Origin of the sequence: Pyxidicoccus sp. MSG2 (genome assembly GCF_026626705.1) — a bacterium.
Lineage (GTDB): Bacteria > Myxococcota > Myxococcia > Myxococcales > Myxococcaceae > Myxococcus.
Window position 1 is genome coordinate 10130001 of the sequence record NZ_JAPNKC010000001.1, and the last position, 56310, is coordinate 10186310.

Consider the following 56310-nt stretch of genomic DNA (forward strand, 5'->3'; position numbering starts at 1 on the left):
GGAGGTAGAGCACTGGAACGGCTAGGGGTCTCACCAGATTACCAAACCGTACCAAACTCCGAATGCCGGCAATTGTTATCCCGGGACGCAGTCAGTGGGTGATAACGTCCATTGGCAAGAGGGGAATAACCCAGACCGACAGCTAAGGCCCCCAAATCTAGTCTAAGTGAACACTAGAAAGGATGTGGCAGGTCATTGACAACCAGGAGGTTGGCTTAGAAGCAGCCATCCTTTAAAGAAAGCGTAATAGCTCACTGGTCAAGACAGGCCGCGCCGAAAATGTAACGGGGCTCAAGACTAGTGCCGAAGCTTCGGGTCATGCGTAAAGCGCATGGCGGTAGGGGAGCGTCCCAGTTGCAGCGAAGGTCGACTGTAAAGGCGGCTGGAGCGACTGGGAGTGCTGATGCCGAAATGAGTAGCGATAAAGGGGGTGAGAAACCCCCTCGCCGTAAACCCAAGGTTTCCTGGGTCAAGTTAATCTTCCCAGGGTTAGCCGGAACCTAAGCCGAGGCCGAAAGGCGTAGGTGATGGAAAGCAGGTTAATATTCCTGCGCCATCTTGTGAGCGTTGAACTAAGGGAGGACGGAGAAAGCTAGGCGAGCTGACCGGTGGTTGTGTCAGTCTAAAGGCGTAGGGGTGTCGCGTACGATTAAAGGCGCGGCAGCTATCCCCGAGACCCCATGGCGCCCCGTAAGGGGTAAGTCGCTGATGCTCTGCTTCCAAGAAAAGTCCCGTAGGGAGCTCATAGGGTGTCCGTACCGCAAACCGACACAGGTGGGTGAGGAGAAAATCCTAAGGCGCTTGAGAGAACTCTCCTCCAAGGAACTAGGCAAATTTCCACCGTAACTTCGGAAGAAGGTGGGCCTCTGGTAGGTGTAGGCGTACAGCCGAAGCCGAGAGAGGTTGCAGAGAAATGGCGGTAGCGACTGTTTACCAAAAACACAGGACTCTGCGAAGGCGACAAGCCGACGTATAGGGTCTGACTCCTGCCCGGTGCTGGAAGGTTAAGGGGATTCGTCAGCCGCAAGGCGAAGCGATGATCCGAAGCCCCAGTAAACGGCGGCCGTAACTATAACGGTCCTAAGGTAGCGAAATTCCTTGTCGGGTAAGTTCCGACCTGCACGAATGGAGTAACGACTTCCGCGCTGTCTCGGAGAGGGACTCAGCGAAATTGAAATAGCTGTGCCGATGCAGTTTACCCGCAGCAAGACGGAAAGACCCCGTGAACCTTTACTATAACTTGACAGTGACACTAGGGATTGACTGTGTAGGATAGGTGGGAGCCTTTGAAGCCGGGCCGCTAGGTTCGGTGGAGGCAACGGTGAAATACCACCCTGTTGATTTCTGGTGTCTAACCATGTCCCGTCATCCGGGATTGGGACACTGTCTGGTGGGTAGTTTGACTGGGGCGGTCGCCTCCCAAAAAGTAACGGAGGCGCGCGATGGTTCCCTCAGCCCGATTGGAAACCGGGCGGCGAGTGCAATGGCATAAGGGAGCTTGACTGCGAGAGAGACATCTCGAGCAGGTGCGAAAGCAGGTCATAGTGATCCGGTGGTCCTGAATGGAAGGGCCATCGCTCAACGGATAAAAGGTACTCCGGGGATAACAGGCTTATCTCCCCCAAGAGTTCACATCGACGGGGAGGTTTGGCACCTCGATGTCGGCTCATCGCATCCTGGGGCTGGAGCAGGTCCCAAGGGTTTGGCTGTTCGCCAATTAAAGCGGTACGCGAGCTGGGTTCAAAACGTCGTGAGACAGTTTGGTCCCTATCTGCTGTGGGCGTAGGATACTTGAGAGGCTCTGACCTTAGTACGAGAGGACCGGGTTGGAGGCACCGCTGGTGTACCAGTTATCTCGCCAGAGGTATCGCTGGGTAGCCATGTGCCGATTGGATAACCGCTGAAAGCATCTAAGCGGGAAACCGACCTCAAGACCAGGTATCCCGGGCGCAAGCCCCTGAAGACCCGTCGAAGACTACGACGTTGATAGGCCGGGTGTGTAAGCGTGGTAACACGTTGAGCTAACCGGTACTAATGGGTCGAGCGGCTTACTTTCCCCGTTCTCTTCCATGCCTCCTTTTGGGGCGTAAGGGACTCGGGGCCAAGGCCGAGGCTCGAGTGCGAAAGCACTCGCCCGGAAGACGCTTCTAAACAGGCACGGCGAGACTTTCTTCTCGCAGAGAATTGAAACTTACCCTTTGTATGCACTGTCGCTTGTTTTCCGGTGGCTATGTCGGAGGGGTCCCACCCGTTCCCATCCCGAACACGGAAGTTAAGCCCTCCAGAGCCGATGGTACTTCGCGGGAAACCGCGCGGGAGAGTAGGTCGCTGCCGGATTCTTTTTGAGAACCCCCGTTGCCCTCGTGGCAACGGGGGTTTTCTTTTTTGGCGCGTCCGCCTTCCGGCTCTCCGCGCCGGCCGGGGCCCGCAGACCTGCCGCGAGCCCCTGGGCCCCACCGGGCCTGCGGCACGCGGACCACCACCTTGCCCACCGTGCTCCGGCCTTCCAACTGGCGGTGGGCCTCGGCGGCCTCGGCCAGGTCCAGCACCAGGCCCGCGCGCACCCGCGGCCGGCCTTCCCTCAGCTGCCTCCCACGGGGGCGCCGCGCCTGCCCGGAAAACGTGCTGCTCCGCGTCGCGACCGCGTCACCGTCCCGTCGGTTTCCAGCAGGCTCCAGAGGGGGTCAACCTCGCGGATTCCTTGGGCTTTCAGAGGTGGGTGCGAGTTTGACTCGCCGTCGGGGCTGGGACTAGAGTCCAGTCTTCCGCCCGGTCTGCGCACCGCCTGCCGCGGTGCACACCCCCCGGCGCCGGGCAGCTCCACGAGATGAAGAAGCCGACCATTTTTGGGAAGTACCTGCTCCTTGAGCGCGTCAACGTCGGCGGCATGGCGGAGGTGTTCATCGCGAAGGCCTTCGGGGTCGAGGGCTTCGAGCGCATCCTGGCCATCAAGAAGATCCTCCCCACGATGGCCGAGGACGAAGAGTTCATCACGATGTTCATCGACGAGGCGCGGATCAGCGTTCAGCTGAACCACGCCAACGTCGTGCACATCCACGAACTCGGGAAGCACGACGACACCTACTTCATCGCCATGGAGTACGTCGCCGGGCGCGACGTGCGGACCATCCTGGAGCGCTATCGGCGGCGCAAGGAGATCATGCCCACCGCGCAGGCGGTGTTCATCACCTCCAAGCTCTGTGACGGCCTGGATTACGCCCACCGGAAGAAGGACGCACGCGGGCAGGACCTGCACATCATCCACCGCGACGTGTCGCCGCAGAACGTCCTCATCTCCTACGAGGGCGAGGTCAAGGTCATCGACTTCGGTATCGCCAAGGCGGCGAACCGTTCGCAGAAGACGCAGGCCGGCATCCTCAAGGGCAAGTTCGGGTACATGAGCCCGGAGCAGGTCCGGGGCATGCCCATCGACCGGCGCAGCGACATCTTCGCCGTGGGCGTGTTGCTCTACGAGATGCTCACCGGCGAGAAGCTCTTCGTCGGCGAGTCCGACTTCTCCACGCTGGAGAAGGTGCGCAACGCCGACGTCCCGCTGCCCCGCGAGTTCAATCCGAACATCCCCCCGGGGCTGGAGAAGGTCGTCCTCAAGGCGCTCACGCGCGAGCCGGAGGAGCGCTACCAGTGGGCGTCCGACCTGGCCGAGGACCTGATGCGGTTCCTCCTGGCCGGCGACGCCATCTACTCGTCGAAGCATCTGTCCTCCTACATGAAGGAGGCCTTCGCCGAGGACATGCTCCGTGAGTCGGAGAAGATGGAGCGCTACGCCGGCATCGAGCGCCCGGACCAGATCGAGCATTCCGGCGTCACCGTCAATCCGCCCCCGGCCGCCCCGCGCGCGGCCCCCCAGGCCTCGAAGCGGGCGCCTCCACCGGCCGCCGTCACGTCCAGCCCGCCCGCCGGGCGCGCGCCCGCCCAGCCCGCGCCGGGCTACATCCCGCCCCCCTCCGCCGAGGAGCTCGCGGAGATGGACGGAGGCGGGGCCGACAAGACGCAGATTGTCGACTCGACGCAGACCTTCCGTGCTCCGGAGACCCGCATCGCCGACAGCAGCGTGGTGGTGGACGACAGCATCACCGGCCGCTCGGAGAACCCCATCCAGAAGGGCAGTGGCACCGCCGCCGCGTACAACTACGACCGTGAGCCCGAGCCCGCGCCTCGCAAGGGCAAGAGCGGCCCCAAGGCCCAGGTCGTCATCAGCAACGAGGAGGGCGAGGCCTACGCGGGCGCCACCATGATCGGCCCCGCGCCGACCGCGCCAGCGTCGCGCTCGCGTCCCGCACAGGTCCAGGAGGAGGAGCGCACCGGTGACATCCCCGTCCCGGCGGTGAAGGGCCGGAATGGCCGCGCCCAGCCGCGCGCGCCCGAGCCCCAACCCCTGGAGGAGCCGGCGGGCTACGACGACGGCCAGGATTACAACGGCGCCGGGCAGGACGACTACGGCGACGAAGGCCCCCCGACGTACGACGAGTCGCAGGAGGCGCCGCCGGAAGAGGAAGTCACCGGCTCGCTGCCGGTGGCACCCGTGGCACAGAAGGGCGCGAAGGCCGCGCCGCCCGCGAAGGTCAAGCCCAAGACTCCCGCCAAGAGCAAGGGCAAGGCCGTGGCGGGGAAGCAGCTGCCCAAGCCGGTCCTCTTCGCCGCGGCGGCGGGCATCGTGCTCGTGCTGGTCGTCATCGCCGCGGTGGCGCTGCGTCCGCCCGCGGCGGGCGAGGTCACCTTCATGGTGTCGCCGTCCGCCGGTGCGCACATCGAGGTGAATGACCAGGAGGTCCAGCTCAATACCCTGCTGTCACTGCCTCCCGGCCAGTATCGCGTGGTCGCCACCGCTCCCGGTCATCAGCGCCAGGAGAAGATGGTGAACGTCGTCGCAGGCAAGCAGACGGGGGTATCGCTCGCGCTCGTGCCTGAAGAGGAGACGCCCCCCGCCGCCACTCCGCCGCCCAAGCCCCCCTCCAACCCCGATGCGGTCGTGGCCGCCAACCCCGACAAGCCGACGACGGCGCCAACGCCGGAGAACACTCCGCCCGCCGGGACGGAGCCGCCCGCCACGCCGAACGCCGGCACGGACGAGCCGGTGGTCAAGAAGCCCGACGTCGAAGCCCCTCCCGCGCCCCGGAAGGTCGCCGCCATCTTCGAGGGCCTGGAAGGCGCGGAGATCGCCATGGAGGGCAAGCGCCTGGGGAAGACGCCGCAGGTCCGGGCGGCGGACCTCGAGGTCGGGAAGACGTACCGCTTCACCGCGAAGCGCGCGGGCTACGAGCCGTTTTCGGGAGAATTCACGGCCGACGGCAGCAAGGACGAGATGCGGGTCTCCTTCGAGCTCGTCAAGGCGCCCGAGCCCGAGCCGGTGCGTGAGCCCGTCCGGGAGCCGACGCCGCGCAAGCCTCCGCCTGCTGTCGTCACCAAGCCGCCCAAGCCGCCGGCGTCGAAGGCGATGGGCAAGTTCGCGTGCAGCACCAAGCCCGCGGGCGCCGACATCCTCGTGGACGGTAAGAAGACGGGCCGCCAGACGCCCGTAACGCTCGGTGCTCCTTTGTCGCTGCCCGTCGGAAACCGGAAGGTCTCCTTCAAGCTCAACGGAAAGACGACCAAGCCCGTGGTGGTCACCATCACCGAGGACGGGGTCGCCAAGCTGGTCAACGTGCCTATCGAGTGAGGGGGCGGGCATCCGGCACCCCCTTCGATTTGTTGAATGAAGTGGGGTCCGGCGCGGTATGACGCCCCGCCCGCAACGCGGCACGCAGAGGTGATGCGCATGCAAACGACGCCTACTCGCGGCAAGCCTGAGACCGGCCCCGCCCAACAGCCCTTCACGTATCCGCTCCGCAAGGAGTTCGTCGAACCCGACTGGCGTCGCATCCCCGGGTACAAGGACGTCTCCGCGGCGGAGTGGGAGAGCGCTGTCTGGCAGCGCAAGCACACCGTCAAGAACCTCAAGGAGCTGAGGGCCACCCTCGGCGCGCTCCTGCCGGAGGACCTGGCGGCGAGCATCGAACGGGACCAGAAGGAGCGGGCGACCATGTCGCTGCTCATCCCCCCGCAGATGCTCAACACGATGAACCTGGACGACCTGTGGAGCGACCCGGTGCGGCGCTACATGCTGCCCGCGTTCGCGGACCGGCTCACGGACTGGCCCAACCACCCCAAGGCCAGCCGCGACAGCCTCCACGAGGCGGACATGTGGGTCGTGGAGGGCCTCACGCACCGCTACCCCACCAAGGTGCTGGCGGAGATGCTCCCCACCTGCCCGCAGTACTGCGGCCACTGCACCCGCATGGACCTCGTCGGCAACGACGTGCCCCAGGTGCAGAAGCACAAGTTCGGCGTCGGGCCGAAGGAGCGGTACGAGCAGATGCTCGAGTACCTGCGCCGCACGCCGACGGTGCGCGACGTGGTGGTCTCCGGCGGTGACATCGCCAACCTGCCCATCCAGCAGCTCGAGCCGTTCGTCAGCTCGCTGATGGACATCCCCAACATCCGGGACATCCGCCTGGCCAGCAAGGGGCTGATGGCCATTCCCCAGCACTTCCTCCAGGACCAGGTGCTGGCGGGGCTGGACCGGCTGGCGAAGAAGGCCGTGGAGCGCGGCGTGGACCTGGCGATGCACACGCACGTCAACAACGCGGCGCAGCTCACCCCGTTGGTGGGCAAGGCCGTGCGCAAGCTGCTCGACATGGGCTTCCGCGACGTGCGCAACCAGGGCGTGCTGCTGCGCGGGGTGAACGACAGCGCGCAGGCCCTGCTGGACCTGTGCTTCACGCTGCTCGACCACGCGAAGATCCTGCCGTACTACTTCTACATGTGCGACATGATCCCCAACAGCGAGCACTGGCGGCTGTCGGTGGACAAGGCGCAGAAGCTCCAGCACGACATCATGGGCTACATGCCGGGCTTCGCCACGCCGCGCATCGTCTGTGACGTGCCCTTCGTCGGCAAGCGGTGGGTGCACCAGATCGCGGAGTACGACCGCGAGCGCGGCATCTCCTACTGGACGAAGAACTACCGCACGGGCATCGAGGCGAACGACGCCGACGCGCTCAACCGGAAGTACGAGTACTTCGACCCCATCGACACGCTGCCGGAGGCAGGTCAGGCGTGGTGGCGGGAGCAGCAGAAGGCCGCGTGATGAACTCCTCGGCGCTTCCGGCGGCCCAGCCGTCGGAGCCTGGCACCTCGCCGCGCCCCTCGCTCAGTGCCGAGGGGCGCCAGCGCCTGTTCCCCGCTGCCACCGACGCGGAGTGGGCGGACTGGCGCTGGCACCAGCGGCACTCGGTGCGAGGCCTGGAGCAGCTCGAACGGTACGTGCCGCTGACGTCCGATGAACGCGCCGGCGTGCAGGAGACGTCCGCGCTGTTCCGCATCGGCATCAGCCCGTACTACCTGTCGCTCATCGACCCGGAGCATCCGTTCTGCCCGGTGCGCATGCAGTCCATCCCCGTGAGGGCCGAGGCGCGCATCCGTCCGGGCGAGCTGGCGGACCCGCTCGGTGAGGACAAGACGCGCCCCGAGGAGTGCATCGTCCACAAGTACCCGGACCGCGTGCTCTTCCTCGCGCTCGACACGTGCTCCGTCTACTGCCGGCACTGCACGCGGCGGCGGATTACGCAGGGCGGGGTGGCGGAGCTCTCCAAGGAGCAGTTGCGCCGGGGCATCGAGTACGTCCGGCGGCACCCGGAAGTGCGCGACGTGCTCATCTCCGGGGGAGACCCGTTCCTGCTGAGCGAGGCGCGGCTGGAGGAGTTGCTCGCGCCGCTGAGCGAGATTCCCCACGTGGAGATGATTCGCATCGGCACGCGCGTCCCCGTGGTCCTTCCCATGCGCGTCACCGACGCCCTGGCGAGCACCCTGCGGCGCTACGCGCCCGTCTTCGTCGTCACCCACTTCAACCACCCGAAGGAAGTGACGCCCGAAGCGCGCGAGGCGTGCGAGCGGCTGGTCGACCACGGCGTACCGGTGGAGAACCAGGCCGTGCTGATGCGGCGGATCAACTCCGACGCGCGCATCATCAAGGAACTCTCCCACGTGCTGCTGCGCAGCCGCGTGCGGCCCTACTACCTGCACCAGATGGACGTGGCCGAGGGCTGCGAGCACCTGCGCACGCCCATCGCGAAGGGGCTGGAAATCCTGCAGCAGCTTCGCGGGCATACCACCGGCCTCGCCGTGCCCCACCTCGCGGTGGACCTGCCCGGCGGCGGCGGCAAGGTGACGCTCCAGCCGGACTACGTCGTGGAGCGCGGCGAGCACGAGACGGTGTTCCGCAACTACAAGGGCGAGCGCTACGCCTATCCGGAGCCGGAAGAGACCGACTGCGCCTGCCCCTACGATGACGTGTGGCAGGCCCGCTCGCGGGCGTACGGCGTTCGAAAGTAGGGGTTCGGACACGCGCGCGGCTCCGGCCGCGGCGTGCTTCAGGAATCGTCGCCGCCCGAGCTGCGCCGCCGCTTCACGGCCTTCTTCTTCACCCCGGACGAGCCGGCGCGCGCGCTGGCCCGCTTCGCGGCGGGCTTCTCCTCCTGCGCACCACCGAGCTGCGCACCTCCGAGCTCCACCGGCACGGACTCGGCTTCGGCCGCGCCCGGGATGCCGATGTCGACGACGGGCTCGGCGCCCTCGGCGGCCTCCAGCTCCACCGGGTCCTCCTCGCTGAAGCCCTGCTGCACGGGGACGTCCTCGGCCGCCTTCTCCGCCGTGGGGGGCGTCTGCTTCGCGGCCTGGGCCTGCTCCTCCAGGCGCTTCTCTTCCGCCTTGGCGCGCGCGTTGCCCTCCGGGCCCATCCGCGCCTCGTAGCGCGCGAAGTCCTTCGCCGACACGCCGTGCTTCTCCATCACCGAGGCCGAGGCGGCCTGCTGCTTGTCGATGGCCTGCGTGCGCTCCTCGTTGCTCATCTCCGAGGGCTTGCGGTTGCCGAACTCCTCGTTGACCCGGGTCTGGGCCTGCGCCTCGTCGCGGCGAATCTCCGCCACCTTCTCCGGCGTCAGCTCGGCGCCTTCCTGGGCGCTGGCGAGCCCCGGCAGCACGAGCCACGAAGCCAGAAGGAACAGGGTAGGGCGGGTGGACATGGCGGGGAGCCTTGGTCGAAACCGTGGGTACGTCCTGCATCTAAGCACGGTGGCCCCAGGGGCGCACCGGTCGTGCACGCGCGTGTCCGTCACGAACGGCCGCGGTTCATCCCCCGCAGCGTGAGCAGCCATCCTTCGCGCTGGAGCACTGCTCCCGGCCCTGGGCGCACCGCGGCGGCAGGTCATCCCGGTCCGGATGGCGGTCCACCAGCGAGCACAGCTCCTCCGCCACCCCACAGGTCCGCGTGGCCACGTCGCACGTGTCCGCGCAGGTCAGGTCATCCTGCTGCGCACGCGCGTTCAGTTCCTCCAGTCGCGCCGAGGCCGAGTCGATGGCCGCGTCGTCATCTCCGGCGACCCGGGTGTCCACATTCTTCGCGCAGCCCGTCAGTACGAGGCCGGCCAGGAGCAACAGCAGGGCAGGGGAGGAAACACGCATGCCCACCCCATACGCGCCCTGGAGTCGCTCCGTCCAGCCCGGCCCGTTGCCTCAGCGCGGAGCCGGCGCGGCCGGAATCGCAGGGCGTGGGCGGCGCGGTGGCTCGTCCGGCCGTGACAGGTACAGGTAGGCCGTCAATGCCAGCAGCGCGGCGACCGCGAGCCTCCGGAGCCACTCCTCGCGGCGCCGGTGCGGCGAGGCTGCGTCCTCCTGCGCCGCGGCCTCCATCCCCGCAGCCACCTCGGGGCCCACCCCCCGAAGCCGCCGGCAGACCTCCGCCACGGGCACCAGCGCGGCGGGGAGCCGCGCGTCCTCCCGTTCCAGGGCCTCCGTGAGCATCCTCGCCCAGGCGGTCTCCTCGTCCCCTCCGGCGGGCTCGCGCACCGACAGCCCCGCGCGCCGTGCCAGCGTTCCTCCCGCCCGCAGCAGGAGCACGGAGAAGGCCTCGGGTGAGACGCCGTAGAAGGTCGCGCATGCCTCCAGGGAGCGCCCCTCCACCAGCCGGCGCATGAGCAGGGCCGAGGGGCGGGGCTCCATCGCTCGCAGGGCCGAGATGAGGGCGGGAGGGGACAGGCGGGAGGCGTCGGGCTCGGGAGACGTCACGGGCGCGCCATCCTCCCCCATCCGCCGGGCGTTTTCTTGAGGCTCGCACCCACACCTCTACACTCCCCGTCCATGTTGCGACCTGTTGCACTCGTCCTGCTGCTGCTCGCCCCGCTGCATGCGCTCGCCGTGGAGACTCTTCGCATCGCCATCGAGGATGCGGATGGCGAGGTGCGCGTGAGTGGCCGTGGGCTCGCCTTCGGCGCCGACACCGAGGACGCCACCTTCGCCGCCATCCCCTCCGGCCAGGCCACCCTCCGCCGCCGGGGCGCGAAGCTGGAGCTCAATGGCGCGCCGGTGGTCGGCGACTCCGTGCGCTTCCGCGCCGGCTCCGGCGCCCCCGACGATGCCGGCCTCCCCGGCGACGAGCCGCTCAAGGCCGGCAGTGCCCAGGTGCGCGGCGACGTCGTCGTGCGCGCCCACCGTGATGGGCTCCAGCTCATCAACGTCATCCCCCTGGAGGACTACCTCGCCGCGGTGCTCGGCAGCGAGATGCCCGTGTCCTTTCCGCCGGAGGCCCTCAAGGCCCAGGCCGTGGCCGCGCGCACCTATGCCCTCCAGAAGAAGCTGGAGGCGTACAGCAACGCCTTCCACCTGGGCAGCAGCGTGCTCCACCAAGTGTACGGCGGCGTCAACCGCGAGGACCCGCGCACCCGTGCCGCCGTGGAGGCCACTCGCGGCCAGGTGCTCACCTACGAACTGGCCCCCATCGAGGCCTACTTCCATGCCTCCTGCGGCGGCCGCACCGAGTCCGGCCTGGATGCCCTCCAGCGGGATTTGCCCTACCTCCAGCCCGTCGAGTGCCCCTGCGGCAAGCTGCCCGCCAGCCGCTGGAAGGCCTCCATCTCCGACTCGGAGGTGAAGTCGGCGCTCCATCACCCCGCCCAGGGGCTGCGCGTGTCCGGGCGCACGCCCACCCGCCGGGTGACCAGCGTCATGCTCGGGGACGGTGCCTCGATGGGCGGGGTGGAGCTCCGCCGCCGGCTTGGCTACACGCGCCTCAAGAGTCTGGACTTCGAGGTGGAGCGCACCGACCGCGGTTATGTGTTCTCCGGACGCGGCTATGGCCACGGGGCCGGTCTCTGCCAGTGGGGCGCGAAGGCGCTCGCGGACAAGGGCCGGGGCTACCAGGAGATTCTCTCCCACTACTACCCCGGGGCCGAGCTGCAGCAGCTCTACTGAGGCCCTCGGCGACGGCGCGCTTTCCGCGGCGGCGCGGGGGCTGCTACAAGCGCCAGCCCCGTGTCGTCACGCCTCTCCGACTACGACTTCGAGCTCCCCGAATCTCAAATCGCCCAGGCCCCCCTGGCCGAGCGCGATGCCTCGCGCCTGCTGACCGTGAACCGGTCCACCGGCGCCTGGACGCACCGCCGCTTCGCCGAGTTGCCGGACCTGCTGCGCGAGGGCGACCTGCTCGTCCTCAACGACGCCCGCGTCATCCCCGCGCGCCTGCTGGGCCAGAAGGCCGGCACAGGCGGCCGCGTGGAGCTGCTCGTGGTGCGCCCGGCTGCCGCCACGCTCACCTCGGCGGCGCTCGGCGGGGCCCCCGAGTCGCTCGAGTGGATCTGCCTGGGCCAGGCCTCCAAGGGGCTCAAGCCCGCCCAGCGGCTGAGCTTCGCCGGGGGCCTCGAGGCCGAGGTACTGGGGGCGCTCGGAGGCGGGGAGTACCGCGTGCGCTTCCACGCGCCCCCGGGCGCCTCGCTGGCCTCGCTGCTGGACGCGGCCGGGCGCCTGCCGCTGCCGCCCTACATCACCCGTGAGCCCGATGCCGCGGACGCCGAGCGCTACCAGACGGTGTACGCGAAGGCCTCCGGCGCCGTGGCCGCGCCCACCGCGGGCCTGCACTTCACGCAGGCGCTCTTCGCCACGCTGGAGGCGAAGGGTGTGCGGCGCGCGCTGGTGACGCTGGACGTGGGGCCGGGCACCTTCCTGCCGGTGCGCGAGGAGGAACTCGACAGGCACCACATGCACCCGGAGCGCTTCACCGTGCCCGAGGCCACCGCGCGCGAAGTCAACGCGGCCCACGCGGAAGGCCGGCGCGTGGTGGCGGTGGGCACCACGGTGGTGCGCACGCTGGAGTCCGCCACGGACCCCGAGACGGGCCTTTTGCGCGAGGGCCCCGGCGAGACGACGCTCTTCATCCGCCCCGGCTTCCGCTTCCGCCAGGTGGACGCGCTGCTCACCAACTTCCACCTCCCACGCTCCACGCTGGTGGTGCTGGTGAGCGCCCTGCTGGGCCGCGAGCGCACGCTGGCGGCCTACGCGGAGGCGGTGCGCGAGGGCTACCGGTTCTTCAGTTACGGCGACGCCATGCTGGTGTCGGAGTGAGCACCATGGACGAGCAGCAGGCAGCACAGCGCGGCGAGAAGGGCGACACGCGGGTGGCACCGGGAATGGTGCGCTTCGAGCTGCTCCACGAGGACACCGGCACGAAGGCGCGCCGCGGCCGGCTGCACACGCCGCACGGCCCCGTGGAGACGCCCATCTTCATGCCCGTGGGCACCGTGGGCAGCGTCAAGGGCGTGGGGCCGGATGACCTGCTCACGCTCGACGCGCAGATCATCCTCGGCAACACCTACCACCTGATGCTCCGCCCCGGCGAGGCGCTGGTGGGGGAGCTGGGCGGCCTGCACCGCTTCGTGTCCTGGAACCGGCCCATGCTCACCGACAGCGGCGGCTTCCAGGTCTTCAGCCTGTCGGAGAAGCGCAAAATCACGGAGGAGGGCGCCGCCTTCCAGTCGCACCTGGACGGCGCGCGGCACTTCCTCACGCCCGAGCGCTCCATCGACATCCAGGAGACGCTGGGCGCCGACGTCATCATGGCCTTCGACGAGTGCCCGCCCTCCACCGAGGACCGCGCCTACCTGGAGAAGTCCCTGGCGCGCACCACCCGCTGGCTGCACCGGTGCGTGAAGGCGTGGAGCCGCGAGCGCTCCTCCCTCTTCGGCATCGTCCAGGGCGGGCTCCACGAGGATTTGCGCAAGCGCCACGCCGAGGAGGTGTGCGCGGTGGACCTGCCCGGCTACGCGCTGGGCGGCTACTCCGTGGGCGAGGCCCCCGAGGCCATGCACGCGGGCGTGGCGTACTCGGCGCCGCTTTTGCCCCGCGACAAGCCCCGCTACCTCATGGGCGTGGGTACCCCCGTGGACCTGGTCACCTGCGTGGAGCACGGGGTGGACATGTTCGACTGTGTGCTCCCCACCCGTTGCGCACGCAACGGCCTGCTCTTCACCTCGGAGGGCAAGCTCGTCATCCGCAATGCGTCATTCGCGAAGGACCCCAGGCCGGTGGACCCTGCGTGCGCCTGCTACACCTGCCGCAACTTCAGCAGGGCCTACCTCCGCCACCTCTTCGCCGCCGGGGAAATCCTGGCCATGCGGCTCAACACCATCCACAATCTCCACTACTTCCTGGGTTTGATGGCGGACGTCCGGCGGGCCATCGCCGAAGACAGGTTCGCCACCTTCGCCCGCGAATTCCGCGAGCGCTCCCGGGCCCAGGAAACCGAGCGGACCCGTGGCCGCTGAGCGGGCGGCGGGATTGCCGGGGTTCCCGCGTTCACTTGCTCACATGGGCCCCCCTTGCTAAGAGGGCCCCCTTTCGGATGGGTTCCTCGGGCAGTGTGGGGGGCCACCCATCCCGAGCCTTCCTCAACCTACGAGGCAGTCTGTGGCTGAGAGCTTTCTGATTCTGGCGCAGGCCGGGGCCGGCGGTAACCCGTTCGGAACCATGGCCTTCCTGGTCGCGCTGGTGGCGATCATGTACTTCATCATGATTCGCCCCCAGCAGAAGCAGCTGAAGGAGCACCGGGCGCTGCTGGGCGCGCTGAAGAAGGGGGATGAGGTCGTCACCTCGGGCGGAATGCTCGGGAAGATCCACCTCGTCGATGAGCGGACCGTGACGCTGGAAGTGGCCAGCGGTGTGCGCATCCGCGTGCTCAAGACTTCCATCAGCGCCAAGGGTGCTGTGGCGGAAGGCGCGCCGGTGGCGGCCGCCGAAGAGAAGAAGAAGGAGGAGAAGTAATGGACCGCGGCTGGTGGTGGAAGTTCGGATTCATTGTCGCGGTGACGCTGGGGACCATCTGGTTCCTCATCCCGACCTATTACTCGCTCGTGGTCCTGGACCGCGACCAGCGCAACAACCTGGCGGTGCTCGAACAGCGCCTGCCGGCGTGGGCGCCTCCCGCGCGGTACCGCCTCAACCTGGGGCTGGACCTGCAGGGTGGCATCCACATGGTGATGCGCGTGGACACCAAGACGGCGCTGCAGAAGCGCACCGAGCGCCGTGGGCAGCAGATCGCCAGCTACGTGAATGACAAGAAGCTCGGCGAGGTGACCGCGGATACGGATCCGGAGCAGCTCCAGCTCACCCTGAAGGCCAAGGACCCGGCGACGATGGACGCCATCGAGAAGGAAGTCCTGGCGACCTTCACCGACTTCAAGCGCGTCAGCCGGGACGGCGCCACGCTGGTGCTCTCGCCGGACGAGGGCCAGACGAACCGCTTCCGCGAGGAGGCCGTGGACCAGGCCATGCTCGTCATCCGCCGCCGCATCGACAAGTGGGGCGTGGCGGAAGTGGACGTGCGCAAGCTGGGCACCGACTCCATCCAGATTTCGCTGCCGGGCCGCAGCAACCCGGAGCAGGCGAAGGAGCTGGTGGGCACCACCGCGCAGCTCGAGTTCCGGATGGTGGACGACTCCAATCCCCAGTTCTTCGCGCAGATGCTCCAGCAGACCCCGCCGCCGGAAGGCAGCAACATCACCCTGACGCAGGAGGGTGGCTTCCCGCAGCTGTCCAGCCCGAGCCGCGAGGCGCTGCTGGCCTACACCAAGGACAAGACGCCGGAAGGCCGCGAGGTGCTCACCGAGTGCATCGCCAACCCGGTGAAGAAGAACGAGTGCTCCTCGTACCGCACCTTCCTGGTGGAGAAGAACGTGCCGCTGACGGGCGAGAGCCTGGCGGGCGCGGACGCGTCGCTCGGCAACCTCAACGAGCCGGAAGTCAACCTCGCCTTCGACGCGCAGGGCGCGCGCGAGTTCGAGAAGCTGACCGAGGCGGGCGTGGGCCGGCGCATGGCCATCGTCCTGGACGAGAATGTCCACACGGCGCCGAACATCAACGAGAAGATTGGCGGCGGCCGGGCCCGCATCACCATGGGCCGCATGGGCGCGCGCTCCTTCGAGGAGTGGCTGGGTGAGGCGCAGACGCTGGCGCTGGTGCTGAAGGCGGGCGCGCTGCCGGCCCCGGTGACGGTGGGCGAAATCCGTCAGGTGGGCGCGAGCCTCGGTGACGAGCTCATCAAGAAGGGCAGCCTCGCGGCGCTGGTGGGTCTGGCGCTGGTGGTGCTCTTCATGGCCGTCTACTACCGCAAGTCCGGCCTCATCGCGGACGTGGCGCTCATCCTCAACGGCCTGCTCATCCTCGCGGGGCTGGCGTTCTTCAACGCCACGCTGACCCTACCGGGCATCGCCGGCTTCGTGCTGACGCTGGGCATCGCGGTGGATGCCAACGTGCTCATCAACGAGCGCATCCGCGAGGAACTCGCCCATGGCAAGAGCGCGCGGGCGGCGGTGGACCAGGGCTATGACCGCGCCTTCTGGACCATCTTCGACGCGCACGTGACGACGCTCATCGCCGGCTTCATCCTGTTCTTCACGGGAACCGGTCCGGTGCGGGGCTTCGCCACCACGCTCATCGTCGGCCTGCTGGCCTCGCTCTTCACGTCCATCGTGGTGACGCGCGTCATCACCACCTACTTCGTCCACGGCCGCAACGCGCAGCGGGTCTCTGTCTGACCGGCTCGCCCGGAACGGAAAAAGCGCCATGCAGATTCTCAAGCACAAGACGAACTTCGACTTCATCGGCAAGCGCAAGCCGGCCATCTTCATCTCCACCGTCATCAACCTGGCCATCATCGTCGGCATCGCCGCGGCGGGGTTCAACCTCGGCGTGGACTTCGCCGGTGGCACGGTGGTGGAGCTGAAGTTCAATCACTCCGTCACGCCCACCGAGGTCCGTGAGCGCGCCCAGAAGGGCGGCCTGCACGACGTCAGCGTGCAGAACATCGGCTCCGCGGACGAGAACGCGTTCCTGCTCCGCATGGGCGGCGTCACCCAGCTCACCGAGGAGAACGCGACCAAGGCCAAGGCGGCCATCCAGGGCCTGGGGACCATCACCAACGTCTACCCGGACCTGGCCAACGGCATCATCAACTTCCGCTCCACCACGCCGCTGACCCCCAAGGCCATCAGCGAGGCGGTGGTCGCCAGTGGCACCGGCGTGCAGGAGGTCCGTGATTTGGGCGAGAGCTCGTCGGGCCACGGCTTCGACTACCAGGTCGTCGCCAGCGGCATGGCCGACAAGGTCCGCGAGGTGCTGAGCCAGGGCCTGGAGACGCCGGACTTCGAGCAGCGCCGCGTGGACTACGTGGGCCCGCAGGTGGGCAAGCAGCTGCGCAACCGCGGCATCATGGCGCTGGTGTACTCGATGCTCGCCATCCTCATCTACGTGGCGTTCCGCTTCGACTTCAAGTTCGGCCCGGGCGCGCTGCTGGCCATGATTCACGACGTCGTCATGGTGGCGGGCTACTACCTGGTGAGCCGGCGCGAGTTCAACCTCACGTCCATCGCCGCGCTGCTCACCATCGTCGGCTACTCGGTGAACGACACCATCGTCATCTACGACCGCATCCGCGAGGACATGGTGAAGTACAAGGGCAAGCCCCTGGCCGAGGTCATCAACATCGCGGTCAACGACACCCTGGGCCGCACCATCCTCACCTCGGGCGTCACGGCGCTGTCCCTCATCGGTCTGCTCATCTTCGGCGTGGGCGAAATCTTCGACTTCGCCATGGCGATGCTGGTGGGCATCATCGTGGGCACGTACTCGTCCGTGTACATCGCCAGCCCGCTGACCATCTGGCTGGACGAGCGCGCCGCGGCGAAGGCGGCCCAGCGCGGTGGCATCGACCGGCAGCAGCCGAACGCGGCCTGAGCCCGCGCTCCTGTACTCCCGCCGGCACCGGCGGGAGCGGGTGACACGACGAGGGCCCTCCTCCCGCTGTGGGAGGCAGGGCCCTCGGTGTTCCTGGCGGGCTCCGCTCGCTAGAAGCGGGCGCCCAGCGTGAAGGACGCGTCCAGCAGGCCGCCGTCGTCGTCGGCCAGGGGCTGCGCGGCGAAGTCCTCGCTCAGGAGGACGCGGTACGTGGCGCGGACGCCCGCGGTGAGGCCGCCGCTGTTGAACTCGACGCCGGCCGCCAGGGGCACCTCCTGCATCGTGTCCGACTCGTAGAGGTCCGCGCCCGTGCCCCGCACGTCCACGTAGGACATGCCGATGCCCGCGCCCACGAAGGGGCGGATGGACGTGAGGAAGGGCGGGGACACCTTGAGGAGCGCGCTGCCGCCCTGGCGCACGAGCGACGGCTCGTCCAGCAGGCGGAGGTCGCTGACGTTGTTCTGCGAGCCCTCGTAGCCCAATTCGAAGCCGAGGAAGGTGGTGGGCTGTACGTTGAGTGTCAGGCCCCACGCGGGGCCGGTGCTCGTCAATTCGCCCAGGTCACCGGTGTAGTCGCCTACGCCTCCCCGAAGGAACACGTTGACGTCTCCTCGCTTGCCTTCCTTGCGCTCCTGCGCCGCGGCCGTACCCGCGCTCGCGAGCGTCAGGGCCACCGCACCCGCGATGATGCTTCTTGGAAGCATGTTGTCCTCCTGTCAGGTGTGTGCGGTTCAAGCTGTGCACCGCTTGCCCGGTGCGAAGGGCTGGGGCAGGCGAGAGGGCAGGCGCATGCCTGAACGCTTGTGCAGGAAGGGAAAGGTCGTGCCCAAGGTTGACCTTCCCTCGTCAGACGTCTGAGGTACTGTCGGCCTGTCAAGAATTCGTCCCGGTATCCGCCCCGTTGGGGAGGTCCGAGGAGGAGTGCAACGCGTGCGGTGGTTGCTTCCAGACGTGGTCGAGGAGGAGGTGGCGTCCCTGGCGGGGGAGCTGTCGCTGCACCCGCTCGCGGCGAAGGTGCTGCTGCACCGCGGCTACCGCACCCCGGAGTCCGCCTCCGCGTTCCTGTCCGACAAGCTGGCGGACCTGCCGGACCCGTTCCGGATGAAGGGCATGCCCGCCGCGGTGGAGCGCCTCACCCGGGCCCTGCGCATGCGGGAGAAGGTGACGCTGTACGGGGACTACGACGTGGATGGGGTGTGCTCCACGTCGCTGCTCTACCTGTTCCTCAAGGAGCTGGGCGCCCCACCGGCCACGTACATTCCCCACCGTCTGGATGAGGGCTACGGCCTCAACCTGGGCGCGGTGGAGCGCATCGCCGCGGACGGCACGCGGGTGCTGGTGACGCTCGACTGCGGCATCACCTCCGTGGCGGAAATCACCCGCGCGAAGGAATTGGGCCTGGACGTGGTGGTGGTGGACCACCACACGGTGCCGCCCACGCTGCCCCCGGCGGTGGCGGTGCTCAACCCGCACCAGCCCGGCTGTGAGTACCCCACCAAGGCGCTGTGCGCCGCGGGCGTGGCCTTCAACTTCTGCATGGGCCTGCGCAAGCGGCTGCGCGACGACGGCTTCTTCGCCACCCGCAAGGAGCCCAACCTCCGTTCCATGATGGACCTGGTCGCCATGGCCACCGTGGCGGACGTGGTGCCCCTCACCGGCGCCAACCGCATCCTCGTGTCCCACGGCCTCCAGGAGCTGAGCGCCGGTCGCCGCCCGGGCGTGCGTGCCCTCAAGGAAGTGGCGGGCATGGACCCCGACGCCACCGTCACCGCCGGCCAGGTGGGCTTCCGCCTCGGGCCCCGCATCAACGCCGCGGGCCGGCTGCATGACGCGTCGCTGGGCCTGCAGCTGCTCACGTCGGAGTCGCCGGAGACGGCGCGCTCGCTGGCGGCGGTGCTGGACCGCGCCAACGCGGAGCGCCAGGGAATCGAAAGCCACATCCTCACGCAGGCACTGGCGCAGGCGGAGACGCTCAAGGACGCGCGCGGCTTCGTGCTCTACGACGAGGGCTGGCACCCGGGCGTCATCGGCATCGTCGCCTCGCGCGTGGTGGAGCGCTACTACCGGCCCACCGTCATGGTGGGCGTGAAGGACGGGGTGGGGAAGGGCTCGGCGCGCAGCATCGAGGCCTTCCACCTCTACGACGCGCTCAGTGGCTGCTCGGAGCTGATGACGCGCTTCGGCGGGCACAAGCACGCCGCCGGCCTCACCATCGACGCGGACCGGCTGCCGGCCTTCCGCGAGGCCTTCGAGAAGATTGCCTTCCAGCGCCTCACTCCGGAGGACCTCATCCCCCGGTGCAAGGTGGACGCGGTCGTCCATCCGAGCGAGCTGGACGCCCACGCGGTGGAGTCGCTCCAGCGCCTGGGGCCCTTCGGCCAGGGCAACCCGGAGCCGGTGTTGGTGCTGCGCCGGCAGGTGGCCCGCCCGCGCGTGCTGCAGCCCAAGTCGGGCATGGGCAGCGGCCACCTCAAGCTCGCCCTCGCGGACGCGCCGGAATTGGACGCCATCGGCTTCAACATGGCGGACCGCGTGACGCTGGTGGAGGGTCCGGTGGACCTGGCCTTCCAGGCCGGCTTCGACACCTTCCGCGGCCAGCGCAAGCTGTCGCTGCGCCTCAAGGACGTCCGCAGGGCTGCGTGAGTGGGACGCGTCCGAGGCTGCCCCGGGCGGCCTCGGCGGCTTAAGCCAGCCCCCAGCGCACCCGGCCCGGCGTCATCAGCGCGCCGACGCGGGCCAGTTCGTTGAGACGGAAGCGCTCCGCCTGTCGCTCGAAGGCGTGACGGCAGCGCTCCGAGCAGAAGAAGTACCGGCGCTTCTTGTACTCCGCCGTCGGACGGCCCTCCGGTGTGTCGAGCTCCTTCCCACACACCGGATCCCAGTGCTGCCCCTGCCCCTGAACGCTTTTCATCACACGCCTCCCCGCCCCAGGGAGCTCGCGCTCCCACCCGTGAGGATGGATAAGCACGACGCGTGCCGTTGCCCATCTCCTTGGGATGCCAAGCAGGCCGGGCCGGCGGCGGCCGGGAGGGTGAAGATTTTTCCGCCGCCGCTCCCGGCTTCGAAGCAGGGCGCGGCGGGCGGAGTGTTCTTCAGAAGGCGGTGCCGAGGCTGCCGCCGAGGAAGAAGTCGTTCATGTAGCCCCGGCGGAAGGCCATGGCCTCCAGGCGGAAGGCGAGGCGCAGGTTGCTGGTGGACGAAATCTTCGGGCGGCCCCGGAAGCCCACGCCGCCCTGGAGCACGGGCTTGAGGCCATTCACCTTGGTCTCCACGGCGTCCACGGTGATGGAGGTGGCCTGGTAGGCGACGCCTCCGCCGGCCTGGGCGAAGAAGCCGAAGTCCGACTTGCCCAGCTTCAGCTCGTAGGCCGGGGCGATGGTGAAGTAGTGGACGCGGGTGTCACCGGTGATGAACGACGTGCCGTCGCTGATGCTGCCGTACGTCCACCGGATGTCCGCCCAGAGGGCCTCGCGCAGCGGCTCGTTGTCGAGGATGCGGCCGTACTCCCAGGTGGCGCGCACGCCGAGCCCCAGCTTCGTCTCGGCGAACTGGCCGCGCGAGCTGTCCAGCAGCAGGGCGCCGGCGATGAGCTCCACCGCCACACCCATGTTGGGGTCGTCCAGGCCGGAGAGGGCCTTGAAGTCCCCGTCCTCACCCTCCTGCTCGGCGACGCGGCGGAAGTCGTCCGTCTCGTCCACGTTCTGCTTCTTGCGACGCTCGTAGTCGTCGTCTGCGTCGTTGGAGCGGGCGGGCTCCTCGTCGGGGTAGGCGTAGGGGTCGTCGTCGTCCTGCGCGAGCGCGGGCGTGGAAAGTGCGAGGCCACCCAGGAGGCAGCGTACGAGCCAGGTCTTCACGGAGTGGGTCCTCATCATTCGGCGGGCAGTCGAGGGCAGGTGGTGCCGGGGGCGGAGCTGGCCGGGCACAGGTTGGGATTGGACGTCCCCACGAGCAGGTCCCTGGGAATCTGGAGGTGGTCCATCAGCTCGTTGCAGACGGCCTCCTTCAGCTTCAGGTCGGTGACGTGGGTGATGATGGCGCCAGCGGCCACGGCCAGGGTGAACTTGTCCTGGTCGTTGATGTACTGCTGCGACAGCTGCAGCAGGCCGGGCGTCTTCGGGTCGGAATCGTTGTAGGCGGCGACAATCGCGCGCAGCAGCACCTCGCGCTGCCCCTGGCCCTCGCCCGCCTGGTAGAGCGCGCTCGCGAGCAGGGTGCCCACCAGGTACTCCTTGCCGCTGAACTCGTTCAGGCTCTGGTTGCGCAGCTGCGTGCGCAGCGCCTCCGTCATGCAGCGGTCAGAGCGTGACAAGTCCCTGTCCCGCGCGATCTGGTCGTACGGGGCGTCGTGGAAGGACGTGGAGAAGAACTTCGCGTCACACCCCTTGGTGGCGCGGCAGGTGGTGCCGTACGCGTGGTAGTCGGCCAGGCCCTCGTCGAAGGACTTGAGGACGTTGGCGCCCGGGCTGGACCCGGAGGCGGCCCAGAGGGACAGCGCCTCGGGGAAGGGCTGGCCGCCGTAGACCTTCAGGTTGAAGATGCGGTGCGAGTACTCGTGCGCGATGATGCCCGCGTTGATGGCGAGCGGTGCGCGCTGGAGCTGGTCGAACGGCAGCACCAGGAACGACTCCATCACCGAGAAGTAGAGCGCGTTGTCGAGCAGCGGGTCCTTGTCGACGTCGGCGAGGATGAACTCGGGGAAGTAGTAGGTGGTGACGGGCTTCTTGAAGTCCGCCGCGGGGATGTTGCCCACCGTCTGGAAGTAGTCGAAGGCGCGCTCGAGGTTGTAGTACGCCGTCACCATGTTCCAGGTGTGGAAGTCCGCCGGCCACAGGACGCCGTCCTGGTTGATGTAGCTGGCGGTGACGTCGTGGCCCTCCTCCTTGAGCAGGGCGTTGACGAACGCCTCCGGCGTGGTGGCGGTCTGGAGGTCCTGGTCCTCGGAGTCGAAGACGATTCGGGCCCCGCCGCGGAAGTCGGCGACCGTGCCGTTGAGGCTGACGATGTCGGTGACCGTCTTGAGCTCGACGTCCTGGGGGGCGTATTCGCCGTTGCTGTTGAGCACCAGGGCGCTGACCTTGACGGGTGCGCTCGTTTCGGGCGCACAGCCGACGGCCAGTCCCAGCGTGGCGGTGGCGGCAATGACTGTTCGGAGCATGACGCCGTTTTACTCCGGACCGCTCAGAACGTGTATTCCCCCCCGACAGTGAAGAGCCCGGAGCGGACCCGGGAGGCCTCCCCGCCCTCCACGGCCTCCAGGCGGTCCTGCTGCAATGCCACCGAGGCCCACACCCGCGCCATCTCTCCCAGGCGCACCGTCCAGCGGGTGGCCAGCACGTGGGACAGGCCCTCGCCGGACACGTACCGCGTGAAGGCGTAGGACAGCTGCCCCCGGACAGCCCGGCCGGGGCGCCAGGTGACGGAGGGCTTGAGGTCGAAGAGTGAGGGGGCGGTGGGGATGCCCGTGGTGGCGTTGAGGTCCGACACCCGCTGCGCCACCCCGGAGCCCAGGTCGCGGTTGATGCGCGTGCTCAGGCCCAGCAGGGCGCGGCGGGCCTCGAGGGCGTTCTCGAAGCGGCGCGTGAGCTCCACCGTCTCCGCCTCGGTGAACTGGCCGGCGGTGAGCGGATCCTCGCTGTAGAGGGTGAGGCCGGCGCGCAGGCCCACCTCCCAGTGTGTCCCCAGCATCAGCCGGCCGCCCACGGAGGGCCGGGCCACCCAGAGCAGGTCCTCCCGGGCGTAGCGCAGGGTGGTGCCGTTGCGGGTGGGGACGACGATTTCGCGGCTCAGCGGGTAGCGGGTGAGGGACAGGCCCGCGTCCAGGCCGTACTCCACGTCGGAGAAACCCGCCGAGTCGTACGCCGCGGACAGGAGCAGCGCCTGGCTGGAGTAGCCGGTGCGCGCGTCCACGGAGGGCAGGTTGAGCCTCGGCCGCTCGGGGGCCAGCGCGGTGAGCGTGCTCTTGGGCAGGCCCACGCTCGCCGTGGCGGCCACCAGCCAGTGCTCGCCCAGCACGTGGTCCACGCCGAGGGAGAGCTGGTGCGTGGCCGAGGTGCCGGACTCGGGCCGGGCGGCGGTGTAGCCCAGCGTGAGGAAGGTGGTCTCCTTGTACAGCGCCATGTCGCCCAGGAGACTCCAGGCGCGGTAGTCGCGGCCGGCGCTGACCTCGAGGGTGGCGGTGATGCGCCGGCCCGACTCCGAGCCCGTTTCCGAACCCGGCTCCGAGCCCGCTTCCGAGCCCGCTTCCGCGCCCGCGGGCCGCGCCGCCAGCACCGAGGCGAGGAGCGCGAGCACGGCGAGGCTCCGCCCGGGCCGGCGCGGCGCGTGGAGCACGGCAGTGGATTCCCCCTGCATGGGAGCAGCAACACGCGGCCGCCCCCGAAGTTGCGGGCCGGCCGGGCGGGCACTGGGAGCGTCAGGAATCGCCCCAGAATCCGACCGTTTGAGAGGAGTCAGGTGTGCGCGGATTCCTTGACGCATCGTTTCCACGATCCGTATGGTGCCGCGCTTTCCCTCACTACGAAACCAGCAGGCGGTCCTGTCCATGGCGGTCCCGTTCATCTCCGAGGTCAAGCGTACCCACAACTGCGGCCAGCTCACGGCCGCCAACGTCGGCGAGGAGGTCGTCCTCTTCGGCTGGGTGCACAACCGCCGAGACCACGGCGGCGCGGTCTTCATCGACCTGCGAGACCGGGAGGGACTCACCCAGGTGGTGTTCGAGCCTGACTCCGCCGAGGCCCACGCGCTGGCTGGCAGCCTGCGCCTGGAGTTCTGCATCGGCGTGCGCGGCAAGGTGGTGTCGCGCGGCAAGAACGTGAATCCGAAGATGAAGACGGGTGAAATCGAGGTCAAGGCGACCGACCTCACCATCTTCAACCGCTCGGAGCCGACGCCGTTCCCCATCGAGGACAACATCGACACCTCGGAGGAGAAGCGGCTGGCGCACCGCTACCTGGACCTGCGCCGCGCGCCCTTGCAGAAGTCGCTGATGACGCGCTCGAAGATGAACGCGCTGACCCGCTCGTACATGGTGGGCAACGGCTTCCTGGAGCTGGAGACGCCGTTCATGGGCAAGTACACGCCCGGCGGCGCGCGCAACTTCCTCGTGCCCAGCCGCATGAACGCGGGCAAGTTCTACGCGCTCGCGGAGAGCCCGCAGCTCTACAAGCAGCTCTTCATGGTGGCCGGCTTCGACCGGTACTTCCAGATCGTCAAGTGCTTCCGCGACGAGGACCTGCGCGTCGACCGGCAGCCGGAGTTCACGCAAATCGACGTGGAGATGAGCTTCGTCCAGCAGGACGACGTCTTCACCATCATCGAGGGGCTGCTGAAGAAGCTGTGGGGCGAGGTGCTGGGCATCGACATCCCCACGCCCTTCCTGCGCATGGACTTCTACGAGTCCATGGCGAAGTACGGCAACGACAAGCCGGACCTGCGCTTCGGGCTGGAGCACGTGGTGCTCACGGACCTGATTCGCGAGCACGGCGAGGCCGGCGGCGTGCCGATGATGTTCGAGGCGGTGCAGAACAAGGGCATCGTCAAGGCGATGGTCATCCCCGTGGCGAAGGCGATGAGCCGCGCGGAGAGCGACAAGCTGGAGGAGTTCGCGAAGCAGGCCGGCGCCAAGGGCCTGGCCCGCGCGAAGGTGGGCGAGGGCGGCGAGTGGACCCAGTCGCCGCTGTCGAAGACCATCTCCCAGGCGCTGCGGCATGCCATCAACCAGGCCGTGGGTGCGAAGACGGGCGACCTCATCCTGTTCCAGTTCGGGAAGGAGGCGCTGGTGCACACGGTGATGGCGAACCTCCGCGTGCACGTAGCGAAGAAGCTCGGGCTGATTCCGGAGTACGGCAGCGGCGGCCAGTGGAACTTCCTGTGGGTGGTGAACCCGCCGCTGTTCGAGTTCGACGAGGAGACGAACACCTGGGCGGCGGCGCACCACGCCTTCACGCGGCCGCACGACGGGGATGTGGACTACCTGCTCACGGACCCGGGCCGGGTGAAGTGCCACCGCTACGACGTGGTGCTCAACGGCTTCGAGATTGGCGGCGGCTCCATCCGCCTCCATGACCCGAAGGTGCAGGCGCAGGTGTTCAAGGCGCTGGGCATCAGCGACGAGGAGGCCCAGACGAAGTTCGGCTTCCTGCTGGACGCGCTGAAGTACGGCGCGCCCCCGCACGGTGGCATCGCCCTGGGCATGGACCGGCTCGCCTTCCTGCTGACCAACGCCGAGTCCCTGCGCGACGTGATTCCGTTCCCCAAGACGAAGACGGGCACGGACCAGATGACGGGCGCCCCCGGCGAGGTGGACGACCGGCAGCTGCGCGAGCTGCACGTGCGGCCCGTGCCTCCGCCGCAGAAGTAGCAGTCCCGTGGGAGCCGGGCGCGCGTGCGCCCGGCTTCGACGCGAGCCCGTGCCGCGCCTTCCGCTGATGGGCGTTGCACGCAGGCTGCTCGGAGCCTGCCTTCAGACGATGGATGCGAGCGGTTCCGGCCCGCCCTCCAGCGTCTCGCGCAGCCTGCGCAGGCCCTTCTCCAGCGAGGCGCGGGTGCGCGGTGCTCCCAGGCACACGCGCACCGCGGCCGGCGCGGTGGCCGGGCCCACGGTGAACACTTCCGCGGGCGTGACGGACACTCCCCGCCGCCGGGCCTGCGCGGTGAAGGACTCCGCGCGCCAGCCGGCCGGGAGCTTCAGCCAGAGGTGGTAGGTGGGTGCTCGCGGCGCTTTCGGCAGCAGGTCTCCGAGCACCTCGCGCGCCAGCTCCAGCCGCTCCTGGGCTTCTCGGCGGCGGCGCACCACCAGCTCGTCGGCGGTGCCGTCGTTCACCCAGCGGGCGGCGACCTCCGCCATCAGCGGCGGTGTCATCCTCACGGCCAGGGCTGCTTCCTCCGCGAGCCGCTCCGTGCCCGCCTCGGAAGGTGCCGCGAGGTAGCCGATGCGCAGCCCCGGCGCGAGCAGCTTGGATACGCCGCCGATGAACCAGCCGGACTCCGGCACCAGCGTGCTCAGCGGGGGAGGGCACTTGTCGAGCAGCAGCCCGTAGGCGTCGTCCTCCACCACCGTGAGCCCGTGCTTGCGCACCACCGCGGCGATGCGGCGACGGCGCTCCTCGGACATCACCGTGCCCGTGGGGTTCTGGAGGTTGGGCACGCAGAAGAGGACCTTTGCGCCGGTGCGGCACGCGGCCTCCAGGGCGTCCGGCTTGAGGCCATGCTCGTCCAGGGCCACGCCGTGCAGCCGCAGGTGCAGCCGGCTCGCGAGCACCTTCAGGCCCGGGTACGTGAGGGCCTCCGCGAGCACCGTGTCCCCCGGGCGCGTGAGGGCCGTGAGCGCCACCTCCATGGCGTGCTGTCCTCCCGAGCACACCACCACCTGCTCCGGGGACACCTCCAGGCCGAAGCGGGACAGCCACTTCGCGCCGGCCTCACGGTGCGCGAGCAGCCCCGCGTGGGGCTGGTAGTCGAGCAGCTCGGACAGGCGCGGGGAGCGCTGCAGGGCGTCCAGTGTCTTGCGCAGCGCGGTGCCCGCCGGGTCTCCCGGAGGCGTCGCCGGCCAGTTGAGGCCCAGCTCCACCAGCGCGTCGTCTCCTGTGTCCGGTGCCGGAGTGGGGAGGTGGCGGGGCGCGTCCCGGTGGCGCACGAAGGTGCCCCGGCCTACCTCGCCGCCGATGAGTCCCCGGCGCTCGGCCTCCGCGTAGGCGCGGGTCACCGTGCCCACCGTCACGCCGACCTTCTCCGCCAGCTCGCGGTGCGTGGGCAGGCGCGTACCCGGTGCGAGCCGTCCCTCGTCGATGTCCGCGGCCAGCGCATCCGCGATGACCCGGTACAGCGGGCCGTCCCGGCCCCGGAGCTGCGGCGTCCAGCTTGTCATGGTGACAATTCATACGGTTGACGGGTGGCTGCGCGCAATGCATCCATTGTGTCGATTCTGGCTGGAACATGTATCGGTACAATTCGCGCGGGGGCGGTGCTCCGTCCGCCGCGCCAGGGAGAGGTGCACGCCATGCAGGTGACCATCGTCGATGCCTTCACGAAGACGCCGGGGGAGGGCAACCGTGCCGGCGTGGTGCTGGACGCGGCCGGGCTGGACGCGGAGGCCATGCAGCGCATCGCTGCCGTGGTGGGGGCGTCCGAGACGGCCTTCCTGGTCGCGCCGCCAGCAGAGGGGGTCGTCCGCCTGCGCTACTTCGCGCCCGCGACGGAGATTCCCTTCTGCGGCCACGCCACCGTCGCCACGTTCCACCTGCTGGCCGAGCGCGGACTGCTGAAGTCTCCAGGCACGTACCGGCTGGAGTGCGCGGCGGGCCCCCTGGACGTCGAGCTGGAGTCCCTGGAGATGCGCGGGGCGCGGGCATGGATTGTCACGCCTCGCCAGCCGTGGGTGGAGAGCCCGGTGCCTCTGGAGACGGTGATGCAACTCCTGGGCGGGACGGTGGAGATGGTGGACCGCTCGTTGCCGGTGCTGCGCACCGGGTACCGGTTGGTGGTTCCGATGCGACGCCGTGAGGACGTATGGAACCTGTCGCCACAGTCCCGGGCTCTTGCGGAGGTCCTGCGACCGCAGGGCCTGAACGGTGTGTACGTGTTCACCCGCGAGACGAAGGACGCCAGCAGCGTGGCGCATTCGCGCTACTTCCCACCCGTGATTGGCGTGGCGGAGGACCCGGTGACGGGTGCCGCGGCCGGGCCGCTCGGGATGTACCTGGCGACGCAGGGGGTGCTGGCGCTGCCGGTCGAGGGCGGCACGGTGCGAGCGCGCATCGAGCAGGGGGATGCCATCGGCAAGCCGGGGCGCATCGAGGTGGAGGTCACCGGCCGGGCGGGAGCGCCCGAGCGGGCACGGATTGGCGGCGTGGCGGTGACGGTCTTCGAGGGCACGCTGCGGGCCTGATTCAGGACGTCCTGGGAATCGAGCGGCGGCCGGGCTGTTCCGGGGCGCATGAGAGCGACTCGTTGGCTCCTGGCCGCCGTGCTCCTGGGGACCGGGGCCTGCCGTACCGCGCAACCGGATGCCCCGGCCCGGGACGCGCAGGCCACCGCCGTGACGTGTGAGCTTCCCGCTTCACCTTCCGAGCTCATCCCCCTGTCGGAGGACCCGTACCCGGGCGAATTGCACGAGGTCTTCGACGTGCCGGATGTCCCGGAGTGGTGGGCTCCGGCGCCGCCCGAGGCCGAGCGTGAGCGCTACCGCACGGCCCTGGGGGCACGGCTCGGGGAGCAGGCCCTGGGGCACCGCGCCCTGCTGGAGCGCGTCCATGCCACGCATGCGGCCCTGGTGGGCACGCCGATGGGGCGCGAGTCGGAGAACACCTCGCGCGTCCTCGCGGGGACGGCGGGCCAGGTGGGGCCCGTCTCCTGCCTGGAGTGGAGCCTCTTCCAGCATCAGGCCCGGCGCTTCCCGATGATTGAGCGCCCCACCGAGTTCGGCGCCTACGTGCTGCGCGGCCACGGCCGGATTCGCGTCTACCTCTCGGGCGCGGACCGCATCGGCGGGCGGCTGTACAGCGGCGTGCGGGACAGGGTGATGGCGGATGTCGCGCGGGGCTTCGCGCCCGTGGCGCACGTGCACAACCATCCGTTCATGTTCGACCGGAAGCCCGGAGACCGCATGTGGACCACGCCCGAGACGGTGAACGACGTCGGCGGAGGCGTGGCCCCCAGCCTCACTGACGTGCAGGCGTACCGCCGCATGCGCGAGGCCTTCGGGCTCCAGGGGGCGTGGGTGACCAACGGGCTCGACACCGGCCGCTACTCCTCCGAGGACTTCGACCGGCTCTCCGCGTGGGATTGACGCGCTCCCTGGGGACCTCCGGGGATGGCCACGAGCTGCCGGTACTGGCGCGGGCTCAGGCCCGTCACCTGCTTGAACTGGCGTGACAGCGCGCTCTGGTCGCAGAACCCCACCGCCAGGGAGATGGCGGCGATGGACTGCTCCGAGCCCACCAGCCGCTCCGCCGCCGCGTCGATGCGCGTCTTCATGATGAACTGCCCGGCGGAGAGCTGGAAGATGCGCCGCATCCGTCGCTCGAACTGCGCGGCGGACATCCCAGACCTCCGCGCCAGCGCGTCGATACGCAGCCGCTCCCCGTAGTGCGCCTGGATGTGGTCGATGGTCGCCGCGAAGCGCTCATCCACGCGCCCGGCACGCCCGGGTTCGTGCACGTCCCTGGACAGGCAGGCGAGTCCCATCACCGCCCCCGCGGCGTCGAACAGCGGCACCTTGCTTGTCAGGCACCAGCCCGGCTTCCGGTTGTTGAAGAGCGTCAGGTCCAGGTTGTCCACCAGGGCGCGCCCCGTCCGGAACACCCGCTGGTCCTGCCGTACGTAGCGGTCCGCCATGTGACGGGGGAACAGGTCATGCGCCGTGCGGCCCACCGCCGCCGCCTTGCTGTCCAGGCCGCAGCGCTCCGCGCAGGCCTCGCTGATGCACACGTACCGCCCTCGGGTGTCCTTCACCGAGAAGACGATGTCCGGCACCCGGTCGAACAGCGCCTCCGCGAAGAGCGGATTCGCCACCTTCCCCATGAAGTCCGCCCGCCATTGCTCCAGGTCCGCGCGTGCCTTGGTGGTTTCCATACGCCCTCGCAAGGGAAAGACACAAGAATCACAGTTGTGCTCAAGACTACCTTGATTACCGCGTGAAACCCCACGCATCCCAGTCGAGGAGCACGAAGCCATGAGCCGTCCATTCACGGATGGGTATCGCTGTCACATCGCCCTCGCAGTCTGTCTCACCCTGTTCGGAGCCGGCGCCTCCGCCCGCCCCGGTGGCCCCGCTCCCGCCGAAGCCCTGAAGACACACGGAATCGACCATCCCCACCAGCGAATCCGAACCGACGAGCGCCCGCCGGATGTCTCGCCGGAGCGACTGCGGGAGTCCCTCGTGCCGCGCGCCCCTGCACGGGCGCAGCTCGCCGCCTGCGACACGGCGGCTTTTGCCTCCGCCAGTGGCAGTGCGCTCGTCACCCTGGTGAAGGGCTCCACGCAGGAGTGTGTCAACACGTTGTTCAGTGTCACGGGCACCCTCGCGGCCCAGGTGTTCGTCGAGAGCAAGATGGTCACCATCGCCAACGCGCTCACCACGAACGCGCAGGCCTACACGGGAAGCAACACCGGCGGGACTCTCCAGCTCATCCTCTTCCTTCGCGCCGGCTACTACGTGCAGTTCTACAGCCCGGACGTCGTGGGCAGCTACGGCACGGCGCTGAAGAACGCCATCCGCCCGGCCCTGGCCGCCTTCGTGGCCAATAGCCACTTCACCGACGTCAATGACAGTCATGGCAGCGTGCTGCGCGAGTTCGTCACCCTCATCGACAGCGCGGGTGAGAATGCCCTCCATCTGGGCACCTTCCAGGGGCTGCTCAACCGCTTCAACGACACGGCGCTGTCCTACTGGTACATGCGCAGCGCGACCAACAACGTGTTCGTTGGCCTGTTTCGCGGCCACTACAACGCGGACTTCGTGGCGGCGGTGAACAGTGACACCTCCATTGTCGACACGCTGAGCAGTTTCGTGAGCCGGAACGAGCACCTGCTGGGCACCGACAACCAATTCCTCACCGTCAACGCCGCACGCGAGCTGTCCCGCTTCCTGCAATACACCGGCGCGCTGCTGGACAAGACCCGGCCCCGGGTGAAGGCGCTCATCACCAGCCACGCCATGACGGGGCCGGGCGCGGGCGTCTGGGTGGGCGCGGCGGAGATGGCGGACTACTACGACGGCGCCAACTGCGCGTACTACGGCATCTGCGACTTCCGGCGCACGCTGGAGCAGGCCGTGCTCAAGGTGTCCTACTCCTGTGGCGCCAGCCTGCGCATGCGCGCCCAGGACATGACGGCCTCGCAGTTGAGCCAGAGCTGCGGCCAGCTCGCGACGCAGGAGACGTACTTCCACGACAAGCTGAAGACGAACCGCGTGCCCGTGGCCAGCGACGGCAATACGGCCCTGGAGATGGTCATCTTCGACAGCAGCCTGGACTACCAGACCTATGCCGGGGCGCTGTTCGGCATCGATACCAACAACGGGGGCATGTACCTGGAGGGAGACCCCGCCGCCTCGGGCAACCAGGCCCGGTTCATCGCGTACGAGGCGGAGTGGCTGCGGCCCGCCTTTGAAATCTGGAACCTGCGGCACGAGTACGTCCACTACCTGGACGGCCGCTTCGACATGAAGGGCGACTTCGGCGCCAGCACCAGCCAGCCCACCATCTGGTGGATTGAAGGCCTGGCCGAGTACGTCTCCAAGAAGAACGACAACACCCAGGCCGTGTCGCTCGGCACGAGCAAGAGCTTCCAGCTCAGCCAGGTGTTCCGCAACGACTACAACAGCGGCACGGACCGCGTGTACTCCTGGGGCTACCTGGCCGTGCGCTTCATGTTCGAGCGTCACTCGGACCAGGTGGACACCATGCTCGGCCACTTCCGCACGGGCAACTACACGGCCTACCGCCAGTACCTGGACGGGATTGCCACCACGCGCGACGGGGAGTTCCACCAGTGGATTGACTGCGTGGCCACCGCGACCGACCCGAGCACCTGTGTCAATCCCGGTCCTGGCCCTGGCACGCCGCCCTGCACGGACTCCGACGTCCGGATCCTGGGCAACGGCTGCTACCGGGACAACCTGGCCTCCACCTACGAGCTGTACTTCTACCTCTGGGTGCCCTCCGGCGCGCGCAACCTGCGCGTCCAGATGAGCGGGGGCACGGGCAACGCGGACCTGTACACCCGCGCCAACCAGTGGCCGACCCTGACGGTGTACGACGCCCGGCCCTATCTGCCCGGCAACGACGAGACGGCGGTCATCTCCAGCCCGGCGACCGGCACCTGGCACTACCTGATAGTCAAGGCCCGCGCCCCCTACGCGGGCGTGAGGCTGGAGGCCCGCTTCGACACGGGGCCCTGACCCAGGGCAGGAGCGGGGCATCCCGGGGGCCACCGCGCCACCCGGGATGCTCATGCCCGCTTCAGCACGCCATCCACCGTGCGCCAGAGGTCGAGCGGGTTGGACTCGCGCAGCTCCGCGGGAAGCAGCACCTCGGGAACGTCCTGGAAGCACACCGGCCGGACGAGGCGGCGCAACGCCCCGGTGCCCACGGCGGTGAAGCGGCCATCCGCGCTCGCGGGGTAGGGGCCGCCGTGCACCATGGAGGGACAGACCTCCACCCCCGTGGGCACGCCGTTCATCAGCACGCGGCCCACCCGGTCCGCGAGGACGGGGAGCAGCTCGGACGCCAGCGCGTGGTCTCCGGTCTCCACCATCAACGTCGCGGTGAGCTGGCCCTCCAGGTGCGAGGCCACGCGAGCAATGTCCCGGGGCTCCCGCACGCGGGCCAGCACCGCGCAGCTTCCGAACACCTCGTCCGTCAGCGTCGCGTCCTTCAGCACCGCGCCCGCATCCACTTCGAACAGCGCGGGGGCGCCCCGGGCACCGTCGCACTCGCCGCGGACCCACGTGCGGGTGTCCGCGCGCGCGGCGAGCCGGACTACGCCCTCGCGGAAGCGCTCGGCGATGGCGGGCGTCAGCATGGGGGCCGCGGAGACGGCGCCCAGCCGCTCCACGAGGCGGGCCCGGAAGGCCTCGTAGCCAGGGCCCTCGGCGGCCACGAGCAGCCCGGGTGAGGTGCAGAACTGGCCCGCACCCTGGAGGATGGATGCGGCCAGTGCGTCCGCCAGCGCCTCGGGACGCGTGGCCAGCGCCTCGGGCAGGAGGAAGACGGGGTTGATGGAGCCCATCTCCGCGAAGACGGGGATGGGGACGGGCCGCGCGGCGGCGAGGTCCATCAGCGCGCGGCCTCCTGCGCGTGAGCCGGTGAAGCCCACGGCGCGGATGGCAGGGTGTTGCACCAGGGCACGGCCCACCTGCGTGCCGGCGTCGAACAGGAGCGAGAACACTCCTTCCGGCAGGCCGCATGCGGCCACCGCGGCGCGCACCGCCTCGCCCGCGCGCTCGGACGTGGCCGGGTGCGCGGGGTGGGCCTTGACGACGACGGGACAGCCCGCCGCCAGCGCGGACGCGGTGTCGCCGCCCGCGACGGAGAAGGCGAGCGGGAAGTTGCTCGCGCCGAACACCGCCACCGGTCCCACCGCGCGCAGCATGGAGCGCAGGTCCGGCCGGGGCGCGGGGCGCCGCTCGGGCAGCGCGTGGTCGATGCGCGCGTCCACCCAGCTTCCCTCCTCGAGGAGGCGGGCGAACTGACGGAACTGTCCGGCGGCGCGGCCCAGCTCGCCCTGGATGCGCGCAGGGGGCAGGCCCGTCTCCCGGGGCGTGACGGCCAGGAAGTCGGCCTCGGCCGCCAGGAGCGACTCGGCGATGTGCTCCAGGAAGACGGCACGCTGGCGCGAGGACAGCGCCGCGAAGACGGGCGCGGCCTCCTCCGCGAGTTGGCAGGCCCGCTCCACCTCGTGCGGGTGCGCCGAGTGATAGCGGGGCTCCAGGGCCAATCCGGCCGCCGGGTCCCATCCGGTGAAGGTCGTACCGCCGGGCTCACCGCGCCCGGCGCCAATCCAAGACAATCCCATCCATTCCATGCCGCAAGTCCTCGCTTACAGGGTCGGCCGGTTCGCCAGCGCTTCTCGCAGCACGCGCAGGCACTCCTCGCGCTCGGCGCCGACAAGCTCCAGCCGGGGGCCGCGGACGCGCTCGTGGCCCCAGCCCACTTCCTGCTGCACCAGCTTGATGAGCTGGACGAACTTCGTCACGGTGTCCAGCCGCAGCAGCGGCAGGAACCAGCGGTACAGCGCGAAGGCGGCGTCCTTCTTTCCGGCCATGGCCAGCTCGAACAGGCGTACCGATTCGCCCGGGAAGGCATTCACCAGCCCCGCGACCCAGAAGCGCGCGCCCGCCTCCACGCCCTCCACCAGGCAGTCATCCACGCCCACGCCCAGGGCGAGCCGGTCTCCTAGCAGAGCGCGGATGCCGGTGACGCGCCGGGCATCGGTGGAGGACTCCTTCACCGCGGAGGCGTTGTCGAACTCGGCGGCCAGCTCGGCCAGGTGTGCTGGCGTGAAGTCCGTCCGGTAGGCCACGGGGTTGTTGTAGAGCAGGCACGGCAGCTTCGTGGCGCGGAGGACGGCGGCCACGTGGGCCTTCATCTCGCGCCAGTCGCTGGAATAGACATACGGCGGCAGCACCATCAGCCCCGCGCAGCCTGCGTCCTCGGCGGCCTTCGCCAGCCGCACGGCCTCCGCGGTGGAGAGGGCGGCGATGCCCGGGATGATGGGGGCGTTCACCGCCTCCGTGCAGGTGCGCATCAGCGCGACCTTCTCTTCGAGGCTCAGGGTCGCGCCCTCACCCAGCGAGCCGCAGGGGATGATGCCGGTGCAGCCTTGCGACACGAGCCAGCGCACGTGCGCGCGCACCGCGCCGTGGTCGACGGACAGGTCCGCGTTGAAAGTGGTGGTGATGGCGGGAAGGACACCATTCCAGGGGCTCATGACGCTCTCTTCGGGGTGGGTGGGGTTTCAGGAGGAAGTCGGAGGCTGCCGATGCGCGCGGGCATGCAGGGCGGACGCACGTCCTCGGCGGACCAGCCGAAGAGGGCCTCCGCCGCGGCGCCGCAGGTGCGGCCCTGGCAGGAGCCCATGCCCAGCCGCGCATACAGCCGGGCCTCGCGCAGGTCGCGGCAGCCCTCCAGCGCGGAGAGCGGCACGTCCTCGCAGCGGCACAGCAGCGTGTTCGGCGTGGCGAGCCGGCGCAGTTCGGGGCGGGGGGCATCGTGCTGGGCAAGCGCGCCGGCGAAGATCCGGATGCGCCGCCACGAGTTCACCAGCGCGTCCGGGGCGGGCTGCTCCGCGGCGGCGAGGCCGGCCAGTTCTCCGGTGACGAGGGCCTGGTCCACTCCGCCGATGCCGAGGAGCTCGCCCACGGCGTGGACGCGAGGCACGCGCGTCTCCAGCCGGTCGTCCACGACCACCGCGCCGCCGGACACCTCGCAGCCCAGCAGCCGTGCCATCTCCAGGTTGGGCACGAGCCCCCAGGCCGCGCCCAGGTAGTCACACGCGAGCTGCTCCTCTCGGCCGTTCACGGACATCCGGACGCTCTCGAGCTGGCGCTCGCCACGTGCTTCCAGGACCCACGACTCCGTGGTCGTGCGCACTCCCAGGAGTCCCGCTGACAGCACCGCGCCCTGGAGCAGCTTGCCCGGGTAGCGCCAGAGCTGGAGGGCGAAGCCCCAGTGACGCGCGGCGGGCGCCTGCTCGGCGACGAGGAGGACTTCGGCTCCGTGGGCGTGAAGCGTCGCGGCGGCGGCGAGCAGCAGGGGGCCCGTGCCGGCCAGCACCACGCGGCGGTCTCGGATGGGGAGGCCGTCCTTGACGAGCACCTGCAGGCCGCTGACGCCCAGCACGCCCGGCAACGTCCAGCCGGGGAAGGGGAGGAAACGCTCCCGCGCTCCCGTGGCGAGCACCAGCCGGCCGTAGCGCACCGCGAGCGAGGATGGGCCCTCCTCGACGAGGAGGAGCCCCGGCTCGGGCGCGGCGACGACGCGAGCCCCGGGACGGAAGCGCGCGCCGGAGGCGGCGAAGCGCGAGAGCCAGCGGCGGGCGAGCCGGTTCGAGCCCTTCCGTGCCTCGCCGCGCCAGACCTGTCCACCGGGCTCCGGCTGTGCGTCCAGGACGAGAACGTCCAGGCCCGCCTCGGCGGCCCGGCACGCGGCGGCGAGCCCGCCCGGCCCGGCACCAATGACGACGAGGTCGCAGGCCTCACGCATCGGTGACCACCTCCAGGTCCTCGCGGCAGGGCGTGAGGCACGTCAGCACCTCGGGCACGCCGTCCACGGTGGCGCGGCACTCGAAGCAGACGCCCATGCCACACAGTGGCGCGCGCGGGCGCCCTCCCAGGTCGCTCCGGCTGACGAAGTCTCCGGCCACGGCGAGCGCCGCCGCCACCGAGGTGCCCGAGGGCACGGTGATGGCGCGGCCGTTGATGCGCAGGGTGACGGACCTGGCGGCCTTTGCTCCGGACTCAGGCATGGAGGGTCTCGAAGCGCGAGGGCGCGTAGGGCCGGGCGTCGATGGCGCTGGTGCGGCCGAGCAGTTGGTCCGCCACCAGTCGCGCGCTGCCCGGGGCAGTGGTGATGCCGAGCCCCTCATGGCCGCAGGCGAGCCACAGCCAGGGCTTGCTCGGATGTCGACCGAGCAGCGGCAGGCCATCCGGAGTCGCCGGGCGCAGGCCCGTCCAGACGCGCAGCGCCCGCAGCCCATCGAGTCCTGGCATGAAGTCCGTGGCGCGCTTCAGCATGCGCTCCAGGATGGCGGGCTCGACGTGGCCGCCGCTCACGCCCGGCTGGCGCGAGGAGCCCAGCAGGAGCTGCCCGGTGATTCGCGGCTGGGCGTTGAAGGCAACGGACGCACCATCCGAGCCGTGCGCGCTCTTGAGGTAGCCCAATTCCACGAGCTGGTGATGCACCACTGGAGCGCCGCGCTGGGTGATGAGCAGATGTCCCTTGCGCGGGGAGATGGGCAGGTCCGGACAGAGCCGGGGACTGGTCACGCCCGCCGCGAGCACGACGTGGCCCGCGGCCAGGACCTCGCCATTCTCCAGCACCACGCCGTCCGGGCGCAGTGTGGCCACGGGGCAGCCGGGCATGAGCCGGGCTCCGCGCTGCTGAGCACGTCGCGCGAAGTGGAGCGCGGCGAGCGGTGGGTACAGCACGGCATCGTCCGGAACGCGCAGCGCCCCGACGAGGCCGGGGGACAGGGCCGGCTCCGCCTCTCGGAGCGCGGCGGCGTCCAGCACCTCGGCGCGCACGCCCGCGCCACGGTAGCTCGCGACCTTCGCGGCGATGGCGGCCTGCTCCTCCTCGTCCGTGGCGAGCCAGAGCGTTCCGCACGCGTCGTACTCGACGGCCATCGGCAGGTCGTCCCGCAGCTCGCGCCAGAGCGCCACGGACCAGGCCGTGAGCGCGAGCTCCGCCGCGTTGTCGTCCATGGCCACCAGGTGGCCCATGCCGCACGCAGTGGTGCCCGCGCCGATGGAGCGGGCCTCCACCAGCGCGACGGACAGCCCCTCGGCGCACAGCACGTCCGCGAGCGCCGCGCCGACGATGCCGCCGCCGACGATGACGCAGTCGAAGACGCTCATCCGATGCCCCAGGCGAAGGGGTCCTCGGGGTCGACGAGCAGCGTTGCCTCCGCGTTCACCGAGGCCGTGCCGGTGATGGTGGGCAGGATGCGGGCGCCGTCGCGCACGTAGCGCGCCTCGAAGCGGCTGCCGATGATGCTCTCCTGCACCCACGTCGCGCCCTCCGCGAGCGCGCCCTCCGCGGCGAGGCACGCGAGCTTGGCGCTCGTCCCGGTGCCGCAAGGCGAGCGGTCATAGGCGAGCCCCGGACAGAGCACGAAGTTGCGTGCGTCCACGCCGGGCGTGGACGAGGGCGCGTACAGCTCCACGTGGTCCACCTCCGCGCCGCCAGTGCCGGTGAGGCCCTGTTCGACCAGCGCGTGCTTGATGGCGGACGCGTACGCGGTGAGTGCAGGGATGTGCCGGGCCTCCAGGGGGAGGTGGTGTGCCCGGGAGAGGAAGAACCAGTTGCCACCCCAGGCGATGTCTCCGCGCACCTCGCCGTGGCCGGGGACGAGCACGGAGACGTCGTGGGCCATGCGGTGACTGGGGACGTTGGCGATGCTCACGCGCCCGTCCGGATGCAGCGTGGCCTTGACGACTCCCACGGGCGTCTCCAGGGCGTGGACTCCGGGAGTGATGCGGCCCAGGTACTCCAGCGTCTTCACCACGCCGATGGTGCCGTGGCCGCACATGCCCAGGTAGCCGACGTTGTTGAAGAAGATGACGCCCGCGACGCAGGAGGGGAGGGTGGGGGGACACAGCAGCGCGCCCACCATGACGTCCGAGCCACGAGGCTCGCAGACGATGGCCTTGCGAAAGGCGTCGAACTGCTCCCGGAAGCGCTCGCGCAGGGTCGCCATGTCGCCCGTTCCCAGCTCCGGTCCCCCGTCGGTGACGACGCGGGTGGGCTCGCCGCCGGTATGGCTGTCGATGACACGAATGCGCCGCATGCTGACTCTCCCTCCGAACCTCTCGAAGGCTACCCTAGGAACCCCGGAGCGCGGTTTCTTGAGGGTTCCGCGCACGGCGGCGAAGGAATCGCGCAAATGCAGCCCCAGGCCACGACAGGCCCTGAGTAGCGCGGCGCGCCACAGATCCACGCGAGCCGTAACCCGCGGCGTCACACGGAGTCGGCGCTTCGGGTGTGGCACGAGCGCGACACAGAGAGAGCTCTGCCGTGGGCCGTCATGGCGCGACGGGTGCATCGCGCGCGGCCGCGTTCGCAGGGTCCTTCTGTCCGGCCTTGCCGCGCCTGGCGGAGTCAGTCGTGCCATTCCCAAGGCGGTGAGTCGTTGCCGCCCGGCCCTCCGCTCGCCTCATCCAACTGAAGTCATCCCCTCTCATCGACACGGAGGTCGTTGATGTCGTTGTCCAAGTTCGCAGCAGGGAAGTGGTTGTTGTTGTGCGGAGTGCTGGGTGGGGCCGTGGCGCTGGGGGGCGCCTGTGGCTCGCCCGAAGCAGAGGTCGAGCTGCAAGCGCAGGAGTCACAGTCGCTCATCGCCTGTAATCGCGTCGTGGGCGCCACCACCATCTGCGGCACGGTCACCAACGCGTCGGGCGCGGCCATTGCCGGGGCGCAGGTGAATCTCCAGGGCGTCCTGACGACCACCGCCTCGGACGGCTCGTTCTCCGTCACCTCCGCGTCGCTGACTCCGGGCGCGCCGCTGACCATCAGCGCGGTGGGCTACATGCCGCACGTCGGCGCCGTCACGCGAGACGTCCTCGGGGCCCGCTTCACGTTGCAGACGCTGTACCGGCAGACCTTCTCGGGAGGCATTGTCACCGTCACGGACCCTCGCAGTGGCGCGGGCATCCGGGTGGACCTGGGCAAGCTGGCGAGCACCACCGGGCAGACCATCGTCTCGCCCTTCACGGTAGGCGTGCGCTACATCGACACGGGCCTGCTGGCGATGCCGGGGGCCGACGGTGCCATCAACCTGTCCGGCCAGCCTGTCTTCCTGGAGACGCGCGGCGCCATCTACACCGAGGTCCGTGACGCGGCAGGGCGCCTGCTCAAGCTCGCCGCCGGGACGACCGCCCAGGCGTTCATCCCCATCGCCGGGAGCATGAACGCGTCCTCTCCGGCGAGCATCGCCCTGTGGTCCATGCCCGTGGGCAGCAACCAGTGGCGCCAGCAGCCGGCCACGGCCTCGAAGACGACCAACCCGTCCCGGTGCACTGTCGGCCAGGCCCCCGCGTGCAGCGCGGACCAGTGCGACCCGGCCGCCACGAACCGCTACACGGGCAACACCAACGAGATTGGCTTCATCAACGCGGACATCGAGAAGGTCAACCCCGCGTGCATCCGGATCGTGCTGAACGCCGCCGCGCTGCCGCCCGGCACCCCGCTGCCCGTCTGCCTGGACCTGGAGATTGCCATTCCTGGCGGCGGCACGCAGACGCGCACCGTGTGCGTGGGGGACGGCACGGACGTCATGTACAACCTGCCCCCCAACGCCAACATCACCGTGCGCCAGGCGACGGGCTATGGCTGCCCGCCCCCGCCGAGCACCAGCCTGGTCGTCAACACGGGCGCTCCATGGGGCGGCACTGGCGTGCCCGCTCCGGCTCAGTGCAACGGCGTGCTGACGCTTCCGCCGCTGCCGTGAGCCCGGCCCGTGGGCGGCGCTTCCTGGCGTCGCCCATGGGTGAGGTGTGGCGCCCCTGGGGTGCTGGAGCCCGACCAGGGCCAAGCACCGACGGGGGCGTCACGAAGCACTGCCGGAATCGGCGCTCGGAGTGAGCTGCTGCAGGTCCAACTCCTCCAGGTCGAGCTCCTGCTCGACGCGCTGGAAGGCCGCATCGCCGATGGTGCCGTCCGCCCGCAGCGCGAGGAGCCGCTGCCGCTCCGCCGAGGTGGCCCTGCGCACGATGGCCACGTCGGCGTCGGGCGTGGGACCTTCAACAGTGGCAGCCCCGTGCGGCACGCTGACGCCGCCGGCCAGCTCCGCCTGGGCTCGCCGGAGCATGACCTCGTAGCGGCGGCGCAGCAGCCCCGACATCTCGTCGCCGTCGCCCGGCTGCTCGGACGTGGCCGAGAGCGCGGCGCGCAACGTCTCGACACGGGCGAGCCGGACCTCCCGCTCCACCGAGCCGTCGTCCTCGAGGCGGAGCATGCTCATGAGGGGCCGCAGCGACATTCCCTGCACGACCAGCGTCCCGAGCACGACGGCGAATGCGGTGAAGAGAATCAGGTCGCGGTAGGGGAACGCAGCCCCGTCAGCCCCGCCGGCCGGAAGCGCGAGCGCCGCGGCGAGGGTCACGATTCCTCGCATGCCGCACCAGCCGACGACCGCGGCGGCGCCCCTCGACAGACCCACCTTGTCCTGGTGCCCGGGCGCGCGGCCCGGCGCCGGACGACTGCACCACCAGCGACTGAACGCAGCGGCGGCCGACACCCATGCGATGCGCGCGACAATCGTCGCGGTGCACACCGCGGCCGCGATGCCGGAGTACTCGAGGAGCGTGCGCGAGTCGATGCGGCCCAGGATGCCCTTCAGCTGGAAGCCGACGAGGATGAAGGCGAGCACGTTCAGCACGAAGACGGCGAACTCCCAGACCGCATACGACGGGATGCGGATGCGGGCCGGGATGATGTCCGCGACGCGGCGGGAGGTCACCATCGCGAAGACGACGACGGTGAGGATGCCGGAGAGGTGGAGCCGCTCCGCGAGCAGCCAGACGGCGAACGTCCCGCAGAACTGGACGACGACCGCGATGGAGACGTCCTGGATCCGCGCGGTCACCCGGATGACCACACTCGACAGCACGAACGCGAGCACCACGCTGCCCACGGTGACGACGAAGAGCATCGGGATGGCGCTCGCTGGCGACATCGTCCCCGCGAGCGCCGCCCCGACGGCGAGGCGGTAGACCAGGAGCGCGCTCGCGTCGTTGAACAGACTCTCGCCCTCGAGGATGACGAGGAGCCGATGCGGCGGGCGGAGCTGCTTGAGCACGGCGGTCGCGGCCGCCGCGTCCGGAGGCGCCACGATTGCGCCGAGTGCGATGGCGACGGCCCAGGGCATGTCCGGCACGAGCAGGCGGGCCACCAGCGCGACGGCGGCGATGGTGAGCCCGACGGCGCCGATGGCGAGGCCGGCGACGGTCCGCCAGTTCGCCCAGAGGTCACGCGGGGATGAATCGAACGCGGCGTCCAGCAGCACCGGCGCGACGAAGAGCGTGAGCGCGAGCTCAGGGTCCAGGACCAGCGTCGGCGTGCCGGGGACGAGCGCCAGACCCGCACCGGCGAGTGCCACCATCGCGGGGTAGGGGACCCCGATGCGCTTGGAGAGCGCGGTGAGGCCCGCACCGGCGAGCAACAGGGCGATGATGATCTCGAAGACGTGCATCCGGGATGACCTCTGCGACCGCGTGGTGTTTGCCGCACCTTACGCCACGCTCAGAGCCCGGTCGTTCTCTCAAGGTGCTCGGGATAGCGAGCCCCCTGCACGGTGATCTTCGAGGCGGCGCTCGTGATCTCACCGAGGTCGTCAGGCGTCAGTTCGACGTTGGCTGCTTCGAGGTTCTCCTCCAGGCGGTTCAGCTTCGTAGTGCCCGGGATGGGGACAATCCACGGCTTCTGGGCAAGGAGCCATGCCAGAGCAATCTGGGCAGGGGTCGCCTTCTTCCGTTCCGCGACCTTGCCCAGCAGCTCGACGAGAGTCTGATTGGCTTTGAGTGCCTCGGGCTTGAAGCGTGGAAGGCTGTTGCGGAAGTCACTCTTGTTGAAGCTGGTCTGCTCGTTCATCTTGCCCGTCAGGAAGCCCTTGCCCAGAGGGCTGAAGGGAACAAACCCGATGCCGAGCTCTTCGAGGGTCGGCAACACCTCTGCTTCCGGGCCTCGTGTCCACAGCGAGTATTCGCTCTGGACCGCGGTGACCGGCAGGACCGCGTGGGCGCGCCGGATTGTCTTTGCTCCAGGCTCGGAAAGGCCGAAGTGCTTGACCTTGCCTTCCTGGATCAGGTCCTTCACCGCTCCCGCGACGTCTTCGATTGGAACGGCCGGGTCGACACGGTGCTGGTAGAACAAGTCGATGGTGTCGATCTTGAGTCGCTTGAGGGAGGCCTCGGCGACCTGCTTGATGTGCTCGGGCCGGCTGTCCATCCCTGCCTGCCGCCCGTTGGAGTCGAGCTTGAACCCGAACTTGGTGGCGATCACCACCTGCTTGCGGAAGGGAGCGAGGGCTTCGCCCACGAGCTCTTCATTCGTGAACGGGCCGTAGACCTCGGCGGTGTCGAAGAAGGTGACGCCCCGCTCGACGGCCGCCCGGATCAAGGCGATTCCCTGCTGCTTGTCTACGGCCGGGCCGTAGCCAAAGCTCAATCCCATGCAGCCGAGTCCGAGGGCCGAGACTTCTAGATTGCTCTTTCCAAGTTTGCGCTTCTGCATTGCTTGTCTCCTTCGTGTTTGAGCCAGCAATCTCACCTCATCCGCGAGGCTCGTCGCTGTGCAGGATTCAGGGCTGACTCTTCGCCAGCAGCTCCTTGGCGCGCGAGATGGCCGACATGGCGTTGGGCCAGCCGACGTAGAACGCCAGGTGGGTGATGAGCTCGACGAGATCCTCCTGCGTCACGCCGTTTTCGATGGCTCGCGGGAAGTGGAAGGCCATCTGCTCGGTCTTGCCGGTTGCCACGAGCGCCGCGCAGGTAATCAGGCTGCGGTCGCGCTTGGAGAGCTGGGGCCGCTCCCAGACGTCGCCGAACAGCACGTCGTCAGTGAGCTCGACCAGCTTCGGCGCGAAGTCGCCGAGGGCCTTCTGTGCGGCGGTGACAGGCTTTTTATTATCCATGTGTGTGTTCCTCACGGCCGGCCGAGGTACTGAGCGTCGCTGACCTTCTCCATCCATTCGACGGCCTTGCCGTCGACGTTTTCCTGGATGGCGATATGGGTCATCGCGGTGTTGGGTGAGGCGCCATGCCAGTGTTTTTCACCGGGCGGGGTCCAGACGACATCCCCTGGCCGGAGCTCCTGGATGGGTCCGCCCCAACGCTGTACCCGGCCGAAGCCAGCCGTTACGACCAGGGTCTGCCCGAGCGGATGGGTGTGCCACGCGGAGCGGGCACCGGGCTCGAACGTGACGTAGGCGCCGGAGGTGCGGGAGGGCGCGTTCGCCTGGAACAGGGGGTCGACGCGGACGGAGCCAGTGAAGTTCTCGGCAGAGCCCTTGCTGGAGGGCTGCGAGCCGCTTCGCGTGATGCTCAGTCCCTGCGGGTTCTCGCGTGACGCGGCCGGGGGGGCGCCCGCCCCCTTGGCGGCCCCTCGTTGGTTTGTCTGGGCGAACGCTGGAGCCAGCAGGGCGAGCGACCCGACGGTCGCGGTGAGCAGTTTCATCTTCCATCCTCCGGTTCAGTGACGCGTGTTCACGGCGCGTGGTCAGGGACAGCCGGTCTCCGAGGGGTATCCTGGATCGACCCAACAAGAGATACGGCTCGGCACCCCGGAGGACTAGGTGCCGGCACGACAACGGGCCTTTAAGCCCTGCTTGATAATGAGGCGCGGCATCCTCAAGGGCGGCGAGCGCCGCCGAGAGGGCGGCCGGGCAACGCCTCACCTTCTGGGGAATGTCCCGTGGCCTCGAAGGGACTCTCGCGATGCAGACGGCTTATCTCTCGCAGTTTCAGTAGTCCTCGCCGAGTCCCGACTGCGCAGCTTCAGCGGCGCGTGAGCTAGCCGTCTCCACAGCTGCGGTCAGCCATGCGGTTCGGCACTTCGAGGAGAGGCTGCGCGTGGTGCTGCCCACCGTTCGTGTGCGTCACCCGAGGGTGGAGGTGGAGGTCGTCATCGAGGACGGCTTCGTGGAGCACGTCTTCGAGTCGGCCGTGGAGGAGAAGCTGCGCACCGGGCGGCTGCGGCGGGTGCCCGAGTCCTACGCGCCCACCGTCTCCGGCTTCTTCCTCTACTTCCCCAGCCGTGCACAGCGCTCCGCACTGCTACGCCTCTTCGTCGAGACGATCAGGGCGCTGGCGGTGATGAAGGGGATCAAATAGTTCCCCAAAGGCGCCTTATCGGACATCGCTAGAATCGACCACTGTCGGTCCGAACGCGCGTATCTGGACGCTGCGGTCTGCCGACGTGGGCCCAGCCACGAACTGGGTGCCCGTCTTCTGAGGCGCCCAGTTCATGGCTTCATTTCCTAGTCCCGGCACCTGCGCTGGTGCAAGACGCTGCGTGGTCGTACCGTCCGTCTGGTTACCCAATCCCTGCACCTGCACCGGCGGCCATGGTGAAGTTGGAGCCAAAGGCAATGGCCGCAACACCTGTTATTAGAGCAAGGAGAGCGTGGGCGTGGTGGTGTAGAGGGTGTCCCCCCCATTGCCGAGCTGGCCGTAGGCGTTGGAGCCCCAGGCCCACCCCACGCCGTCCGAGCGCAGCGCCAGGGAGTGGGCGGCGTTCACAAGTGAGTGGGAGCAGCTCACGGCTACGCCCATCGCACCGCTCAGCCCTTGCACCTGCACAGGCACTTTGCGGGTGGACGTCGTCCCGTCCCCCAACTGACCGGAGGCGTTGGTGCCCCACGCCCACACCGTGCCGTCCGAACGCACCGCCAGCGAGTGGGCGTCGCCCGCGGCCACGCGCACCCCCCCGGTCAGCCCTTGCACCTTCCCAGGCACCAGGCGGGTGGTGATCGTCCCATCCCCCAGCTGGCCGGAGGAGTTGGCGCCCCACGCCCACACCGTGCCGTCCGAGAGTACCGCCAGCGAGTGGAGGTAGCCCGCGGCCACGGCCACCACCCCGCTCAACCCCGGCACCTGCACCGGCAGCGTGCGCCTGGTCGTGGTGCCATCCCCCAACTGGCCGTAGGTGTTGTAGCCCCAGGCCCACAGCGTGCCATCCGAGCGCAAGGCCAGCGAGTGCTTGTAGCCCGCAGCCACGGCCACCACTCCACTCAGCCCCTGCACCTGCACCGGCACTCTGCGGAGGGTCGTCGTCCCGTCCCCCAGCTGGCCGTAATCATTGGCGCCCCAGGCCCACACCGTGCCGTCCGAGCGCAAGGCCAGCGAGTGCTCGTCGCCCGCGGCCACAGCCACTCCCCCGCTCAACCCCGACACTGGCACCGGGACTACGCGCGTGAACGAGGAGCCATCCCCCACCTGCCCCTTGGCGTTGGAGCCCCATGCCCACACCGTGCCGTCCGAGCGCAGAGCCAGCGAGTGCTTCAAACCTGCGGCCACGGCCACCCCCCCGCTCAACCCTGGCACTGGCATGGGCACAAAGCGGTCGGTCGTCGTCCCGTCCCCCAGCTGGAAGAGGCGGTTGGAGCCCCAGGCCCACACCGTGCCGTCCGAGCTCACGGCCAGCGAGTGCTCGAAGCCCGCGGCCACGGCCACCCCCGCGCTCACCCCGGACACTGGCACGGGCGCAGCGCGGGAGTACGTGGTGCCATCTCCCCGCTTTCCGTTTTCGTTGGAGCCCCAGGCCCACACCGTGCCGTCCGAGCGCAAGGCCAGCGAGTGATCGAAGCCTGCGGCCACGGCCTCCACCCCGCTCACCTGCACCAGCACCGGCAGCATGCGCCTGTCCGTGGTGTGATCCCCCAACTGGCCGACGGAGTTGGAGCCCCAGCCCCACAGGGTGCCGTCGGAGCGCAAGGCCAGCGAGTGCTCGTCGCCGGCGGCCACGGACTCTACTCCGCTCACCCCCTGCACCTGCGCCGGCACCTTGTGGTAGCTCGTGGTGTTATCCCCCAACTGACCGGAGGTGTTGGAGCCCCAGGCCCACACCGTGCCGTCCGAGCGCAAGGCCAGCGAGTGGAGGCCGCCACCGGCTACGGCCACCACCCCGCTCAAGCCTTGCACCGGCACTGGCAGCGTGCGGTAGCTCGTGGTGCCATCCCCCAGCTGGCCGTAGGAGTTGTAGCCCCAGGCCCACACCGTGCCGTCCGAGAGCACCGCCAGCGAGTGGGCGTAGCCCGCGGCCACAGTCACCACTCCGCTCAACCCCTGCACCTGCACCGGCAGCGAGCGCTTGGTCGTGGTGCCATCCCCCAGCTGGCCGGAGGAGTTGTCGCCCCAGGCCCACACCGTGCCGTCCGAGCGCACCGCCAGCGAGTGGGAGTCGCCTGCGGCCACGGCCACCACCCCGCTCAACCCTTGCACCTGCACCGGCAGCCCCAGCTGGCCGGAGGAGTTGTAGCTCCAGGCCCACACCGTGCCGTCCGAGCGCAAGGCCAGCGAGTTGGAGGCGCCCGCGGCCACGGACGCCACCCCGCTCAACCCTTGCACCTGCACCGGCACCGTACCGTTGCTCTGGCCCCCGCTGGTGCCACCCACGGTCCAGACCGTGCCATCCGGGCGCAAGGCCAGCGAGTGGGCCCGACCTCCGTCAATGCGGGTTTGCGCCTGCGCACCCCAGAGCGTCGAGGTCAGCGCCAGGCAGACTCCCAAGACCCTGCTCATCCAGTCCCATCGGCCACGCTGCATCCGGCACCTCCTGGTCATCACAGTATCCACGGAAATCTCTACAATTCTGGATCGGCGAGCACAAGGAACTGATTCGACCGAGAATGAAGCGTGGCTTCCTCAAGGGCGACGAGCGCCGCCAAGGGAGAGATCGGGCAGCGCCTCCCCTCCGCTCATCCGCACGACGAACCCTGACATGGACCTCAACGCGTACACCTACGTCGGCCCCGAGGAGATCCGCCGCTCCTCGGCGTCCCAGCCCGCCGGAACGCCCATCGCTTCGAAGGAAGACGCCGAAGCCTGGCTCCAAGCGCATCCCGATGCCCGTACCGAAGGGGCGACGTACGTCGTCGACCTCCAGGGGCGGCTGAGGCTCGCGCCGAGAAGGTCCGAGCATGTCGCCTGTGCCGGAGGCGGGGAGGTGCTGGCCGCTGGAGAGATACGCTTCCAGGGCACGGGGACCCGGCTCACCGTGGCGGAAGTGTCCAACCAGTCCACAGGCTACTGCCCGGACACTTCGTGCAGGGACGCGGTGGTACTGGCCCTCCGTGCCTCGGGGATGACCCCGCCGTCGCGCTTCACGCCCGAGATTGTCTTCCGGCGCTGTGCTCGGTGTAGCGAGGTCAACCTGGTGAAGGAAGGCTGGTTCGTCTGTGTGTTCTGCGACGCGGACCTGCCCGCCGAGTGGAATGTCGCGTCCCGGCGCACGCTCCACCTCACCGAGTCCGCGTAACGCTCGGGCTCTGGGCGGGCGTCGCCTTCCAGGTGGGTCTATCGAGGGAGAACCCGGTGATCACTCTCTTGACGACGTCCTCCGAGCGCAGGTTCTTCATCCGCTGCTCGAAGAGCTTCCCATCTCTCTCCCACTGGTCGGTGACCTGGATTACGAGCCCCTTGGGGTCGGAATGGCAGGAGCGACGAACGTGCACCTCGCCGAGGTAGATGGCCTTTCCCGCCTCGACCTCGAAGGGCGCGTACACCCCGTAGGGATACGGAGAGAGTTGTTCGATTCTGTGTTGCCCGGCAATGACCTCCATGATGGAGAGGTACCCGGGCGGGTCCTGGAAGTCTTTTTCGCGGAACGGGTCGCTCACGGGAATCGTCCCCATTCGTTTGCGCGCGTATGAGTCGTCCACGTATTGAAGGGCCACCGAGCGGTCGTCCAGCGATCCGCAATCACTGATGAATCGGGTGGAGATGATGATCAGCCCATTCTCGAGGCGCTCCGAGAAGTGGAAATCACTTCCAGTGTTGCTGACGTTGTAGAGACTGGGTCCACCGCAGGCCGTGCAAACCCATACAGCTATCGCCAGGAGCAGTCTTGGGTTCATGTCCTTCACTCCGTGCTGAGTCGTGTGGCTGTCACTGCCTGCCAGGATAGCGCGCATTGAACCCGGTCTTCACCGCCGCGAGTGCCACCGCGTCTCCGGCGGCTCGTGCTTCGTCCGGAGTAGGGCCCACCCAGGATTCGAACTTTCCCAGCGTCTGCCGCATCGCCTTGCGCACCTCATGGTTGGCGGGCACGCCTCTCGCTTGGAGCAGCCAGTTCACCGCGTCGTAGGCGTAGCCGTACCAGGCATCCTCGGTGGCGGTGGCCTCCACCGTGATTTCGATGGCCCTCACCACCGCATCCGAGAGCCCCAGCTGCCGGATGCCCTCGTCCGGGTCATCGAGCAGCTCCGCTCCGCGATACGTGGCATCGAGCGCGGTCAGCCAGCCATGGCCGCGCTCCAGCGCCTTCATGATGAGCTGGACGTTGTGCTCCACGCCCAGGTCCGGGAGGGGCCTGTGATTGAAGAAGCTGTGGCACCAGCAGAAGCCGCCGATGATCTCATTCCCAAGGACCACCCCCGTCTCGTGGTACCAGGGGCCCATGTTGGCATCGAGGATGGCCTCGACGCCGTCCCTCAACTCCTCTCGCAGGGACTCCTCCAGCTTGCGCATGCCCCGCGGGATTCGCGGCGTCAGGTACTCGCGCAGCAGCGCGGCGATGCGCTCCGGGTGGTAGCTGTCGAGGCTGCGCTGGATGACCTCCCAGCCAGACTCCTCCCTCCGCTGCCGCTGCTTGCGTCTCATGAGGCCTCCTCGCACTGCTCGCTCCCGGAGATGCTCCGCGCCACCATCCGGACGAACCGCACATACCGCTCCGCATCCCCGGGCGGCTTGGGCAACAGCACCCACGGGGCCAGCGGCGGCGTGGGCAGCCCGGCCCGGCGCAGGCAGAACTCGAACCCCAGCCTCGCCGCCCTCGCATTCCCATCCGGGAACGGGTGGAAGAAGGCCAGGTCCAGGTACAGCCGCACCGCCTGCGCCACCGGGTGACAGCCGTCCCGCGCATCCGCCTCCACCTTCCGGATGAACATCTCCTCCAGGTCCGGCGCGTACAGGTAGCGGTGCGCGCCTCCGTGCGCGAAGGCCTCTCCCGTCCGGAAGCCCACTGGCTTCCCGAGCACCTCCGCCTGCACCTCCGTCAGCCGTGCCCAGGTGAGGGGCACCCGCGCGTCGGCCAGGGCGCGCACCCGGGCCAGGGCGGACAAGAAGCGGGCCTCTCGCGCGGTGTCCGCGTCATGGGCCGGGGTGTCGTACCGGGCGAGGTAGTCCTCCTGGGCCCGCGTCTCCTCGAAGGGGCGGGCACTGGCGGCCTCCAACTCGGAGCGCAGGTGCGCGCAGGTCCAGTCCACGGCGAGGGTGGCCCTCAGGTGTGGCACGAGCTTCTCGCTGGGCTCCAGGGTAGCCAGGGCGGAGTCCTCCTCGGTGCGTACTCTCGTTCTCGGCCTGGGTGCGTAGTTTCGTTCTCACTGCGTACTTTCGTTCGCAGCATGTCATGGCCAAAGGGGTGGGCGTGGACCTGGTGCGTCATGGACTGGCCATGGAGTGGAGTGCTGACGCGCAACCGCGTAAACAGGAGGGCCAAAGGGAGGGGCAGGAGCCGATGAAGACGTTCCTCGTGGTCAATCCGCGCAGCGCCAACGGACAGACGGGTAAGCGCTGGGCCGAGATTGGCGCGCAGGTGGGCAAGGCGCTCGGTGACTTCGGCCACGGCTTCACGCAGGGCGGCATGGATGCGGCGCGCATCGCCCGCCAGGCCATCGAAGACGGCTACGAGTGCATCGTCGCGGTGGGCGGTGACGGCACGCTCAACGAAGTCACCAACGGCTTCTTCCGCGACGGCAAGGCCATCAACCCCAACGCGGCGCTCGGCCTCATTCCCCGTGGCACCGGCGGTGACTTCCGGCGCACCTTCGGGTGGGAGCTGGACCTGGACTCGTCCCTTTCGCGGCTGCGCTCCGAGAAGACGGAGCCCTTCGACGTGGGCCGGCTCGACTTCATCAACAACGAGGGCCAGCCGGAGACGCGCTACTTCGCCAACATCACCTCGTTCGGCGTGAGCGCGGTGGTGGCTCGCGAGGTGAACAGCGGCAGCAAGGCCCTGGGCGGCAACTTCAGCTTCGTGTGGGGCACGCTCAAGGGCCTGGTGAAGTACACGGAGAAGAAGGTCCGCCTGTCCGCCGACGGCGGCCCGGAGGAGACGCTCGACATCACCACCGTGGCCGTGGCCAATGGCCGCTACTTCGGCAGCGGCATGTTCGTGGCGCCCGAGGCCGTCACCCATGACGGCCTCTTCGACGTCACCATCTGGTCCGGCTACGGCTTGAGCGACTTCGTCCTCAAGTCGAAGGGCGTCTACAACGGCAACCACGTGACGTGGAAGGGCACGCGCCGGCTGCGCTGCCGCACCCTGCGCGCCGAGCCCATGGAGGGCGAGGACGTGTTCCTCGACGTGGACGGCGAGACGCCGGGGCGCCTGCCGTGCACCATGACGCTCATTCCCGGCGCCATCCGCCTCAAGGTGTAGCCGCGACTTCCCGCGAGGCCACGGGCCGGGGCTTCGGGGCGAAGCGCCGCTTGTAGTAGCGCTCCCACAGCTTCAGTCCCGTGACGCCCACCACGGTGGGCCCGAGGAACAGCGCGAGCTGCGTGCCGTTGATGCCGAAGTGCCTCGCATTCACGACGAGGACGGCCGTCACGGTGCCGATGCCCGAGGCCACCATGGCGCCCATGTGCTCGAACCACCAGTGCATCCGCTCCTGGGGCGGGCGCAGCCAGTAGCGGAGCCCGGCGGAGCCCGCGTAGATGCCCACCGGCGCGAAGCCCCACAGGAGCGGCTGCTGGACGACCACGCCCCAGGCGAAGGTGAAGAGCCCCATTGCGAGCACCAGCGCGGACAGGCCCACATCCAGCGGGTGGTGGTGCGCCCCGGTGCGCGTCTTCGCCCGTAGCACGCGCACGCCCATGGACGAGGAGGCCGCGCTCTGCACCGCCAGGTAGGTGAAGAAGAGGGCCACGGGCTCCTCCAGCGGCGCCTGCACGAAGCGCCACCCGGCGATGACCAGCGCGGACAGCGCCACCGCCAGCATGGCGCCCACGTACACCCAGCCCACGCGGCGGTGCAGGGTCCCGCCCTTGCGCGCAATCAGGGGTAGCCAGAGGGTGATGAACGCCACGACTCCCGAGGCGATGTGGAGCCACCGGGCCAGTTGATAGAACGACATGCGAGCCTCCGACGTACCGCGAGTCCGAGGCGTACGGTACGGAGCGGATCGAGGGCCCACATCTGGCGGAAGTCATACCGGCCGGATGTGACTTCCGGCACATGGCCCGTCCGACGAGCCCCGTCGGTGCTCCTGTCCGCACGCGGCATCTGACGGGGTGATGTGACTTCCGGCACATGGCCCGTCCCCCAGGGGCCCCGTAAGCTCTCCTCCATGCCCACGGTGCCTGGCGTGGCGAAGTCGGCCACCACCCATCGCCTGCTGTTCGTTGCCGGGATGCTGACCTGGGCGGTGGTCGGCTTTCCGAAGCTCGTGGAGTTCGTGCGCGCGCCCTCGCGATGGGCGGAGCCGGCTTCGCTCGTGTGGACGGCGGCGTTCCTCGCGTTCGGCGTGGCCTTCTGGCTCCACGCCCGGGACGAAGAGCGGGGCAGGGTGTCGCTGCTCGCCGTGCAGGCGGTGGCGGCGCTGGCGGCCGTGGCCACGGGGGACAGCGGCCTGGACGGGGCGTTGTTCGCCATCGTCTCAGGACAGGCCCCCGAGGTGCTCTCCCAACGCCGGGCGCTGACGTGGGTGGGCGCGCAGGTGGTGGGCATGTTCACCGTGTTCGCCGTCATCCACCCGGTGGGACGAGCGCTGGTGCAGACGCTCATCTACGCGGGCTTCCAGGGCTTCACGCTCGGCACGGCGCTGGTGATGGTGCGCGAGGCCGAGGCCCGCCGCGAGCTGGCCCGGGTGCACCTGGAGTTGCAGGCCACGCAGGTGCTGCTCGCCGCCCGCGAGCGCGAGGGAGAGCGGCTGCGCATCGCCCGCGAGCTGCACGACTCCGTGGGCCACCACCTCACCGCGCTCTCCCTCAACCTGGAGGCCGCGGCGCACACCGCGCGGGACACGCCCTCCGCCGAGCACCTGCGCCGCGCTCGCGAGGCCGCCCGCACGCTGCTGTCCGAGGTGCGCGGCACGGTGACGGCGCTGCGCGACGCGCCTCTTCCGCTGCTGCCCTCGCTGCGCGCGCTCGCGGAGGGGGCCCCGGGGCTCGCCGTCCACCTGGACGTGCCCGAGTCACTCAGTCTGGAGTCCTCCGAGGCGGCGCACTCGCTGTTCCGCTGCGTGCAGGAGGTCCTCACGAACACGCTGCGCCATGCCCAGGCGCGGAACCTGTGGATTGCGATGGTCCCCACGGAAGACGGCGGGGTGCGAGTGCACGCGCGGGACGACGGGCGGGGCTCCTCCGAGGCCATCCGGCCCGGCGCGGGACTCACCGGCATGAGCGAGCGCTTCGCCCGACTGGGCGGCCGCGTGGAGTGGCGCGCGGCGGCGGGGAGGGGCCTGGAGCTGGAGGCGTGGCTGCCGGCCGCGCATGGGGCGGGGACGTGATTCGAATCGTCCTCGCGGATGACCACGCCCTGGTGCGTCAGGGCCTTCGCGGCCTGTTGGACCTCACCCCGGACCTGCGCGTGGTGGGCGAGGCCGGCGACGGTGAAGAGGCGTTGCTCAAGGTCGCCGAGCTGAATCCGGACGTGGTGCTGATGGATGTGCGCATGCCGCGCATGACGGGCCTGGAGGCCCTCCGCGAATTGCGCCGCACGGACGCGTCCCGACGCGTGGTGCTCCTCACCACCTTCGACGAGGACGCCGCCATCATCGAAGCCCTCCGCGCGGGCGTGCAGGGCTTCCTCCTCAAGGACGTCTCGCTGGAGGAGCTCGCGGACGCCATCCGCCGTGTGGCCTCGGGTGAGACGCTGCTGCCGCCCGGCGTCGCGGAGCGCGTGGCCCGGGGCGTGGCCGAAATGCCCCGCGACTTCCCCCACGCGGACCTGCCGGAGGGCCTCACCCGCCGCGAGGTGGAGGTGCTGCGCCTCATCGCCCGGGGACTGAGCAACCGCGAGATTGCCCAGGCGCTCGGGACGGCGGAGGGGACTGTGAAGAACCAGACCTCCAGCATCCTCTCCAAGCTGGGCGTGAGGGACCGCACCCGGGCCGTCCTCCGGGCCATGGAGCTCGGCTGCCTGTAGGCCGGACATACCACTTGGCAAGTGAGCAGCAGGCGGGGCAACCTGCTGCATCAGGTGACGTCCGGCGTTAGCAGAGAGAGCAGCCATGCCCCAGCCCCGAGGACCCTCCCAGCTCGACCTCTTCACCGGTGCCCCCGTGGAGGCCCCCACCCGCGGTCGCAAGGCGACCCAGCCGGTAGGGCCCGCCCCGGCGGCGGAGTCCCTGTCCGCGCTGGGCCAGCAGCTGCCCACGGGCACCTTCCTCGGCACGTCCTCGTGGACCTTCCCCGGGTGGTCCGGAATCCTCTGGGACCATGAGGCCAGCGCCTCGCAGCTCGCGCGCGAGGGCCTGGCCGCGTACGCGAAGCACCCGGTGCTGCGCACGGTGGGCATCGACCGGACCTTCTACGCCCCCATCCCCGCCAGCGCCTTCGCCGAGTACGCCGAGCAGGTGCCGGACGGCTTCCGCTTCCTCGTGAAGGCGCACGACGTCTGCACCATGGCCCGCTTCCCCACGCACGAGCGCTACGGTGCCCACCGGGGACAGTCCAACGACAGGTTCCTCCACGCCGCCTACGCCGCCGAGGCCGTGGTGGCCCCCTTCGTCGAGGGACTCGGCGAGAAGGCCGGGCCGCTCGTCTTCCAGTTCCCTCCGCAGGACCCGCAGACGCTCGGGGGCCCCGCGCGCTTCGTGGAGCGGCTGCACGCCTTCTTCGCCGCACTGCCCAAGGGGCCGCTGTACGCCGTGGAGGTGCGCAACGAGGAATTGCTCACGGAGGGCTTCGCGCAGGCGCTGTCGGACGTGGGCGTCAGCCCCGTGCTCGCGGTGTGGCGCGACATGCCGCCGGTGGCGCAGCAGGCGAAGCGCACCCGCGCCTTCGAGGCCCGCGCGCTGGTGGTGCGGTGGATGCTGCCGCCGAACCTGGGCTACGAGGAGGCCCGCGCGCGCTACGCCCCCTTCGACAAGCTGGTGGACGAGGACATGCCCACTCGCGACGTGCTCGCCCGGGTGTGCCTGGCGGCCGAGCGGCGCGGGAAACCCGCCTTCGTTACCATCAACAACAAAGCCGAGGGCAGCGCGCCCCTGTCCGCCATCCGACTCGCGGAACGTATTGTCGCGCGCAAGACGGAGGAGGACAGCCCACGGGGCGTCTCCTCATGAACGTCACTTGCCCCTGAGCACGAGTCTTGCTTACGTGGAGTGACATGAAGTCCATGGCCGTAGCCGCGATGATGGTGCAGTTGATGGCAGCCGGGGGCGCAGGCTCGCAAGGCGAGCAGGCGACCGTGCGCCGCGACGCGTCCGCGGATGATGTGGGCAAGCACCTCTCCGCGCTGAAGGGCGAGGTGTCCTCCCTCTCCGAGCAGTTCCGCATCGCGCGCGAGCGCCGCCGGTTGGAGGCGGAGAAGAAGAAGCGCGAGAACGAGGAGTGGCACCTTGGCCCCCAGGCGCCTGCCGCCTCAGCGAGCGAGCGAGCCCCCGCTTCCACCCGAGGGGCCGGAGCCTCCGCCCGCTGAGGACGAGGCAGTAGAAATTCCAATCGATGGGACGCTGGACCTGCACCTCTTCCATCCTCGCGAGGTGAAGGACCTGGTCGTCGAGTACCTCTGGGCGTGCCGCCAGAAGGGGCTGCTCGACGTGCGCATCATCCACGGCAAGGGCACCGGGGCGCTGAGGCGCACCGTGCACGCGCTGCTCCCGAAGTTGCCAGAGGTGGAGTCGTTCCGCTCCGCCGGCGAGGGCGACGGGGGCTGGGGCGCGACGTGGGTGCGGCTGCGGCCGGCGGAAACCGCGGGGACGTAGCGTCCGCGCCCTGTCGGTTTCCCGGCACGGGTGTCATGCTTCCCGGCACCATGCGCTGGGTCATCCGCTCCGAGCAGCAGCGTGCCCTGGGAGGGCTCGCCGCAGACAGCTTCGTCGAGGACGCGGCCACCCGGCTGCGCCGTCACTGGCCCGCGGCGTGTGCGGCCCTGGGAGACGCGGGGCTGGAGGTGCGCATCCGCCACGGCATGACCCTGGCGGCCCGCTTTGACATCCACGACAAGGCCGCCGTGCTGCGCTACCTCAACGCGATGTTCGCGCTGGGCGACGGCTTCGCATCCGACGCGCGCTACCCGTGGGCCGCGGAGCTGTTGGGACATCCACGGCTCGACGAGCACGAGCGGATGGCGCGAGTCTCGGCCGAGGTGGCCGCCACGCTGCGCGCAGGGGAGGTGAAGCATGGATCCGTTTGAAGGGTGGGCGCTGAAGAAGGGCAGTCCGCAGCTGCCGAAGCCGCTCCCGATGCCGGAGCCGCTGGCCCCGACGGACGACGCCGTGGAGAGCTTCGAGGCGCTGGACGCCGAGGCCGCGGAGCTGTCTCCCGAGGCCCGGGTGGACTCTCCGGTGACGACGTGCCCGCTGACGTGGCTGGAAATCACCGTCTTCGACGAGGACGGCGACCCCGTCCCCGACGTGTCCTTCGAGGCCTCGCTGCCGGATGGCTCGACGCACAAGGGCACCCTGGACAGCCAGGGCCGGGCGAAAATCAAGGGGACGGACGTGGAGGCGGAGGACGTGGACGTCGAAGTCTCCGTCCGCAGGGCGGAGGATGGCGGCGCCGCGTCGTACTCGCTGAGCATCCGTCCCCGCGCGTCCTCGTCGACGGAGAAGTCCGAAGACGCCGAGGCCCCTTCCGACGATTCGCTGCTGCGGGCCGAGCTGGAGGAACCGGAGCGCTGAGCGCGGCACGCCGCTCGAGCTCAAATCGTGACGCGGACCTCCACGGGCAGGTGGTCGCTCACGCCAGTCGTCTTCCAGTAGGCGTCATGGCACGCCTGGAAGTTGGCCTGGGCGAGCCCCACGCCACCGCCGACCACCACGGCGCCTCCCACTGCCGCGGCCTGGCGCCGGTCCGCCTTCTCCGCGACGACGTTCTTCAGCCGCGCGTGGTGCACGGTGGTGAAGCCCACCGTGAGGATGTGGTCGTACGCGTGCGAGGTGTGCGCGGCGTAGGTGGCATTGACGCCCGGCTGCTTGAGGCTGGTGCGGATGTTGATGTGGCTGGCGAATCCGCCTCCGAAGCCCGTCAGCACCGCCCGGTCATTGGCGTGCCCCGGCCCGTTGTTGGAGCACTGGGCGAGCTGGGCGCCCGTCATGGTGCAGCAGTTGAAGTCGCCGACGACGAGCGCGGGCTCGGCGCCGCGCAGG

50 protein-coding genes, 2 rRNA genes and 2 pseudogenes (2 of these 54 running past the window's edge) are annotated in these 56310 nt (G+C 69.4%); 27 read left to right on the forward strand and 27 right to left on the reverse strand.

All coding sequences use genetic code 11. From position 1 onward, the window contains the following. Together OV427_RS39485 and rrf are read left to right on the forward strand one after the other, a co-directional pair. Positions 1-2056: ribosomal RNA gene (locus OV427_RS39485) — 23S ribosomal RNA — on the forward strand; it begins 908 nt to the left of the window's first position. A gap of 164 nt (positions 2057-2220) precedes the next feature. Next, a 5S ribosomal RNA gene (rrf, locus tag OV427_RS39490) occupies positions 2221-2337 on the forward strand. Between the two features lie 149 nt (positions 2338-2486). On the opposite strand, the pseudogene OV427_RS50645 reads toward rrf, so the two are convergent. Beyond that, positions 2487-2678: pseudogene (locus tag OV427_RS50645) on the reverse strand (quinone oxidoreductase); the annotation flags it as partial. Positions 2679-2827: 149 nt separating this feature from the next. On the opposite strand from OV427_RS50645, the gene OV427_RS39500 reads away from it, so the two are divergent. From OV427_RS39500 to OV427_RS39510, 3 genes are all read left to right on the forward strand, one after another. Next, positions 2828-5677 (forward strand): serine/threonine protein kinase, encoded by a 2850-nt coding sequence (locus OV427_RS39500; RefSeq protein ID WP_267861394.1) that lies wholly within the window; start codon positions 2828-2830, stop codon positions 5675-5677. A 99-nt stretch (positions 5678-5776) separates the two neighbouring features. Continuing rightward, complete coding sequence (locus OV427_RS39505) at positions 5777-7147, forward strand: KamA family radical SAM protein (RefSeq protein ID WP_267861395.1); 1371 nt, start codon at positions 5777-5779, stop codon at positions 7145-7147. After that, entirely contained in the window at positions 7147-8391 is a 1245-nt protein-coding gene (locus OV427_RS39510) for a KamA family radical SAM protein (RefSeq protein WP_267861396.1), read from the forward strand. The genes OV427_RS39505 and OV427_RS39510 overlap by 1 nt, the downstream gene beginning before the upstream one ends. Positions 8392-8429: 38 nt before the next feature. Here OV427_RS39510 and OV427_RS39515 read toward each other — a convergent pair whose 3' ends face one another. The 3 genes from OV427_RS39515 to OV427_RS39525 all read right to left on the reverse strand — a co-directional run bounded on the left by OV427_RS39515 (position 8430) and on the right by OV427_RS39525 (position 10122). Beyond that, a complete protein-coding gene (locus OV427_RS39515; RefSeq protein WP_267861397.1) occupies positions 8430-9080 on the reverse strand; it encodes a hypothetical protein in 651 nt (216 codons plus the stop codon). A gap of 106 nt (positions 9081-9186) precedes the next feature. Next, positions 9187-9519 (reverse strand): hypothetical protein, encoded by a 333-nt coding sequence (locus OV427_RS39520; protein WP_267861398.1) that lies wholly within the window; start codon positions 9517-9519, stop codon positions 9187-9189. Between the two features lie 51 nt (positions 9520-9570). After that, positions 9571-10122, reverse strand: coding sequence for a hypothetical protein (locus tag OV427_RS39525; protein ID WP_267861399.1), 552 nt, complete (start codon positions 10120-10122; stop codon positions 9571-9573). Positions 10123-10194: 72 nt separating this feature from the next. On the opposite strand from OV427_RS39525, the gene OV427_RS39530 reads away from it, so the two are divergent. The 6 genes from OV427_RS39530 (at position 10195) to secF (ending at position 17115) form a co-directional block, all read left to right on the forward strand. Further along, complete coding sequence (locus OV427_RS39530) at positions 10195-11304, forward strand: SpoIID/LytB domain-containing protein (protein WP_267861400.1); 1110 nt, start codon at positions 10195-10197, stop codon at positions 11302-11304. 60 nt (positions 11305-11364) lie between these two features. Further along, the gene (queA, locus tag OV427_RS39535) at positions 11365-12450 is read left to right on the forward strand and encodes a tRNA preQ1(34) S-adenosylmethionine ribosyltransferase-isomerase QueA (RefSeq protein WP_267861401.1); all 1086 of its coding nucleotides are present in this window, start codon (positions 11365-11367) and stop codon (positions 12448-12450) included. Between the two features lie 5 nt (positions 12451-12455). Further along, complete coding sequence (gene tgt, locus OV427_RS39540; RefSeq protein ID WP_267861402.1) at positions 12456-13649, forward strand: tRNA guanosine(34) transglycosylase Tgt; 1194 nt, start codon at positions 12456-12458, stop codon at positions 13647-13649. A 142-nt stretch (positions 13650-13791) separates the two neighbouring features. Beyond that, positions 13792-14145 (forward strand): preprotein translocase subunit YajC, encoded by a 354-nt coding sequence (gene yajC, locus OV427_RS39545; protein WP_164002813.1) that lies wholly within the window; start codon positions 13792-13794, stop codon positions 14143-14145. Continuing rightward, a complete protein-coding gene (gene secD, locus OV427_RS39550) occupies positions 14145-15917 on the forward strand; it encodes a protein translocase subunit SecD (RefSeq protein WP_267861403.1) in 1773 nt (590 codons plus the stop codon). Before yajC ends, secD begins: the two co-directional genes overlap by 1 nt. 28 nt (positions 15918-15945) lie before the next feature. Then, the gene (secF, locus tag OV427_RS39555) at positions 15946-17115 is read left to right on the forward strand and encodes a protein translocase subunit SecF (protein ID WP_267861404.1); all 1170 of its coding nucleotides are present in this window, start codon (positions 15946-15948) and stop codon (positions 17113-17115) included. A 110-nt stretch (positions 17116-17225) separates the two neighbouring features. Here secF and OV427_RS39560 read toward each other — a convergent pair whose 3' ends face one another. Continuing rightward, a complete protein-coding gene (locus OV427_RS39560) occupies positions 17226-17819 on the reverse strand; it encodes an outer membrane beta-barrel protein (protein WP_267861405.1) in 594 nt (197 codons plus the stop codon). Positions 17820-18045: 226 nt separating this feature from the next. On the opposite strand from OV427_RS39560, the gene recJ reads away from it, so the two are divergent. Further along, positions 18046-19758 carry a single-stranded-DNA-specific exonuclease RecJ gene (gene recJ / locus OV427_RS39565; RefSeq protein WP_267861406.1) on the forward strand — a complete coding sequence of 571 codons (1713 nt, stop codon included), beginning with the start codon at positions 18046-18048 and terminating at the stop codon, positions 19756-19758. A gap of 40 nt (positions 19759-19798) precedes the next feature. Here recJ and OV427_RS39570 read toward each other — a convergent pair whose 3' ends face one another. The 4 genes from OV427_RS39570 to OV427_RS39585 form a co-directional block, all read right to left on the reverse strand. Next, positions 19799-20026 (reverse strand): YHS domain-containing protein, encoded by a 228-nt coding sequence (locus OV427_RS39570; RefSeq protein WP_267861407.1) that lies wholly within the window; start codon positions 20024-20026, stop codon positions 19799-19801. A gap of 181 nt (positions 20027-20207) precedes the next feature. After that, positions 20208-20969 carry a hypothetical protein gene (locus OV427_RS39575; RefSeq protein ID WP_267861408.1) on the reverse strand — a complete coding sequence of 254 codons (762 nt, stop codon included), beginning with the start codon at positions 20967-20969 and terminating at the stop codon, positions 20208-20210. A 14-nt stretch (positions 20970-20983) separates the two neighbouring features. Beyond that, the gene (locus tag OV427_RS39580; RefSeq protein WP_267861409.1) at positions 20984-22270 is read right to left on the reverse strand and encodes a hypothetical protein; all 1287 of its coding nucleotides are present in this window, start codon (positions 22268-22270) and stop codon (positions 20984-20986) included. Between the two features lie 23 nt (positions 22271-22293). Then, the gene (locus OV427_RS39585) at positions 22294-23406 is read right to left on the reverse strand and encodes a hypothetical protein (protein WP_267861410.1); all 1113 of its coding nucleotides are present in this window, start codon (positions 23404-23406) and stop codon (positions 22294-22296) included. Positions 23407-23656: 250 nt separating this feature from the next. Between OV427_RS39585 and aspS the strand changes: the two genes are divergently transcribed. Then, positions 23657-25474, forward strand: coding sequence for an aspartate--tRNA ligase (gene aspS, locus OV427_RS39590; protein WP_267861411.1), 1818 nt, complete (start codon positions 23657-23659; stop codon positions 25472-25474). A 102-nt stretch (positions 25475-25576) separates the two neighbouring features. Here the strand turns inward: aspS and OV427_RS39595 are convergent, their stop codons facing one another. Further along, positions 25577-26980: a PLP-dependent aminotransferase family protein gene (locus tag OV427_RS39595; RefSeq protein WP_267861412.1), complete on the reverse strand. Its 1404-nt coding sequence runs from the start codon at positions 26978-26980 to the stop codon at positions 25577-25579. 132 nt (positions 26981-27112) lie between these two features. Between OV427_RS39595 and OV427_RS39600 the strand changes: the two genes are divergently transcribed. Next, positions 27113-28000 carry a PhzF family phenazine biosynthesis protein gene (locus tag OV427_RS39600; protein WP_267861413.1) on the forward strand — a complete coding sequence of 296 codons (888 nt, stop codon included), beginning with the start codon at positions 27113-27115 and terminating at the stop codon, positions 27998-28000. A gap of 48 nt (positions 28001-28048) precedes the next feature. Next, positions 28049-28900 (forward strand): hypothetical protein, encoded by an 852-nt coding sequence (locus OV427_RS39605; protein ID WP_267861414.1) that lies wholly within the window; start codon positions 28049-28051, stop codon positions 28898-28900. Here the strand turns inward: OV427_RS39605 and OV427_RS39610 are convergent. Continuing rightward, positions 28858-29685 (reverse strand): AraC family transcriptional regulator, encoded by an 828-nt coding sequence (locus OV427_RS39610; RefSeq protein WP_267861415.1) that lies wholly within the window; start codon positions 29683-29685, stop codon positions 28858-28860. The genes OV427_RS39605 and OV427_RS39610 overlap by 43 nt on opposite strands. Before the next feature lie 100 nt (positions 29686-29785). Between OV427_RS39610 and OV427_RS39615 the strand changes: the two genes are divergently transcribed. Next, the gene (locus tag OV427_RS39615; protein ID WP_267861416.1) at positions 29786-32014 is read left to right on the forward strand and encodes a M9 family metallopeptidase; all 2229 of its coding nucleotides are present in this window, start codon (positions 29786-29788) and stop codon (positions 32012-32014) included. A gap of 50 nt (positions 32015-32064) precedes the next feature. Here the strand turns inward: OV427_RS39615 and OV427_RS39620 are convergent, their stop codons facing one another. Genes OV427_RS39620 through OV427_RS39645 form a run of 6 tightly spaced genes read right to left on the reverse strand, consistent with a single transcriptional unit; the run spans position 32065 to position 38124 of the window. Continuing rightward, positions 32065-33630, reverse strand: a complete 1566-nt coding sequence (locus OV427_RS39620) for an aldehyde dehydrogenase (NADP(+)) (protein ID WP_267861417.1) — start codon at positions 33628-33630, stop codon at positions 32065-32067. Positions 33631-33654: 24 nt separating this feature from the next. Next, positions 33655-34545, reverse strand: coding sequence for a dihydrodipicolinate synthase family protein (locus OV427_RS39625; protein ID WP_267861418.1), 891 nt, complete (start codon positions 34543-34545; stop codon positions 33655-33657). Then, positions 34542-35819 carry an NAD(P)/FAD-dependent oxidoreductase gene (locus tag OV427_RS39630; protein ID WP_267861419.1) on the reverse strand — a complete coding sequence of 426 codons (1278 nt, stop codon included), beginning with the start codon at positions 35817-35819 and terminating at the stop codon, positions 34542-34544. The genes OV427_RS39625 and OV427_RS39630 overlap by 4 nt, the downstream gene beginning before the upstream one ends. Continuing rightward, positions 35812-36081, reverse strand: a complete 270-nt coding sequence (locus OV427_RS39635; protein ID WP_267861420.1) for a (2Fe-2S)-binding protein — start codon at positions 36079-36081, stop codon at positions 35812-35814. Before OV427_RS39635 ends, OV427_RS39630 begins: the two co-directional genes overlap by 8 nt. Continuing rightward, entirely contained in the window at positions 36074-37192 is a 1119-nt protein-coding gene (locus tag OV427_RS39640; RefSeq protein ID WP_267861421.1) for an NAD(P)/FAD-dependent oxidoreductase, read from the reverse strand. Before OV427_RS39640 ends, OV427_RS39635 begins: the two co-directional genes overlap by 8 nt. Next, positions 37189-38124 (reverse strand): proline racemase family protein, encoded by a 936-nt coding sequence (locus OV427_RS39645; RefSeq protein ID WP_267861422.1) that lies wholly within the window; start codon positions 38122-38124, stop codon positions 37189-37191. The genes OV427_RS39640 and OV427_RS39645 overlap by 4 nt, the downstream gene beginning before the upstream one ends. A gap of 411 nt (positions 38125-38535) precedes the next feature. Between OV427_RS39645 and OV427_RS39650 the strand changes: the two genes are divergently transcribed. After that, positions 38536-39783 carry a carboxypeptidase-like regulatory domain-containing protein gene (locus tag OV427_RS39650; protein ID WP_267861423.1) on the forward strand — a complete coding sequence of 416 codons (1248 nt, stop codon included), beginning with the start codon at positions 38536-38538 and terminating at the stop codon, positions 39781-39783. Between the two features lie 99 nt (positions 39784-39882). Here the strand turns inward: OV427_RS39650 and OV427_RS39655 are convergent, their stop codons facing one another. From OV427_RS39655 to OV427_RS39670, 4 genes are all read right to left on the reverse strand, one after another. Then, positions 39883-41526, reverse strand: coding sequence for a Na+/H+ antiporter (locus OV427_RS39655; protein WP_267861424.1), 1644 nt, complete (start codon positions 41524-41526; stop codon positions 39883-39885). A 50-nt stretch (positions 41527-41576) separates the two neighbouring features. After that, positions 41577-42566 carry an aldo/keto reductase gene (locus OV427_RS39660; RefSeq protein ID WP_267861425.1) on the reverse strand — a complete coding sequence of 330 codons (990 nt, stop codon included), beginning with the start codon at positions 42564-42566 and terminating at the stop codon, positions 41577-41579. Between the two features lie 67 nt (positions 42567-42633). Then, on the reverse strand, positions 42634-42966 hold the full coding sequence (locus tag OV427_RS39665; protein ID WP_267861426.1) for a carboxymuconolactone decarboxylase family protein: 333 nt from the start codon (positions 42964-42966) through the stop codon (positions 42634-42636). A gap of 11 nt (positions 42967-42977) precedes the next feature. Continuing rightward, positions 42978-43508, reverse strand: a complete 531-nt coding sequence (locus OV427_RS39670; RefSeq protein ID WP_267861427.1) for a cupin domain-containing protein — start codon at positions 43506-43508, stop codon at positions 42978-42980. Positions 43509-43978: 470 nt separating this feature from the next. Here OV427_RS39670 and OV427_RS39675 point away from each other — a divergent pair. After that, positions 43979-44164, forward strand: a pseudogene (locus OV427_RS39675) (LysR family transcriptional regulator); the annotation flags it as partial. Positions 44165-44440: 276 nt separating this feature from the next. Here the strand turns inward: OV427_RS39675 and OV427_RS39680 are convergent. Further along, positions 44441-46573, reverse strand: coding sequence for an RCC1 repeat-containing protein (locus OV427_RS39680; protein WP_267861429.1), 2133 nt, complete (start codon positions 46571-46573; stop codon positions 44441-44443). A 199-nt stretch (positions 46574-46772) separates the two neighbouring features. Here OV427_RS39680 and OV427_RS39685 point away from each other — a divergent pair, with 199 nt between their 5' ends. Beyond that, the gene (locus OV427_RS39685; protein WP_267861430.1) at positions 46773-47309 is read left to right on the forward strand and encodes a hypothetical protein; all 537 of its coding nucleotides are present in this window, start codon (positions 46773-46775) and stop codon (positions 47307-47309) included. Here the strand turns inward: OV427_RS39685 and OV427_RS39690 are convergent. From OV427_RS39690 to OV427_RS39700, 3 genes are read right to left on the reverse strand one after another with little or no spacing between them, the layout of a single operon-like run. Further along, positions 47293-47907, reverse strand: a complete 615-nt coding sequence (locus OV427_RS39690) for a hypothetical protein (RefSeq protein ID WP_267861431.1) — start codon at positions 47905-47907, stop codon at positions 47293-47295. The genes OV427_RS39685 and OV427_RS39690 overlap by 17 nt on opposite strands. A 31-nt stretch (positions 47908-47938) precedes the next feature. After that, entirely contained in the window at positions 47939-48652 is a 714-nt protein-coding gene (locus tag OV427_RS39695; RefSeq protein ID WP_267861432.1) for a hypothetical protein, read from the reverse strand. After that, on the reverse strand, positions 48649-49284 hold the full coding sequence (locus tag OV427_RS39700; RefSeq protein WP_267861433.1) for a Fic family protein: 636 nt from the start codon (positions 49282-49284) through the stop codon (positions 48649-48651). The genes OV427_RS39695 and OV427_RS39700 overlap by 4 nt, the downstream gene beginning before the upstream one ends. Positions 49285-49508: 224 nt before the next feature. Here OV427_RS39700 and OV427_RS39705 point away from each other — a divergent pair, with 224 nt between their 5' ends. Next, on the forward strand, positions 49509-50432 hold the full coding sequence (locus tag OV427_RS39705) for a diacylglycerol/lipid kinase family protein (protein ID WP_267861434.1): 924 nt from the start codon (positions 49509-49511) through the stop codon (positions 50430-50432). On the opposite strand, the gene OV427_RS39710 is transcribed toward OV427_RS39705, so the two are convergent. Then, entirely contained in the window at positions 50422-51129 is a 708-nt protein-coding gene (locus OV427_RS39710; RefSeq protein WP_267861435.1) for a hypothetical protein, read from the reverse strand. The genes OV427_RS39705 and OV427_RS39710 overlap by 11 nt on opposite strands. Before the next feature lie 213 nt (positions 51130-51342). Here OV427_RS39710 and OV427_RS39715 point away from each other — a divergent pair, with 213 nt between their 5' ends. The 7 genes from OV427_RS39715 to OV427_RS39745 all read left to right on the forward strand — a co-directional run bounded on the left by OV427_RS39715 (position 51343) and on the right by OV427_RS39745 (position 55842). Beyond that, positions 51343-52503 (forward strand): sensor histidine kinase, encoded by a 1161-nt coding sequence (locus OV427_RS39715; protein ID WP_267861436.1) that lies wholly within the window; start codon positions 51343-51345, stop codon positions 52501-52503. After that, positions 52500-53141 carry a response regulator gene (locus tag OV427_RS39720; RefSeq protein ID WP_267861437.1) on the forward strand — a complete coding sequence of 214 codons (642 nt, stop codon included), beginning with the start codon at positions 52500-52502 and terminating at the stop codon, positions 53139-53141. The genes OV427_RS39715 and OV427_RS39720 overlap by 4 nt, the downstream gene beginning before the upstream one ends. 85 nt (positions 53142-53226) lie before the next feature. After that, entirely contained in the window at positions 53227-54282 is a 1056-nt protein-coding gene (locus OV427_RS39725) for a DUF72 domain-containing protein (protein WP_267861438.1), read from the forward strand. A gap of 44 nt (positions 54283-54326) precedes the next feature. Then, positions 54327-54638 (forward strand): hypothetical protein, encoded by a 312-nt coding sequence (locus OV427_RS39730; protein WP_267861439.1) that lies wholly within the window; start codon positions 54327-54329, stop codon positions 54636-54638. Next, positions 54559-54924, forward strand: a complete 366-nt coding sequence (locus OV427_RS39735) for a Smr/MutS family protein (protein WP_267861440.1) — start codon at positions 54559-54561, stop codon at positions 54922-54924. The genes OV427_RS39730 and OV427_RS39735 overlap by 80 nt, the downstream gene beginning before the upstream one ends. A gap of 35 nt (positions 54925-54959) precedes the next feature. Then, on the forward strand, positions 54960-55355 hold the full coding sequence (locus tag OV427_RS39740) for a hypothetical protein (protein WP_267861441.1): 396 nt from the start codon (positions 54960-54962) through the stop codon (positions 55353-55355). Continuing rightward, positions 55342-55842 (forward strand): Ig-like domain-containing protein, encoded by a 501-nt coding sequence (locus OV427_RS39745; protein ID WP_267861442.1) that lies wholly within the window; start codon positions 55342-55344, stop codon positions 55840-55842. The genes OV427_RS39740 and OV427_RS39745 overlap by 14 nt, the downstream gene beginning before the upstream one ends. Before the next feature lie 20 nt (positions 55843-55862). Here the strand turns inward: OV427_RS39745 and OV427_RS39750 are convergent, their stop codons facing one another. Beyond that, on the reverse strand, positions 55863-56310 hold the final stretch of the coding sequence (locus OV427_RS39750; RefSeq protein WP_267861443.1) for a hypothetical protein. It continues 1547 nt past the right edge of the window; only the last 448 of its 1995 coding nucleotides appear in the window; the start codon falls outside the window, past its right edge; it ends in the stop codon at positions 55863-55865.

Coding starts and splice junctions, on each gene's coding strand:
- secF (WP_267861404.1), top strand. CDS start 15,946: ATGCAGATTCTCAAGCACAAGACGAACTTCGACTTCATCGGCAAGCGC.
- OV427_RS39690 (WP_267861431.1), bottom strand. CDS start 47,907: ATGAACCCAAGACTGCTCCTGGCGATAGCTGTATGGGTTTGCACGGCC.
- OV427_RS39500 (WP_267861394.1), top strand. CDS start 2,828: ATGAAGAAGCCGACCATTTTTGGGAAGTACCTGCTCCTTGAGCGCGTC.
- OV427_RS39595 (WP_267861412.1), bottom strand. CDS start 26,980: ATGACAAGCTGGACGCCGCAGCTCCGGGGCCGGGACGGCCCGCTGTAC.
- OV427_RS39600 (WP_267861413.1), top strand. CDS start 27,113: ATGCAGGTGACCATCGTCGATGCCTTCACGAAGACGCCGGGGGAGGGC.
- OV427_RS39730 (WP_267861439.1), top strand. CDS start 54,327: ATGAAGTCCATGGCCGTAGCCGCGATGATGGTGCAGTTGATGGCAGCC.
- aspS (WP_267861411.1), top strand. CDS start 23,657: ATGGCGGTCCCGTTCATCTCCGAGGTCAAGCGTACCCACAACTGCGGC.
- OV427_RS39725 (WP_267861438.1), top strand. CDS start 53,227: ATGCCCCAGCCCCGAGGACCCTCCCAGCTCGACCTCTTCACCGGTGCC.
- OV427_RS39520 (WP_267861398.1), bottom strand. CDS start 9,519: ATGCGTGTTTCCTCCCCTGCCCTGCTGTTGCTCCTGGCCGGCCTCGTA.
- OV427_RS39640 (WP_267861421.1), bottom strand. CDS start 37,192: ATGAGCGTCTTCGACTGCGTCATCGTCGGCGGCGGCATCGTCGGCGCG.
- OV427_RS39625 (WP_267861418.1), bottom strand. CDS start 34,545: ATGAGCCCCTGGAATGGTGTCCTTCCCGCCATCACCACCACTTTCAAC.
- OV427_RS39650 (WP_267861423.1), top strand. CDS start 38,536: ATGTCGTTGTCCAAGTTCGCAGCAGGGAAGTGGTTGTTGTTGTGCGGA.
- OV427_RS39505 (WP_267861395.1), top strand. CDS start 5,777: ATGCAAACGACGCCTACTCGCGGCAAGCCTGAGACCGGCCCCGCCCAA.
- OV427_RS39615 (WP_267861416.1), top strand. CDS start 29,786: ATGAGCCGTCCATTCACGGATGGGTATCGCTGTCACATCGCCCTCGCA.
- OV427_RS39620 (WP_267861417.1), bottom strand. CDS start 33,630: ATGGGATTGTCTTGGATTGGCGCCGGGCGCGGTGAGCCCGGCGGTACG.
- tgt (WP_267861402.1), top strand. CDS start 12,456: ATGGACGAGCAGCAGGCAGCACAGCGCGGCGAGAAGGGCGACACGCGG.
- OV427_RS39680 (WP_267861429.1), bottom strand. CDS start 46,573: ATGAGCAGGGTCTTGGGAGTCTGCCTGGCGCTGACCTCGACGCTCTGG.
- OV427_RS39645 (WP_267861422.1), bottom strand. CDS start 38,124: ATGCGGCGCATTCGTGTCATCGACAGCCATACCGGCGGCGAGCCCACC.
- OV427_RS39745 (WP_267861442.1), top strand. CDS start 55,342: ATGGATCCGTTTGAAGGGTGGGCGCTGAAGAAGGGCAGTCCGCAGCTG.
- OV427_RS39655 (WP_267861424.1), bottom strand. CDS start 41,526: ATGCACGTCTTCGAGATCATCATCGCCCTGTTGCTCGCCGGTGCGGGC.
- OV427_RS39580 (WP_267861409.1), bottom strand. CDS start 22,270: ATGCTCCGAACAGTCATTGCCGCCACCGCCACGCTGGGACTGGCCGTC.
- OV427_RS39630 (WP_267861419.1), bottom strand. CDS start 35,819: ATGCGTGAGGCCTGCGACCTCGTCGTCATTGGTGCCGGGCCGGGCGGG.
- OV427_RS39685 (WP_267861430.1), top strand. CDS start 46,773: ATGGACCTCAACGCGTACACCTACGTCGGCCCCGAGGAGATCCGCCGC.
- OV427_RS39570 (WP_267861407.1), bottom strand. CDS start 20,026: ATGAAAAGCGTTCAGGGGCAGGGGCAGCACTGGGATCCGGTGTGTGGG.
- OV427_RS39715 (WP_267861436.1), top strand. CDS start 51,343: ATGCCCACGGTGCCTGGCGTGGCGAAGTCGGCCACCACCCATCGCCTG.
- OV427_RS39665 (WP_267861426.1), bottom strand. CDS start 42,966: ATGGATAATAAAAAGCCTGTCACCGCCGCACAGAAGGCCCTCGGCGAC.
- OV427_RS39705 (WP_267861434.1), top strand. CDS start 49,509: ATGAAGACGTTCCTCGTGGTCAATCCGCGCAGCGCCAACGGACAGACG.
- OV427_RS39530 (WP_267861400.1), top strand. CDS start 10,195: ATGTTGCGACCTGTTGCACTCGTCCTGCTGCTGCTCGCCCCGCTGCAT.
- secD (WP_267861403.1), top strand. CDS start 14,145: ATGGACCGCGGCTGGTGGTGGAAGTTCGGATTCATTGTCGCGGTGACG.
- OV427_RS39510 (WP_267861396.1), top strand. CDS start 7,147: ATGAACTCCTCGGCGCTTCCGGCGGCCCAGCCGTCGGAGCCTGGCACC.
- OV427_RS39635 (WP_267861420.1), bottom strand. CDS start 36,081: ATGCCTGAGTCCGGAGCAAAGGCCGCCAGGTCCGTCACCCTGCGCATC.
- OV427_RS39710 (WP_267861435.1), bottom strand. CDS start 51,129: ATGTCGTTCTATCAACTGGCCCGGTGGCTCCACATCGCCTCGGGAGTC.
- OV427_RS39740 (WP_267861441.1), top strand. CDS start 54,960: ATGCTTCCCGGCACCATGCGCTGGGTCATCCGCTCCGAGCAGCAGCGT.
- OV427_RS39670 (WP_267861427.1), bottom strand. CDS start 43,508: ATGAAACTGCTCACCGCGACCGTCGGGTCGCTCGCCCTGCTGGCTCCA.
- OV427_RS39610 (WP_267861415.1), bottom strand. CDS start 29,685: ATGGAAACCACCAAGGCACGCGCGGACCTGGAGCAATGGCGGGCGGAC.
- OV427_RS39605 (WP_267861414.1), top strand. CDS start 28,049: ATGAGAGCGACTCGTTGGCTCCTGGCCGCCGTGCTCCTGGGGACCGGG.
- OV427_RS39515 (WP_267861397.1), bottom strand. CDS start 9,080: ATGTCCACCCGCCCTACCCTGTTCCTTCTGGCTTCGTGGCTCGTGCTG.
- OV427_RS39695 (WP_267861432.1), bottom strand. CDS start 48,652: ATGAGACGCAAGCAGCGGCAGCGGAGGGAGGAGTCTGGCTGGGAGGTC.
- OV427_RS39660 (WP_267861425.1), bottom strand. CDS start 42,566: ATGCAGAAGCGCAAACTTGGAAAGAGCAATCTAGAAGTCTCGGCCCTC.
- OV427_RS39560 (WP_267861405.1), bottom strand. CDS start 17,819: ATGCTTCCAAGAAGCATCATCGCGGGTGCGGTGGCCCTGACGCTCGCG.